We start from the raw sequence: 57,671 nt of genomic DNA on the forward strand, positions 1-57,671 counted from the left end.
CGCGAGGTCCTGCGCGAGGCCGAGCCCGACCGCCCCCGCCGCCCCCGCCGCGCCCGTCGGCAAGACCGGCAGATCGCGCTAGACCAGCAGGGGCGACGAGGCAGGGCGGGACCCGGCAGGGCCGAAGGGGGCGGGACGGGCGCTGCCGTCGGTAGAGCGGGCCCCGCATGGCCGTCGGGAAAGGCGGGCCCCGCACGGCCGTCGGAGAAGCGGGCCCCGCATGGCCGAAGGGGCCGGACCGGTGAGACCGGCGCGGTCCCGCCCGATCCCGCCGCACCGGCACGCCCCTCCGTACCGGCGCGACCGGCGCGACCGGCGCGACCGGCGCGACCGGCGTGACCGGCGTGCCCCGGAACGACCCGGCACGACCGGCGGTGCCCGCCCCGGCGGTTCACGCCCCGCCGGCCCGGCATCGTCTGCCGCCCGGGCGGTGATGGCCGACGTCGTCTGCCGCTCGGGCGGGTGATGGCCGACGTCGTCTGCCGCCCGGGCGGTGATGGCCGACGTCGTCTGCCGCTCGGGCGGGTGGTGGCCGACGTCGTCTGCCGCTGGGGCGGGTGGTGGCCGGTCAGGCCGTGCGCTTGCGGGCCGCGGTCTTCTTCGCGGGGGTCTTCTTCGCCGCCGCCGTCGTCTTCTTGGCGGCGGTCTTCCTCGCCGTGCTCTTGGCGCCCGCCGTGCTCTTCGCCGCCGCCGTGGTCTTCGCGGACGTCGACTTCTTCGCGGCCTGGGCGGGCTTCGCCTGGGCCGACGTCGTCTTCCTCGCCGTCGACGTCGACTTCTTGCCGCCGGTCTGCTTCGGCGCGCTGCGGGCGGACTTGCGCTGGGGCAGGCGGCTCACCTTCGCCCGCCCCGACGCGGACGCCGAGCCGGACTCCTCGTCCACGTCCGTGTCCGCGTCCGCCGCGGGCCCCGGTTCCTCGCCCCGCGACTCCTTGGCCGCCCGCACGCTCTTCTCCAGGGCGGCCATCAGGTCCAGCACCTTGCCGCTGGACGGCGCGCTCGGCGCCTCCCGGGGCGTCTCGCCGGCCGCCTTCGCCGCGACGACCTCCTCGACCGCCTCGCGGTACTCGTCGTGCAGGTCGTCCAGGTCGACTTCGCCGAGGGTGTCCATGAGGGCGTCCGCGAGGTCGAGTTCCTTGTCGCGGACGGTGACGGAGGTGTCCGGGGCGACGCCTTCCGGCGCGCGGACCTCGTCCGGCCAGAGCAGACCGTGCATGGCGATCGCGTCGCCGACCACGCGGAGCATGCCGAGACGTTCCCGGCCGCGAAGGGCGTACTTGGCGATGGCCACCTTGTGGCTGCGCTTCAGGGCCTCCCTCAGCAGGGTGTACGGCTTCGCCGCCGGGGCGCCGCCCGCCTGGAGGTAGTAGGCGGCGTCCATCTGGAGCGGGTCGATCCGGTCGGCCGGGACGAAGGCCACGATCTCGATCGTCTTCGCGGTCGGGAGCGGCAGGTGGGACAGGTCCTCGTCGGTGATCGGGATGATCGTGCCGTCGGCGTCCTCGTACCCCTTGCCGATCTCGGCCGAGCTGACCTCGCGCTCCTCCAGCTCGCACACCTTGCGGTAGCGGATGCGGCCGCCGTCCTCGGTGTGGATCTGGCGGAAGGAGATCGAGTGGCTCTCGGTGGCGTTGACCAGTTTGATCGGGATGCTGACGAGGCCGAACGAGATGGCGCCGTTCCATATGGATCGCACGTGCAGCACCCTCCCGAGTGAGCGTTATGTACCGGTTTCGTGTGATTCTCATCGTATGACGCCGATCACCGAGGTGGAGGGGCGGCGGCTCGCGCTCAGCAACCTTCAGAAGGTGCTGTATCCGGCGACCGGGTTCACCAAGGGCGAGGTGCTGCACTACTACGCGACCGTCGCCGATGCCCTGCTGCCTCATCTGCGCGACCGGCCGCTGTCCTTCCTGCGCTATCCCGACGGGCCCGACGGCCAGGTGTTCTTCGCCAAGAACGTGCCTCCGGGGACGCCCGAGTGGGTCACCACCGCCGAGGTGCCGCGCTCGGAGGGACCGGCGCGGATGGTCGTCGTGCAGGATCTGGCGAGCCTCGTCTGGGCGGCCAACCTCGTCACCGAGTTCCATACGCCCCAGTGGGTGATCCAGGAGCAGGAGCTCGCCGACCGGCTCGTCCTCGACCTCGATCCCGGTCCGCCCGCGACCGTCGTCGAGTGCTGCGAGGTCGCGCTGTGGCTGCGGGAGCGGCTGGCGGCGGACGGCATCGAGGCGTACCCGAAGACGTCCGGGTCGAAGGGGCTGCATCTGCTGGCGGCGGTGCGGGGGGCGTCGTCCGAACGGGTCACCGAGTACGCCAAACAGCTGGCCGTGGAGGCGGAGCGGGCCGCTCCGCGGCTGGTGCTGCACCGGATGACGCGGAGCCTGCGGCCGGGGAAGGTGTTCGTCGACTGGAGTCAGAACGCGGCGCGCAAGACGACGGCCGCGCCGTACACGCTGCGGGCCCGCGCCGAGCCGACCGTGTCGGCGCCGGTGACGTGGCAGGAGGTCGAGGAGTGCCGGTCGGCCGGGACGCTCACGTTCACGGCGACCGACGTCCCGCCGCGGTTGCAGGACTTCGGCGACCTGCTGGCGCCGCTGACCGACCCACGGCGCGCGGGCGCGGTCCCGGAGGCCGCGCCGGACTCCTGACATCGGGGCGCCGCGGCCGGCTCATGACCCGAACACCGCCGCGCGCTCCCGGCACCGGGCTGCCGCCACCCGGCCGCGTGCCCGCGTGGCCGCGTGGCCGCCCCGTGGCCCCCGGCTCCTGTGGCCCCGCGGCGCCCGGATGCGCCGGGCGGACGGGCCCGGTCGCACCCCGTCGCACCCCGTCGCGCCCGGTCACACCCTCGCCCAGGTGCTCCGGTCTCTCGCCATCGCGTGGAGGGCCTCGACGTCGGCCGGTTTGAGCACGCCGCCCAGGCGGGCCAGGCCGGGCAGGTCGGCGTCGGTGAGGATGCGGGTCGCCCGCGGGGGCGCCGTGACGGAGACCTCCGCGGGTCCGACGAGGGCCAGCACGGGGTGGACCTCGGCCGTCAGGGCGTAGGAGGCGCGGTCGGCGTCGGAGCGCACCCGGCGCAGCAGGGGCTCCGGGGCGCGGCGGCCCAGGGCGACCATCGGGTCGGCGATCCGCACGCGCTGCCTGCGGGCGTGGACGGCGTGGACCGCGAACAGGCCGGCCGGGCCGATGGCCAGGTGGTGGACGCGGTCGCCGCCGGGCAGCGCGACGGAGTGCAGCGTGTGCCAGCCGGCGCCGTCGAGGCGGTCCAGCGCCTCGCCGACCGTCTGCTCGGCCGCCAGGGCACGGCGGCGCGGGTCGGTGCGCAACCGGTGGGCGGGGGGCGGATCGCGGTCCAGGTCGACGACCAGGGCCTCGCCGGGACGGTTGGGGGCCAGGTCGTCGTCCGGGTGCAGGGAGAGCCGGGCCAGCTCCGCAGGGGTCGGCACCGGGGGCGGGCCCACCGTCACCGGACCGGTGACGAAGGGCCGCAGGGCTTCCAGGACGTCCTCCCTGCGGTCGTCCCCGATGAGGTTGACCCTGGCCGCCTCACGGTCGTACCAGGCGATGTTGCTGCCGTCCGCGAGGCGGACGTAGAGCCGCTCCTGGCCATGCCGCCAGACCGGTATGACGCGCAGTCCGTTCATGCACCATCACCCCTGCGACCATGGGAACAGGCGGGGGCTCCGGGGGCAAGAAGGCGGTTACCCCCGGCGCGAGTTGGGCAGGCACTGGGCAGCGCGTTTGGGGAGGCGCCGTTGCGGACCCGCAGGAAGCAGTCCGACGTACCTGTTCCGGACCGTCCGTGGAGCGAGATCGTGCCCGGCCTGTGGATGGGCGGCCACGAGTTCCGGGGGCCCGGCGGAGAGCGGCGGCTCGCCGTGGTGCGCGGCGAGTTCGATCTCGTCCAGACGCTGACCCGGGCGCGGCAGGGCCACGGCCCCGATCCCGGGGTGCGCCACCAGGTGTGGCCGATCCCGGACGGACCGTTGGACGGAACCCAGCTCGCGGGGGTGATCCGGCTGGCGCAGGCCGCGGGGGACGCGCTGGACGAGGGCCTGACGGTGCTGGTGCGCTGCTACAGCGGCTACAACCGCTCGGGCCTGGTCGTGGCCCACGCGTTGACGGACCGGGGGCACTCGGCCGACGGGGCCGTTCGGCTGATCCGGTCACGGCGCTCCCCCTGGGCCTTGCACAACGAGCTGTTCGTGGAGTACCTGCGGGCGGGGCTGCCCACGGCCCGGCTGCTGGAGGAACTGGCCGAGTAGCCGGAGCCGGCGCGGGGCCGGACGGCCGCGAAGCCGGTCGGTCGGTTCGCCGGACACGTGCCGCGGCGGCGCGGGCGAGGGGCCGCGCGGGCGGGAACCAGGCGGCGGAGTAGCCGAGTAATCGTTTCTCCCATGGTCAGCGCCACAGCGCCGAGCCGCGACTCGGCAGTACGCTGCCTCAGCGCCGCCTGCCCACCGGTACGCAAAACGGACTTCCCTACGAATAAGGTGTACGGGCCGCCTGGCATCGCCGCCGCCCGAGAGGAGCCACAGGAGTCCCGTGTTCCGCAGCCGTCCCTGTCTCCCCGGTCGCCCCAGCCGTCCCGAGCGCCCCGACCGCCCCCGTCGCCCCGGTCGTCCGGAGCGCCCCGACCGCGCCGACCGCGCCGGTCGTTCCGGCTTCCCCGGCCGCCCCGTGCTCGTCGCCGCCGTCGCCGTCCTGCTGGCCTCGGCCGCCGTGGGCTGCGGTGACGCCGGCGAGTTGCAGGGCGCGGGGTCGACGCCGACGGCGATCAGCCCGGACAAGCTCTGGCCGGATCTGACGCCGGCCTCCAGCCCGGCGTTCGACATCGGCGAGGTGGACACCGAGGTGGTCAAGGGCGTCACCGTGCCCGGCGGCGACATCCGCAGGGTCGATCCGGTCGCGGTGGTGCGCAGGGAGATCGCCGCGCACCCGGGCGACTACGCGAAGGGCCCCTACGCCGAGACGGCCCGGCGGATGGCCGACTGCGGCCACAGCGGCGCGCGGGGCCGCAGGTGCCCCGTGCTCAAGGCGTACTACCGCGACCTCACCGGCGACGGCCACGCCGACCTGACCCTGGGCTTCCGGCAGCTGCCGGGCAATCTGACGGCCGTCCGCGTGTACACCGTGCGCGACGGCGGACTCGTACAGGTCATGGCCTACGAGGACGCCGTCAGCGGCGTCGAGCTCGCCGGGCGGTCCGTGATCATCCGCGCCCCCTCCGAGGTCGCGGGCTACGAGTACCGGCTCCAGTGGACCTGGGACCAGCAGCAGCGGGCGATGCTGCTCACCCACGACGAGATGCTGCGCACCGGCAGCCGCAAGCACTCCCCCCGGCCCTCCGCCTCGGGCTCCGCCCCGGTCACCCCCTCGGCGTCCCCGCCGGGCTCCGGGCCGGCGTCCGCGACGTCCCGGGCGTCCTCGTCCGCGAGCGGCCGATGAGGCCGGCGTTGCCCTCCTGGGCCGGCACGCTCGCCGTGAAGGCCGCCCTGTTCATCACGGTGATGTGCTGCGCGCTGGCCGCCCTGCTCGGCATCCTGGTGCACGTCTCGGTGACCAACCAGACCGTCGGACAGGCGCGCGACCTCGCGCTGTCGCGGCTGAAGGACGCGACCGCCGCCTTCGAGGCGGGGGACTCCCTCGGCCGGGGCGCGAGGCTGGACCCGCCCGAGCTCCCCCCGTCGCTGCGGACGCTCGCGGTGTCCGGCGAGCGGGGCACGATGGTCGCCGACCGCCGGGGCCGCCCCACGATGTGGGCGGCGGGCCCCGCCGACGGCGAGCGCGCCCTCGCGGTCGCCGTCGACTACTCGCAGAGCGCCCACACCATCGAGGCGCTCGACACCGCGATCCTGTGGTCGTCGGCGCTGGCGATCGGGGCGACGCTGCTGGTCGGCGCGGTCGCCGTGACCCGGGTGACCCGGCGGCTGCACACCACCGCCCAGGTGGCCCGCCGGATCACCGCGGGCGACCTCGACGCACGGGTGGACGACCGCCGCGCCAAGGAGCCGGGCCGGCCCCAGGACGAGGTCGGCGCGGTCGCCGTGGCGCTGGACTCCATGGCCTCCTCGCTCCAGGGCAAACTCCTCAGCGAGCAGCGCTTCACCGCTGACGTGGCGCACGAGCTGCGCACCCCGCTGACCGGGCTGCACGCGGCGGCCGAGCTGCTGCCGCCCGGACGGCCGACGGAGCTGGTGCGCGACCGGGTGACGGCCCTGCGCACGCTCACCGAGGACCTGCTGGAGATCTCGCGGCTGGACACCGGGCGGGAGCGGCTGGAGCTGGACGCCGAGGACCTGGGCGCGCTGGTGGCACGGGTCGTGCGGGCGGCCCAGGCCTCCGACTTCTCCGGCACGCCGACGGCCTCGGGGACCACGGCGGCCGGCGGGACCTCCACGACCGGCGGCGGGACCTCGGCGACGGGCGGCGGCACCTCCGCGACCGGCGGCGAGGTGACCGTCGTCGTCGTCCGCAACGCGCACGTGGAGACCGACCGGCGACGGCTCGAGCGGGTGCTCGGCAATCTGCTGGCCAACGCGCACCGGCACGGGAGGCCTCCGGTGACGCTGACGGTGGACGGGCCGGTCGTCACCGTCCGGGACCACGGGGACGGGTTTCCCGAGTACCTCGTCACGCACGGGCCGCAGCGGTTCCGCACCGACGGCGGGTCGAAGGGGCACGGGCTCGGGCTGACCATCGCGGCCGGACAGGCGGAGGTGCTGGGCGCACGGCTGGCGTTCACGAACGCGCCGGACGGCGGCGCGCTGGCGACGCTGACGCTGCCTCAGTCTCCGCCCGTCCCGGCACGCCTCCCCGATGGCGCAGCGTGACGGGCGACACGAGCGAACCGCTCCTAATGTGGCGATAAGTCAGTTTCACCCTCTTCATGGAGGTATCGCCATGTCCATGCGCTCGGCTCTCACCCGTCTGGCCATAGTCACCGCAGCCGGCGCGCTCGCCGCCACCGCGGCCGTCGCCCCGGCCCTCGCCGACGACTGGGACGGCGACGGCGGCGGCAACTCCGCCCAGGGCGGCGACGACTCGTACGACTGGCTCGACCAGGGCGGCGGGGGCGGCCAGAACCCACAGCCCGGCAACCAGACCGGCCAGGGCAATCAGAACGCCCAGGGGAACCAGAACGGCCAGGGCAACCAGGCGAACCAGAACGGCCAGGGCAACCAGAGCGGCCAAGGAAACCAGGCGAACCAGAACGGCCAGGGCAACCAGAACGGTCAGAACAACCAGGGCGGCCAGAACAACCAGGGCGGCAACTGGCAGTCCGGAGGCGGCGACGGGGGCAACTGGCAGTCCGGCGGGGGCGGCGGCGACGGCGGCGCCTGGCAGTCGGGCGGCCACGACGACTCCCGCCGTTACCGCGGCCGCGTCACCGCGAGCGAACTGCTGCTTCGCGGCGCGCCCAACCGAGGGGGCCAGGTGATCCGGGTCGCCCGGCGCGGCGAGATCGTCTCCATCTTCTGCCGGACCCCGGGCGAGAACGTCCAGGGCGACTCCGTCTGGTACCTCCTCACGGACGGCACCTGGGCCTGGGGCGCGGCGCGGTACATCGACGTCATCGGCACGACGCCCCGCTGGTGCTGACACGAAGCACCGTACAGGCCCACAAGGAGCCCCATTTGGGTAGGTTCCGGACATGACGAAAGCCGGAGTCCGAGCGGGAACCGGACCCACCGTGGCGGCGGCCGACGCGCCCGCCGCCATGGTGGGCCTCCCCCGGCGCCGTGGCGTCGAACTGTCCCTCATCGTCCTGGCCGTCCTGCTCTCCGTGTACGGGTACTGCGCCGTCGGACTCGCCCGCACCGGCGCCGTCCCGCCCGGCGCCGCCGGTTACGGCGCGGGGCTCGGGGTGCTCGCGCTGCTGGCGCATCTGGCGGTGCGGCTGCGCGCGCCCTGCGCCGACCCGTTGCTGCTTCCCATCGCCGTGCTGCTCAACGGGATGGGCCTGGTGCTGATCTACCGGGTCGACCTGGAGACGCCCGCCGACCGGGCGGCGCCCACGCAGCTCGTGTGGTCCACGGTCGGGGTGGCCGCGTTCATCGTCGTCGTGACCGCGCTGCGCGACCACCGCGTGCTCCAGCGGTACTCCTATGTGTGCGTGGTGGCCGCGCTCGCCCTCCTGACCCTGCCCATCCTGTTCCCGGCCGTGAACGGGGCCCGCATCTGGATCCGGATCGCGGGGTTCTCGATCCAGCCGGGAGAGTTCGCGAAGGTGCTGCTGGCGGTGTTCTTCGCCGCCTACCTGGCGGCCAACCGCACCGCGCTGGCCTACGCGGGCCGCCGGATCTGGCGCTTCAGCCGGATGCAGCTGCCCACCGGACGGGTGCTCGGCCCGATCGTCACGATCTGGCTGCTGAGCGTCGGCGTGCTGGTGCTGGAGCGGGACCTCGGCACGTCCCTGCTGTTCTTCGGCCTGTTCGTGGTGATGCTCTACATCGCCACCGGCCGCACCGGCTGGATCGCCGTGGGGCTGGTGCTCGCCTCGCTCGGCGCGGTCGCCGTCGGCCGGCTGGAGCCGCACGTGCACGGCCGGGTCGAGGACTGGCTGCATCCGTTCGCCTCGATCGAGTCGGGCGAGGGCGCCAACCAGCTCGCGCAGTCGCTGTTCTCCTTCGCGGCCGGCGGCGTGTTCGGCACCGGTCTGGGCATGGGCCACTCGGTCCTCATCGGCTTCGCCGTGAAGTCGGACTTCATCCTGGCGACTGCGGGCGAGGAACTGGGGCTGGCGGGACTGTCGGCGCTGTTCCTGCTCTACGGGCTGCTCGTCGAACGCGGTTACCGGGCGGGGCTGTCGCTGCGCGACCCCTTCGGACGGCTGCTGGCCGCGGGCCTCGCCTCGCTCGTGGCGCTCCAGGTGTTCGTGATCGCGGGCGGGGTGACCGGGCTGATCCCGCTGACCGGCATGGCGATGCCGTTCCTGGCGCAGGGCGGCTCCTCGGTGGTCACCAACTGGGCGATCGTGGCCCTGCTCATCCGGGTGAGCGACTCGGCCCGCAGACCCTACGACGCCCCGGCCGCCCACCGGACCTGCGAACCGTCCGCCCACCGGCGCGCCGAACCGTCCGCGCCCCGGACCGCCGGGACCTGCGCCCACACGCTCGCGGAACCGGCCACGCACCCGCCCGGCGAACCGGCCGCCCACCCGCCGACCGACCCGGTCGACACGCTGGTCGACGAGAGCCCAGGGAGAACCCGGTGACCCGGCACATCCGGCATGCCGCCGTCTTCTGCGCCCTGCTGCTGGCGGCGCTGCTGGTCAACGCCGCGCGCGTCCAGTTCGTCCAGGCCGGGTCCTACGACGACAACCCCGCCAACCGGCGCGGCTCGATCGCCCGTTGGGCGCAGCCCCGCGGTGACATCCTCGTCGGCGGCACCCCGGTCACCGGCTCCCGGGACACCGGGGAGCAACTGCGCTACGAACGCACATACCAGGACGGGCCGTTGTACGCGCCGGTGACCGGGTTCGCCTCGCAGGTGTACGGGACGACGTTCCTGGAGCACGCGGGCGACGCCGTGCTCTCCGGGTCGGATCCGCTGCTCGCGCCGTTCCCGCTGTGGAACGACGTCACGCACGGCCGGCCGCCCGGCGGCGACGTGGTGACGACGCTGAACCGTCACGCCCAGTGGGCGGCCTACGAGGGACTGGGCGGACGCAAGGGCGCGGTGGCGGCGGTGGAGCCGTCGACGGGGCGGGTGCTGGCGCTGGTGTCCAGCCCGTCGTACGACCCGGGGATGCTGTCCGGCAACGGCGCCCGGGCCGAGCGGGCCTGGGCGCGGCTCAACGGCGATCCGGACAAGCCGATGCTGAACCGGGCGGTGCGCCAGACGTATCCGCCGGGGTCGACGTTCAAGGTGGTCACCGCGGCGGCGGCGCTGGACGCGCGCGTGGTCACGGACCTGGACGAGCCGACCGACTCCCCGGCGCCCTACCGGCTGCCGGGGACGACGACGAGCCTGACCAACGAGGGTGAGGGATGTGAGGACGCCCCCCTGCGGGAGGCCTTCGAGTGGTCGTGCAACACGGTGTTCGCCAAGCTCGGCGTGGACACGGGGCTGGCCGCGATGACCCGTACGGCCCGGGCGTTCGGCTTCAACGACGACGGGCTGCGGATCCCGTTCGGCGTGGCGCCGAGCACCTTCGACACCTCGCTCGACCGGGCGCAGTTGGCGCTGTCCTCGATCGGTCAGTACAACACGCGGGCGACCCCGCTCCAGATGGCGATGGTGTCGGCGGCGGTGGCCGACGGGGGGCGGGTCCGCACGCCGTACCTGGTGGAGCGGACCACGCGCCGGGGCGGGGCGACGGTGGCCACGGCGGGCTCGCGGCCCTCGCGCCAGGCGATGCTCCCCTCGACGGCGCGGCGGCTGCGGGAGCTGATGGCCGACGTGGTGCGGGAGGGCACCGGGACCAACGCGGCGATCCCCGGCGCGCTCGTCGGCGGCAAGACGGGCACCGCCCAGCACGGGCTGGGCAACGCCGGCATCCCCTACGCCTGGTTCGTCTCCTGGGCGCAGGGCGCGCGGGACCTCGAGCCGAGGGTCGCGGTCGCGGTGGTGGTGGAGGACGGGTCGGCGCGCCGCGGGGACATCACCGGCGGCGGCATGGCCGCGCCGATCGCCCGGGCGGTGATGGAGGCGGTGCTCGACTCGTGAGCCGAGGAGCCCGGCGGGAAGCCCGCAAGAAGTGGCGTCCGGGGGATTGACGGCCTTGCTGACAAGCAGTCTCATAAGAGCCATGACGACCCTCACGGATGCCGACGCGCTGGAAGGGCTGCGGGACGCGCTGGGCCTGCTCAAGGACCGGGAACAGGTGGCCGAGCGGCTGCTCGCGTCCTCCGCCAAGCACTCCTTCGACCCGGACACGGAGCTGGACTGGGACGCGCCCTTCGAGGAGGGCAGGTGGTTCTGGCCGCCGGAGCTGGTGTCGCTGTACGACACGCCGATGTGGCGGCGGATGGGCGAGGAGCAGCGGATCCTGCTCTCCCGGCACGAGGCCGCCGCGCTCGCCTCGCTCGGCATCTGGTTCGAGATCATCCTCATGCAGTTGCTCGTCCGGCACATCTACGACAAGGCCGCCACGAGCGCGCACGTGCGCTACGCGCTGACCGAGATCGAGGACGAGTGCCGGCACTCCAAGATGTTCGCCCGGCTCATCGCGCGCGGCGGCACGCCCCTGTACCCGGTGAGCCGCGCCCACCAGCACATGGGCCGCCTGTTCAAGACGATCTCCACCACGCCCGGCTCCTTCACCGCGACCCTGCTCGGCGAGGAGGTCCTGGACTGGATGCAGCGGCTGACCTTCCCCGACGAGCGGGTCCAGCCGCTGGTGCGGGGCGTCACCCGGATCCATGTCGTGGAGGAGGCCCGGCACGTGCGCTACGCCCGTGAGGAGCTGCGCCGCCAGATGGTGACGGCGCCGCGGTGGTCGCAGGAGTTCACCCGCGTCACGTCCGGCGAGTTCGCCCGGGTGTTCAGCGTGGCGTTCGTCAACCCCGAGGTCTACGCCAACGTGGGCCTGGACCGTCGTGAGGCCCTGGCGCAGGTCCGGGCGAGCGGGCACCGGCGGGAGGTCATGCAGACCGGAGCGAAGCGGCTGACCGACTTCCTCGACGACATCGGGGTGCTGCGCGGGGTGGGCCGCCGGCTGTGGAAGTCGTCGGGCCTGCTCGCCTGACCGTGCCGGGGCCGCGCCCCGGTGAGCGGGCCGCGCGCGGCCGCCGAGCGGTGCGGGCGATTACGCTGCTCGTCATGACGCCAGCCGCTCCCGCCTACCGTCGTCTCAGCGTCGAGGAGCGCCGCAGTCAGCTTCTCGACGCGGCGCTGTCGCTCTTCGCGCACCGCGTTCCGGAGGACGTCTCCCTGGACGACGTCGCGGAGGCCGCCGGGGTGTCCCGGCCGCTCGTCTACCGGTACTTCCCCGGCGGCAAGCAGCAGCTCTACGAGGCCGCCCTGCGCTCCGCCGCCGAGGAACTCCTGCACTGCTTCGACGAGCCCCGGGACGGCCCGCTCCTCCCCCGCCTCGCGCGTGTCCTCGACCGCTATCTGACCTTCGTCGGCCGTCACGACGCCGGTTTCAGCGCGCTGCTACAGGGTGGCAGCGTCGTGGAGACCTCCCGGACGACCGCCATCGTGGACGGTGTGCGCCGGGCCGCCGCCGAGGCCATCTACCGCCACCTGGAGCTCGCCGAACCCGGGCCTCGGCTCCGGATGACCGTGCGGATGTGGATCACGGCCGTCGAGGCGGCCTCCCTCATCTGGCTCGACGAGGGCAAGGAGCCGCCCGCCGACGAGCTGCGGGACTGGCTCGTCGACCAGTTCGTCGCCGTCCTCGCGGTGACCGCGGCGCGGGACCGGCAGACCGCCGAGCTGGTCCGGGGTGCGCTGAGCGCGGAGATCTGATCGACACTGGAGCGGTGAAGAGCCAAGACACCCCCTTCGAGGGCGGGCCCATGGACGGCCGGGTCCTGCCCGTGCTGCTGGGCCCGACCGGGCATCCGCCCAAGACGTACCGCATCCCCGTGCCCGACGCGGCCGGCGGCCCGCCGACCGTCCTGGTCTACCGGCGGGTGCCGCGCGGGCACAGCAGCCGGCTCAGGCTGCCGCAGGGCTGGAAGTACGCGTTCGACCCCGAGGGGAAGGGCGGCGGGCGGCCGCGGTGGCCCTGGTCCCGGCCCGGCGCGCGACCGGACGCGTGACCCGGCGGACGGCGTGGGGCCCGTGCGCGCGCCGCGCCCGGCGCCACGCCGTTGAGGCGGCGGGGACGACGCCGACGGGTGACGTCGTTGCGCCGAACCGCGCACCCGGCGCGCGGACTCCGGGCACGCGCCCGATGCTCGCCCTGCGGGATGGAGGGGCCACCCCGCAGCGGAGGTGATGACGTGTCAGGAAGACTGCTGCGTCTGGCCTGTACGGTCTCCACCGCGGCACTCGCCGCGCAGACCGTGCTGGCTCCCGGACTCGCCGCGGCCACGACGGATCCGCCCGGGACCGGCGCACGCGCGACGGCCGCGCCGCGGCCCTCGGAGGCGGCCGAGGACACGGACGCGGGGCCGGACACCGGCGCCGAAGCGGGTGCCGGCGGGACGCCGACCGCCGGGGCGGACGTCCCCGACGCTGCGGCCCCCGGAACCGACAGCGACTCCGGCTCCGGCTCCGACTCCGGCTCCGGCTCCGATTCCGGTGGGCGGACCGTCGTCGAGTTGCTCAAGGAGCTTCAGCGGCTCTACCGGGAGGCCGAGGCCGCCACGGAGGCCTACAACGCCACCGAGGAGGAGCTGCGACGGCGACAGGCGGCGACCGGGCGGCTGGACGGCGACCTGGCGAAGGCCCGGCTCTCGCTGCACGACAGCCGCGGCGCGGCCGGAAGGCTCGCCCGCCAGCAGTACCAGGGCAGCAGCGCCCTGTCCCCCTACCTGCGGCTCCTGCTCGCCCGGGATCCGCAGCAGGCACTCGACCAGGGGCATGTGATCGGCCGCCTGGCGCGCGAGCGGGAGCGGACGGTGGGGCGGCTGCGCAGCGGCGAGCGCCGGGCCGACGGACTGGCCCGGCGGGCCCGCGCCGCCCTCGACGACCAGCTCACCCTCACCGCGCGCAGGAAGAAGGAGCGCGACGACGTGCGCCGGCGCCTGGACGACGTCCAGGAACTCCTGGCCTCCCTGTCCGCCGAGCAGCTCACGGCGCTGGCCGCGCTGGAACGCGACGGGGTGGCACGGGCGCAGGACCGGCTGGTGGCGTCCGGTGCGCTCGGCGACGACGGCAAGCCCTCGCAGGCGGGCGAGAAGGCCGTGCGCTACGCGGTGGGCCAGCTCGGCAAGCCGTACGAGTGGGGCGCGCAGGGCCCGGGGTCGTACGACTGCTCGGGGCTGACCTCGCAGGCCTGGGGGCGGGCCGGGAGGCCGGTCCCGCGCACCAGCGAGGAGCAGTGGGCGCGGCTGAAGAGGATCCCGCTGAAGGAGCTGCGTCCGGGCGACCTGGTGATCTACTTCCCCGAGGCCACGCATGTGGCGATGTACCTCGGGCGGGGCATGGTGGTGCAGGCCCCGCGGACCGGCGAGAAGGTGAAGGTCTCCCCGCTCGCGTCCAACCCGGTGCTCGGCGCGGTGCGGCCGGATCCGGGCGGCGCGCCCGTGCGGCGCTACCGGCCGCCGAAGCTCCCGCCCGCGGCGAGGGGGGCAGGAGCGGCGGCGCGACAGGCTCCGGTCGGCGTCGGCGAGCCCGGGTAGGCCACGCTCCCCCGGCGGGGGTCCTCCGGCGGTCGCGCCGGCCTTGCGCGGGCGTTCCCGGCCGCTCGGCATCAGGGGTGCGACGATCCCCGGAACGCGGAAGCGTTCCGCCGCACGGTCGGACGGCCGGTGTCGCCGGCGTCTGCGGCACCCGCCCCCGCGCCGGGGTTCGTGGCCGACGGCCGCGCTGTCGCCACCCCGCCCGGCGGAGCCGTACGGGGTTCAGGACATGCTGCCCCGGCACACCGTCCCCGGAGCCGGGGCCCGGCCCGTGCGGAGGTAGCGGTCGACCGCCTTCGTGACGCAGCTGTTCTGCGGGTACGTGCCGTGGCCCTCCTCCTCGGCCGTGAGGAGGACGCCGACACCGTCGCCCAGGGCGCGGGCCATGTGCCGGGCGCCGGGGTAGGGGGTGGTCGGGTCGCCGGTGCCGCCGACCACCAGGACGGGGGCAGCGCCGTCGGCGTTCACCTGGAGCGTGGTGCGCTCGCCGTCGAACGGCCAGTCGTAGCAGAGGTAGACGCCGCCGGACCAGGCCGCGCCGAAGAGGGGCGAGGCGGCTTTGACGCGGGCCTCGTCCCGGTCGAGGCGTTCGAGGTCGGGGCGCAGGCTGGAGTCCGCGCAGGTGATCGCGGTCCGTGCGGCGCGACTGTTGTCGGGCGGGGTCGCCGCGCGGTCGGCGGAGCCGGCGTCGTCCGCGCCCCGGCTCAGCGGACGGCCGTCGTTGTGGTCGATCAGCGCGGTGAGGGCCTCGGCGAGCGGCGCCCAGCCGTCCGTGCCGCGGTCGAGATGGTCGCTGACGGCGTACACGAGGTCGTCGGCGTCGAGCTTCCCGCCGCCGACGGCCGGGGCGGGCTTCTTCGCCAGGCGGCCGGCCAGGCGCGCCATGCGCCGCGCGGCCTCCTCGGGCCCGTCGCCGGTCGGGCAGTGGCGGATACGGGCCGCGCAGTGCGCGGCGAACCGGTCGAACGCGGCCTGGACCGCCTTGACCTGCGTCACCTTCTCCTCGTCGCGGTCCTCGGTCGGGTCGACGGGAGCTTCGAGGACGAGCCGTCCGACGTGCGACGGGTACAGGTGGGCGTAGACCGCGCCGAGCGCCGTTCCGTACGAGACGCCGAAGTAGTGCAGCCGCTCGTCGCCGAGGAGATAGCGCATCAGGTCGAGGTCGCGCGCGGTGTGCGAGGTGCCGATGTACGGCAGGAGCTCCCGGGAGTGCTCGGCGCAGGCGTCGGCCCCCTCGTAGCCGGTGTCCTGCGCGGTCTTCCCGCACCGCACGGGGAGGGTCGCGCCGACGCCGCGCGGGTCGAAGGAGACCAGGTCGTAGCGGTCGAGCAGCGGCTCGTACTGGTCGAGGAACTCGGGGAGTCCGCTCACGCCGGACACGCCGGGGCCGCCGAAGTTGAGGACGAGCGAGCCGATGCGCCGGGCGTTCGGTCCGGTGGCCTTGCGGCGGATCAGGGCGACGTCGATCGTCCTGCCGCCCGGTTCGCGGAAGTCGAGAGGGGCCTTCATGGTGGCGCAGTCGTAGCCCGCGCGCGCGGCGGGCGGCGAGGCGCAGCCGGACCAGTGCAGGCGCTGGCCGGTGGTGAGCGCGGCGGGCAGCCCGGCGGGCGGGTTGTCCGCGGTGAACTCCGTGCGCGGCTGCGCACTCCGGCCGCGAGCGTCGTGCTGGAACCAGGCGGTCACCACCCCGAGGACGACGAGGACGACCACGGCGATGACGCGCGCGCCCACCGGGAGGCCAGGCCCGCGGCTCCGTGCCGGATGTGCGCTCATCGAGTCCCCGCGCTCCCGCCCCTGGACGGCCGGCCCCGCATCCGCGTGCCCGTGACCGTGGTCGTCCGCTCGTCCGATCGTCGAACGCGTGCAGGATACAAGCCGCCTCCGACAGCGCGGCCGGACGCCCGGCGCGCGATGTCCCGGCCCGCATCGGGAACCGCCGGAGGGTCTCCCGCGCCGACCGGCGCGGCCGGCCGGCCTCCGGCCGGTCCGCGCGAGGGGGCCTCCTGCCGGCGCAACCCCCGCGCGCGGAACCGGTCCTGACGTCCGACCAGGGGTCGCGGGTCCGTCAGGCCCCGGTCAGGGAGCCCAGGTAGGCCGCCGTCTTCTCCGGCTCGTAGAAGAAGTCCTCGAAGTCGGACGGGTCGTTGAACGCGTTGGCGAAACGATCGGCCGCGGGCTGGAGCTGCCCGGCCGCGCCCAGCAGGTTGACGATGTGCTCCGGCGGCGGGGCCAGCATCGCGTTGGTCCACTTGGTGACGTGCCGCGCGGTGTCCCAGTACCGGTCGAAGGTGGCGCGCATCCACTCCTCGTCGAACTCCTTCTCCCCGCGCTCCAGGATCGACGCGAGGTAGGCGGCCGCGCACTTGGCGGCGGAGTTGGAGCCCTGGCCGGTGATGGGGTCGTTGGCCACGACGACGTCCGCGACGCCGAGCACCAGGCCCCCGCCGGGGAGGCGGCCGATCGGGTTGCGGACGGTCGGCGCGTAGCGGCCGGCCAGGGTGCCGCCGGCGTCGGTCAGTTCGACCCGGGTGGCCCGCGCGTACTCCCAGGGCGTGAACCTCTCCATGAGCTCCAGCGTCAGGGAGAGGTGTTCGGCCGGGTCCTTGACGCCCTGGAAGACGTCGAGCGGGCCGCCGGGTATGCCTTCCCAGAAGAGGATGTCCGCGCGGCCGGACGTGGTGAGCGTCGGCATGACGAACAGCTCGCCGACGCCGGGGACGAGGTTGCAGCGGACCGCGTCGGTGTCCGGGTGCTCCGGGCGCGGGCCCAGGCCGTGGACGTAGGCGACGGCGAGGGCGCGCTGCGGCTGGGTGTACGGGGAGCGCTCGGCGTCGCGGCCGAACATCTGGACGAGTTCGCCCTTGCCCGCCGAGACCAGCACGAGGTCGTAGGCGCGGGAGAAGTAGTCGAGGTCGGAGACGGCCGCCCCGTGGATGACGAGCTGGCCGCCGCGCTGGGCGAAGGTCTCCATCCAGCCGGCCATCTTCACCCGCTGGTCGACGGACTGGGCGTACCCGTCGAGCCGGCCGAGCCAGTCGATCGCGCGCTGGGCGGGGCCCGGGTCGTGGGAGCCGGGGGCGGCGACGGAGACGCCGAGGCCCTCGATCCTCGGGGCCTGCTGCTCCCAGAAGTTCAGCTGGAGGTCGCGCTCGTGCTGGAGGGCGGTGTGGAACATGCACTGCGTCGACATGACGCGCCCGGAGCGGATCTCGTCCGCGGTCCGGTTCGACATCAGGGTGACCTCGTACCCGTGCGACTGGAGGCCGAGGGCGAGCTGGAGACCGGACTGGCCGGCTCCGACGACGAGTATCTTCCGCATGCGGGGAACTCCTTGGGGGCCCTACTCGGGGGGCCTTACTCGGGGGTTTCGTCGAGCGCGTGGCCCACCAGGGCCAGGAGGGTCTCGATCACCGAGATCCGGCGCCGCGCATCCATGATCATGACAGGTATGTGTGCGGGGACCGTCAGCGCCTCCCGCACGTCCTCCGGCTCGAACAGCTCGCTGTCGTCGAAGTGGTTGACGGCGACGACGTAGGGCAGTCCGCAGCTCTCGAAGTAGTCCAGCGCGGGGAAGCAGTCCTTGAGGCGACGGGTGTCGGCCAGCACGACCGCGCCGATCGCGCCGCGCACCAGGTCGTCCCACATGAACCAGAACCGCTGCTGGCCCGGCGTGCCGAACAGGTACAGCACCAGGTCGTCGTCGAGCGTCAGGCGGCCGTAGTCCATGGCGACCGTGGTGGTGGTCTTCTGGGGCGTGCCGCTGAGGTCGTCGGTCTCCTCGCTGGCCTCGGTCATCAGCGCCTCCGTCTGGAGGGGCTCGATCTCCGAGACGGCGCCGACGAGGGTGGTCTTGCCGGCGCCGAAGCCGCCCGCTATGACGATCTTGGTGGCTATGGGGGCGCGGGTGCGGTCGGTCTGCCACGGCTGAAGGGGTTCGTCGGGCTCGGTCACGGGCTCGACGAGGGGGGCGACGCCAAAGGAGGAGGCGGCGTCAGAGACGACGGAGTCCACTCAGCACCCTTTCCAGCAGAGCGCGGTCGGGACGGCCCGTACCGTGAGCGGTACCGGTGCCGTACACACGGATCTTTCCCTGGTCCGCGAGGTCGCTGAGGAGCACCCGGACCACGCCGAGCGGCATCTTCAGCAGCGCGGCGATCTCGGCCACCGTGCGCATACGGCGGCACAGTTCGACGATGGCCCGCAGTTCCGGCATGACCGTGGACTTGAGCGAGCCGTTCGTCAGTTCGCGGCGCTCCTCGGGGGCGTCGAGCGCCGCCGTGCTCGAGACGAAGGTCTCGACCAGCAGGACGTGCCCGAAGCGGGTGCGTCCGCCCGTGAGGGAGTAGGGGCGCACGCGGGCCGGTTTGCGGTCTCCGCCGCGCACGGGGAGCACTTGCCTGTCGCCCTGGGGCTGCATCGGCACGGCGTTCATCGCACGCTCCCCGTCGGCTCGGACTCCAGGGACTTCCGCAGCTCGCTGCGGAGTTCCGGAGTCAGGACGTGTCCGGCGCGGCCCACGAAGAGCGCCATGTGGTAGGCCACCACGCTCATGTCGCAGGCGGCGGAGCCGTGGACGCCCAGGAGCGAGCCGTCGCTGATCGACATGACGAAGAGGCTGCCCTCGTCCATGGCGATCATGGTGTGCCTCACCCCGCCGAACGCCATGAGCTTGGCGGCGCCGATGGTGAGGCTGCCGATGCCCGACACGATGGTGGCGAGGTCGGCCGAGGAGCCGCGTGGGCCGGAGGGTTTGGTCTCGCGGGCCTGGCGGGCCTCGTCGTTGTGGGCTGCGTCCGAGGACAGCAGGAGCAGGCCGTCCGAGGACACGACGGCGACGGACTGGATGCCGGGGACCTCCTCCACGAGGTTGGTCAACAGCCAGTGCAGGTTACGGGCTTCACTGCTCAGTCCGAAGGTACTGGGCGCGGTCAACTGCTTGCCTCCTCGACTGTGCCCCCCGTGTCTTCTTCGGCGTGTGCGTGTGCTTCTTGAGTTGCTTTTCGCGCGGTGTCACGTGCTGCGTCGCGTACTGCCTCTTGGGACGGGACCCGGTTCTGGCCCGTCTTCTCGGCGATCTCCGCCTCCACCTCGCGGTAGCCGGCCTCCGCCCCCCGGCGGAAACCGCCCAGACGGCGGCGGAGGGCGTCCGCGTCGACGGAGCCGGTCCGCTGGCGCGGGGCGTGGGCGGGTGCGGTGATCCTGGGTGTGCGCTTGGGGAGGCCCTTGTCGGTGAGGGGTTCCTCCGGGACGTCGGGGGTGCGTGCGTGTTCCGTCCCGGCGTCGCCCGCGACGGCCTCGCCGGCGGGTGCGGGCGGCTCCTGGGACGCGTCCTCGCGGTCGGCCGCGGGGGACGCGTGGGCGTGCTCGTCCTGCGCGGCGCCGGGCTCCTCGGGAGGGCTCGGCAGCAGGAGTTCCATGGTCGTCTCGGCGGGCGACTCGGCCGGGCTCTTCGCCTGCCGTACGGCCTTCTCGGCCAGGGCGACCAGCGGATCGGCCGACTTCGAACGGCCCGGCAGGACGTTGGAGTTGGCCTCCGCGTCGGCGCCGGGCAGGACGAAGGCGGGGGCGGCGGCCGCGGACGGCGCCGAGGAGGGGACGGCGGCGGCGGGGGCGGCGGCGAGGAGCTGGGTCGGCAGCACCACGACGGCGGCCACCCCGCCCTGCTTCTGCTCGCGCAGCCGCACGCGCACCCCGTGCCGGTGGGCCAGCCGGGCCACCACGTACAGGCCGAGGCCGAGTCCCTCCTCGCCCTCCTGGTCGTAGGGCGTCTCGGGGTCGAACGCGGTGAGGCGGTCGTTGAGGCGGCCGAGCCGCTCGTCGGGGATGCCGATGCCCTCGTCCTGGACGGAGAGCATGACCTCGCCGTTCTCCAGCAGCCAGCCGGAGACCTCGACGGGCAGGTCCGGCGGGGAGAACGAGGTGGCGTTCTCCATGAGTTCGGCGAGCAGGTGGGAGAGGTCGTCGGCGGCGAAGCCCGCCACGTGCGCGTGCGGGGGCAGCGCCGAGATGCGCACGCGCTCGTAGCGCTCGATCTCGCTGACGGCCGCGCGGACCACGTCGACCAGCGGGATGGGTCCGGCGTGCTGCTGGACGTGTTCCGTGCCGGCCAGGACCAGCAGGTTCTCGCTGTGCCGGCGCATGACGGTGGCGAAGTGGTCGAGCTTGAAGAGCGTGGCCAGCCGGTCGGGGTCCTGCTCGCGCTCCTCCAGGCCCTCGATGACGGCCAGTTGGCGCTCGACCAGGCCGAGGGTGCGCAGGGCGAGGTTGACGAACGTGCCGCTGATGCTGTCCCGCAGCCCGTCCAGCTGGGCGGCCGAGGAGTCGAGCTCGGCGCGCAGTTCCTCGCGGGCGTCGGCCATCCGCTGACGCTGGCCCACGAGGTGCTTGCGGTCGGACTCCAGGGTGGCGACCCGCTCGTGGAGGGCGACGGCGTGCTGGTGCAGGGCGTTGACGGAGCGGACGACCTGGGCGAACTCGTCGTTGCGGCCGGTGAACGCGACCGGCTCCTCGGCGGCGGGGTTCTCGGCCCCGGCCAGCCGTGCCGACCCCCTGCGCAGCACGGACAGCGGGCGGGTCAGGCTGCGCGCCATGCCGGTGGCCACGGCGACGGCGAGCAGCATCAGCGCGCCGAGGACGGCGACGCGGATCTCCAGGCCGGTGACGTCGTCGTCGCGCAGTCGGGCGAGGTCCTCGACGCGGTGGCCGTACAGCGAGGCCTCGGCCCCGCGCATCAGGTCGAGGCGGGCGGAGAGCGCGGCGTCCAGCTTCTTGACGCCGGTGTCGAGGTCGCGGCCGCTGAGCTCCGGCTGGTCGGTGAGGGCGGCGAGGTAGGCCTCGGCGGCGTCGACGTCGCCGCCGGTGACCGTGGAGTCGTAGGAGGCCACCGCGTCCTCCGGCGCGCCCTCGCGGAAGTCGGCGAGGGCCGCGTCGGAGCGCAGCCGGGCCTGCTGGGCGGCGGCGGCGAGGGCGTCGCGCTGCTTGGCGTCGGTGTCGGAGGAGACCTTCTCGGTGCTCGACCGGCCGGTGACGGGGTCGTAGGAGGTCTGTTCCTTCGTGGGCACGTTCAGCGCCGCGAGGAGCAGTCCCCGGGTCGCGGAGGCCTGCTGGACGGCGCTGTCGAGTTCGGCGAAGGCATGGGCACCCGATCCGGCGCGCGGCGGCGTCTGCTCGGCCAGGCGGTCGACGAGGACGTGGAGCGCGGCGATGACCTCGGAGTAGCCCTGGTGCGCCTGGAGCGCGGTGCTCCCGCCGGTGAGGGCCGACTGCCGCACGGACGGGACGGCGGCGAGGGCCTTGCGCAGCGCGGCGGAGACGTCCGTCTCGGTGACGAGCTCGCGCGCCTGGCGGTCGACCCGGGCGCCGCCCTGTGCGGAGGGCGCCTTCGACTTGACGCGGCCGGCCGCCACGTAGGCGGTGACCTCGTCGCGTTCGTCCGCGAGGGACTGGGCGAGGGCGAGGGCGTCCTGGCTCTGTTCGGCCAGGGTGACCAGGTCCTGGGAGTCCTTCAGCTGGCCGGAGGCGGCCAGGATCGAGGGCGCTCCGGCTCCGGCGATGGCGGCGGCCACCACGGCCACCGCGACGATCAGCCGGTTGCGCACATGGGTCGGGCGGCCCTTGCCGACAGGGGTGCGCTCCGCGCCCCCCTCGGTGGCCGTCTGACTGCCCGTACGCCGAGGCCGCGTCTTCTGCACCGGTGCTCGCATTCCTGACTCGTTACCCATGGGCCGGATATGACGCTCCGTCAACTGGCGCGTGCGTCCGGTACGGTTCCCGACCCTCCCAGTGCCGGTGTGCGGGGTCCGCGCATCGCTTGCCCCGCCACCCGAAGGAGTGAACATCGGAGGGGAGTTGGCGGGCAAGTTCCGCCGGCGTGTGCGGCGACCCCGCCCGGCAGGCCGGTTGGACGTGGGCGGCGGGCTTTGGCAGTATTCGCCGACACGTCTTCCCGGAGTGCTTCATTCCCACCCAAAGCAGGCGTCTGACCTGCGACGGCGCGCCCGTTCGGGGAGCGATGCCGGTCTTTCGCGAAGGCTGTGAAGGGCTCGTGCAGACTGGCGGGATGCGCACGGAACTTGTGTCGGACGGCGGCGATCCCGCCCGCCCCGACGAGGACTTCGCCGCTGTCGGGCTTCCCGCCGTTGGACAGGGCGGTTCGCTCGTCCTGCTCGACGGCGTGACTCCGCCGCGGGACGGCGCGGGCTGTCTGCATTCGGTCCCCTGGTTCACGGCACGGCTGGGCGGCGCCCTGACCGAACTGACCGTTTCACTCCCGGATGTTCCGCTGGCCGAGGCGCTCTCCCTCGCCGTTGCGCGTACCGCCGAGGCCCATGCGGCAACCTGTGACCTTTCTCACCCACGCACCCCGCAGGCAACCGTGGTGCTCGCGCGGTGGTCCCCGGAGCGCGTCGAGTACCTGGTCCTGTGCGACACGACGCTGCTGCTGGCGTCGCCGGACGGCAGGGTCTCCCCGGTGCGCGACGACCGGCTCGCGAGGCTGCCGCGCGCCCTGCTGCGCAGCGCCGACGTCGTGGACGCCACCCTGCGCAACAAGGAGGGCGGGTTCTTCACGGCCGCCGCCGACCCCGCGGTGGCCGCCCGCGCGGTGACCGGCTCCGTGCCGCGCCGCGAGGTCGCCGAGCTGGCCGCCCTGTCCGACGGCGCCGCCCGCTGGACGGAGCTCTTCCACGAGGGCGACTGGTCCGACCTGCTCGCCGTGGTCCGCGAGGAGGGGGCCCAGTCCCTGGTGGAGCGGGTCCGACGCCGCGAACGGGCGGACGACGCCGCCGGCCGCCCGCGCCTGGCCCGGGCGAAGACGCACGACGACGCGACGGTGATCTACGCGCGCCTGTGAGCGGCGGAGCCACCACGACCGCGACGGGGGCGGGAGCCGTTCCGCCACGGGAGCGGGGAGCCGGAGAACCGCGACGCGGCGGGCCGGGCCGGGGCTACTTCTCCATGCCGCGGTTCAGCTGGTGGAGGAGCCGGGCCAGCTCCGCGACCTCGGTGCGGTCCCAGTGGGAGAAGTGGCTGACGTACCGCTCGCGGCGGGCCTCGCGGACCCGGCTCACCCGCCTGCGGCCCTCCTCGGTGAGGTCGACCAGCCAGGCGCGGCCGTCCGCCGGGTCGGGTTCCCGCGCGATCAGGCCGAGCTGTTCCAGGGCCCGCAGCTGGCGGGACATGGTGGCCTTGCCGACGCCGATGTAGGCGGCGAGCTCCGTGGCGCGCCGGCGGCCGCACTCCTCCAGCCGGACGAGGAGCCCGTAGGCGGCGGACTCCAGGTCCGGATGGACCTCGCGGGCCATCTCGCCCTGGTTGGCGCGGGCGCGGCGCAGCAGCACCGTGAGCTCCCGCTCCAGGGAGAGGAACTCCCGGTCGCCCTGCTCCACACCGCGCGACGGCCGTCGGTCGTCGTTCGTGTCCTCGTGCACGTCAGCACCCCTGATCTCACCGGTCGCCGCGATCACGCAGCGCTCAAGTATTCCCCAGGCACGGGCCCGCGGCGCTTCCCAGGGCCATGTGCCGCGCACGGCGAAGGCCCGGGCCTCCCTCACGGGACCCGGGCCGCGCCGTCCCGCGGCGTCCGTCACGCCGCCACGGGAACCTCCGGCGTCGCGCCGTTCACGGCGGGCGCGAGCGCCAGTTCCAGGACCTGGCGGACGTCGGTGACCGCGTGGACGTCCAGCTTGTCCAGCACCTCCGCGGGCACGTCGTCCAGGTCGGGCTCGTTGCGCTTGGGGATGATCACGGTGGTGACGCCCGCCCGGTGCGCGGCGAGCAGCTTCTGCTTCACCCCGCCGATGGGCAGCACCCGGCCGGTCAGGGAGACCTCGCCGGTCATCGCCACGTCCGTGCGGACGAGCCGCCCGGACAGCAGGGACGCCAGGGCGGTCGTCATGGTGACGCCGGCGCTCGGGCCGTCCTTGGGGACCGCGCCCGCCGGGAAGTGGATGTGCACGCCCCGGTCCTTGAGGTCGCCCACCGGCAGTTCCAGTTCGGCCCCGTGGCTGCGCAGGAAGCTGAGCGCGATCTGCGCCGACTCCTTCATCACGTCGCCGAGCTGACCGGTCAGGGTCAGGCCCGCCGCGCCCGTCTCCGGGTCGGCCAGCGAGGCCTCGACGTACAGGACGTCGCCGCCGGCGCCGGTGACCGCGAGGCCGGTGGCGACCCCGGGGACGGCGGTCCGGCGCTCGGCCGGGTCCTGGGCGGACTCGGGCACGTGGTGCGGGCGGCCGATCAGGGCGCGCAGGTCCTCCTGCCCGACGGTGAAGGGCAGTTCCCGCTCGCCGAGCTCGTGCTGGGCCGCGACCTTGCGCAGCAGCCGGGCGAGGGACCGCTCCAGGGTGCGCACGCCGGCCTCACGGGTGTACTCGCCGGCCAGCCTGCGCAGCGCGCCCTCCTCCAGGACGACCTCCTCCGGGTCCAGGCCGGCCCGCTCCAGCTGCCGCGGGAGCAGGTGGTCGCGGGCGATGACGACCTTCTCGTCCTCGGTGTAGCCGTCGAGGCGGACCAGCTCCATGCGGTCGAGCAGGGCCTCGGGGATGGCTTCGAGCACGTTGGCGGTGGCCAGGAACACCACGTCCGACAGGTCGAGCTCGACCTCCAGGTAGTGGTCGCGGAAGGTGTGGTTCTGCGCCGGGTCGAGCACTTCGAGGAGGGCGGCCGCCGGGTCGCCCCGGAAGTCGGAGCCCACCTTGTCGATCTCGTCGAGCAGGACCACCGGGTTCATCGACCCGGCCTCCTTGATCGCCCGCACGATCCGGCCGGGCAGCGCGCCGACGTAGGTGCGGCGGTGGCCGCGGATCTCGGCCTCGTCGCGGACGCCGCCGAGGGCGACGCGGACGAACTTGCGGCCCATGGCGTGGGCGACGGACTCGCCGAGCGAGGTCTTGCCGACGCCGGGCGGCCCGACGAGGGCCAGGACCGCGCCGCCGCGCCGGCCGCCGACGACGCCGAGGCCGCGGGCGGTGCGGCGCTTGCGCACGGCCAGGTACTCGGTGATGCGCTCCTTCACGTCCTCCAGGCCCGCGTGCTCGGCGTCCAGGACGGCGCGGGCGCCCTGGATGTCGTAGGCGTCCTCGGTGCGGTCGTTCCACGGGAGTTCGAGAACGGTGTCCAGCCAGGTGCGGATCCAGGAGCCCTCGGGCGACTGGTCGCTGGAGCGCTCCAGCTTGTCGACCTCCTTGAGGGCGGCCTCGCGGACCTTCTCGGGCAGGTCGGCGGCCTCGACGCGGGCCCGGTAGTCGTCGGACTCCTCGGCCGCGTCCTTGCCGTCGCCGTTGAGGTCGCGCAGTTCCTTGCGGACGGCTTCGAGCTGGCGGCGCAGCAGGAACTCGCGCTGCTGCTTGTCGACGCCCTCCTGGACGTCCTTGGCGATGGTCTCGGCGACGTCCTGTTCGGCGAGGTGGTCGCGCAGCTGCTGGGTGGCGAGCTTCAGGCGGGCCACCGGGTCGGTGGTCTCCAGGAGCTCCACCTTCTGCTCGGTGGTCAGGAACGGCGAGTAGCCGGAGTTGTCGGCGAGCGCGGAGACGTCGTCGATGGCCTGGACGCGGTCGACGATCTGCCAGGCTCCGCGCTTGCGCAGCCAGGCGGTGGCGAGCGCCTTGTACTCCTTGACGAGTTCGGCGACATGACCGGGCAGCGGGTCGGGGACGCTCTGGTCGACCGTCGTCCCCTCCACCCACAGTGCGGCCCCGGGGCCGGTGGTGCCGGCGCCGATCTTCACGCGGCCGCGGCCGCGGATGAGCGCGCCCGGGTCGCCGTCGGCCAGCCGGCCGACCTGCTCGACGGTGCCGAGCACGCCGGTGCCCGCGTACGTGCCGTCGACGCGCGGCACCAGCAGGACGCGCGGCTTGCCCGGTTCCGAGCGGGCGGCGGCCTGTGCGGCCTCCACCGCGGCGCGGACGTCGGTGTCGTTGAGGTCCAGCGGAACCACCATGCCGGGGAGCACGACCTCGTCATCGAGAGGCAGCACGGGCAGGGTGAGCGGAGCGGACGTCGATGCCATGATCTCCCCTTCGGCAGTCAAGTTGAGCTATGCCGACTCAATGCACGTGAGCCCGTGAATGTTCCCCGCCCGTCCGCGCGTTCGCTGTGGGCGATCAAGGCTGTCGCGACGCGCCCTGCCGGGCGTACGGTGGACTGTAATAGGTCAACAGGCAATGTGACACTTACATGGCCGCACTCAGGGGGTCGTCGTGGATCGTTTCGTCCAGGCATGGGTGGAAGGGTGGGTCGTGTCGCGGGGGGCGGCTCCGCCCCTGGACGAGCCCTGGGGCTGGACCGTCGACATGGGAACGGGCTTCGAGCACGCCACCCGGCACGTCCTCGGCGAGACGGGCGAGGCGGTGACGGAGCCGACCGTGCGGAAGATCGCGGGCTCGGTGACCGGGTCCGGCGTCTGGCTGAAGGCGTTCGCCGATCCGGCCGTGGTCGGGCCCTGGCTGGGCCCCGGCTGGTGGATCGACCCCGAGCCCGGCTTCCTGATGACGGCCGCGCTCGCGGACACCCCGCCCGGCGCCGCCCCCGACGGCTACCGGATCCGCACGTGGGCGCGCGGCGGCGTCACGCGCACGATGATCGCCGCCCCGGACGGCTCCCTGGCGGCGCGCGGGCAGATCGCGCCGACGGGCGCCACGGCGGTCGTCGACCAGATCGAGACCGCCCCCGCCCACCGCCGCCGCGGACTCGGCGCCCTCGTGATGCGGACGCTGCACCACGCGGCGGCCGCGCAGGGCGCCCGGACCGGCATCCTCGGGGCGACCCCGCAGGGGCGGGCACTGTACGAGTCCCTGGGGTGGCGCGTCGAGTCCCCGCTGACCAGCGCGAAGTTCACGGGAGCCGCCCGAACGTGACGTCCGGCGGCCGTGGGGGCGCACCCCCGGGCTCCGCACGACGGGGCACGCCCCCCGCGCCCCCTGTCCGTACCTCGTCCGCTTCCGGCGTTCGCCCCGAACCGCGCCGGGGATCCGACCACAATGCGCGTATGACCGATGACTGGAAGCGACGTCTGGACGCCCTGCACGCGGAACTGGTCCGCCGGGACGACCCCGTCGCCTGGGTGACGGAGGCGGACGCCGTCGAGGCGTCCCGGCGCTATCCGCAGATCGCGCTGCGCGGGCCCGTCTTCGGCGTCGCCAGACTGGACGCGCGGGCCCCCGAGCCGTGCTGGCGTCTGCTGAAGCCGGTGGTCGACGGCATGCCCCAGCAGGCCCGGGACGGGCTCAACTCCCACCTGTGGTTCACGGCGAAGGACGGCACGGGCGACCCGGCCGCCCGGCGCGACCTGCTGGCCGCGGTCGCCGTGCTGGAGCGGGCCCCGGCCGACGAGGTGGAGGCCCTGGGCGTGCGCTACCGGGTGGTGCGCGGGGACGAGTTCGCCCGCACCGGCGAGGACGGCCCGGAGCCGCCCCGGCCCACCGACCCGCAGGCCCTCGCCGCGTCCTGGGAGGAGCCGTGCGCCGTCCGGTCCCCGGACGTGGACTTCGCCCTCGACCCCGACCGGGACGAGGGCCCGATGGCGGGCGCCCTGCGCCTGGGTCTGCGCGACTTCCGGTACACGGGCGTCCGCTTCCCCGCCGACGTGCGCACGGACTCCGCGCGGGCGGCCCGCACGCACCCGGACGTGGTCCGGCTGCCGGTCGGCTTCTCGGTGGCCGAACGGGACGACTCGGGCTGGACGCCCTTCGGCTCCCTGGCGGCCACCCCGCACGAGGCACGCCGTTCGCTGTACGAGGGGATGGCCCGCGTGTGGGCCATGCTGTACCGCTTCGACGAACGCAAGAAGGCCCTGTACGCGCGGGCCGCGGAGGCGTTCCGCAGTGCCGGCCGCGCCGACGAGGCGAGCGTGGAGGGCCGGGTGTTCCGGGTCTGCCGCGTCGAGCGGATGGTCCGGCTGGGCCCGGACGGCCCCGAGCCGCCCCGCCCCTCGGACCTCGACGAGTACGGCCCCATGAAGCTCCACCCGACGCTGCACGAGAACGGCACCGTCCAGTACGACGACTGACGGCCGCCGCCCGCGCCCGCCCGCCGGCCCCACGGGGCGGCACGGGGGCGACGGCCGGGTCAGGCCGCGGAGGCGACGGCGGCCGGGACGGCGGCCCGGTGGGCGAGGTCCCAGCGGCGCACCCAGGGCCAGGCGGCGACGCCTATCGTCAGCGCGATCAGATGGCCCCAGTCGGTCATGGGGTCGGTGAAGGCGAGCAGGTCCTGCACCAGCATGGCGCCGAAGGCGGCGAGCACGGGCCAGCGCAGCCAGGGCCGCAGCAGCCCCGCGAGCGCGCCCACGCAGGCGGCGACGCCGAAGCTGATGCCGTAGTCGAGGCGGTGCAGCGAACTGTCGGGCAGCCGCCCCGCCAGGACGGCCAGCCCGACCGGGACCTCCGTGGCGAGGGTGGCCAGGACGTGTCCGAGCAGGAAGACGACGGCCGTGCGGGCGCCGCCGACGCGCCGTTCCAGCGCGGTGAGGACGACCAGGAAGGCGAGCGTGAAGGGCGAGGTGAAACCGCCCGCCACCCACAGCGCGCTGGCGGCGAGCACCGCCGCGGGCGTCTGCACCAGGTGCGCCACGTCGGTGCTGGAGCCCTGGAGCAGGGTGGACACGAGCGCGGGGTCGAGATGGTCCGCGAGGTACGAGGTGACGGCGAGGACGGCCGCGTAGCCCAGGGTGAAGGGGACCGGGACCGCGAATCCGCGCCGGGGTCCGGCGCTCACCCCGGCGGGCGGCCGGACGCACGGCGGGGTGCGCTGACCCGGGATGCCGTCCAGGAACCCGGAGCCGTCGGGCAGATCGCCGGCGTCGGGCGGGGCCGGGCTCGTGGGGGAGGCCGTGCGTTCCACTGAGAGGCGCTCCTTCCGTTTCCCCCACCCTTCGCGGCCGCCCCGCGCGCTGTCTGTGACCGACGCCACGTGCGCGCCGATTCACAGGAAGCTCTGAGAGTTCTCCTGTGTTTTTCTCATCCGCCTCGCACCGTTGTCGAACGGACGTGCGTCAAGCCCGTCGGCCGCCCGGTCAATTCCCGGGCCATCCGGTCGGGGGACTGCCAGGATGGGCCGATGGCCATCCCGTACGACATCCCCGACGCACCGGAGGTCCTGGACCGCCGCGAGGGTCCCTACGGCGAGGTCGTGCTGCGCCGGCACGGGGAGTTGCTCCAGATCATCGCCAACGGCTGCTTCCTGATGGACACGTCCGACGGCCGCTCGGAGCGGCTGCTGGTCGACGCGGCACGCGACACGCTGGACGACCGCCCCTCCCCCGCCCTGTTGATCGGCGGCCTGGGCGTCGGGTTCTCCCTCGCGCACGCCGCCGCCGATCCCCACTGGGGCGCGATCACGGTCGTGGAGCGCGAGCGCGCGGTCGTCGACTGGCATCTGGACGGCCCGCTGGCCGCCGTCTCGGGCCCGGCCCTGGCCGATCCCCGGACGAAGATCGTCGAAACGGATCTGCTCGACTTCGTCAATGAGACATGCGACACGTTCGACGCGGTATGCCTGGACATCGACAACGGCCCCGACTGGACCGTCACCGAGGGCAACGACAGCCTGTACTCGGCGTCCGGACTCGCGGGCTGCGCGCGGGTGTTGAGACCGGGCGGAACCCTGGCGGTGTGGTCGGCCCGCCCCTCTCCCAAATTCGAGGGAACCTTGGGGAATGCCGGGTTCCAACGGGTGCGTACCGAAGAGATCCCGGTTGCCCGAGGCGTGCCGGACGTCGTGCATCTCGCCGTCCGACCTGGATAGCAAAGCCGTGGTGACTCCCCGTACGCTGCATCCCTGACGCCGATCATTTACGCGTCAACCGCAGTCATGCGCAATCAAGGAGCCACCCCACTGGTTCCGGAAAGCACACTCAGGGGCGGGCGATGGAGCAGACACACACCGCACACAACACCGCGGCGACGGCGACTCCGGGCGCGCAGCGGCGCGTCCTGGTCGTCGAGGACGACCCGACGATCGTCGACGCCATCGCCGCCCGCCTGCGCGCCGAGGGATTCCTCGTGCAAACGGCGGGCGACGGTCCGGCGGCCGTCGACACGGCAGAGGCCTGGCAGCCCGACCTGCTGATCCTCGACATCATGCTGCCCGGCTTCGACGGCCTGGAGGTCTGCCGTCGCGTGCAGGCCGCCCGCCCGGTGCCGGTCATGATGCTCACCGCGCGCGACGACGAGACCGACATGCTGGTCGGCCTCGGCGTGGGCGCCGACGACTACATGACCAAGCCCTTCTCGATGCGGGAGCTCGCGGCACGCGTGCACGTGCTGCTGCGCCGGGTGGAGCGGGCCGCGATCGCGGCGACGACGCCGCGCAGCGGGATCCTGCGGCTCGGCGAGCTGGAGATCGACCACGCGCAGCGCCGGGTGCGGGTGCGCTCGGAGGACGTGCACCTCACGCCCACCGAGTTCGACCTGCTGGTCTGCCTGGCGAACACCCCGCGCGCGGTGCTCTCGCGCGAGCAGCTCCTGGCCGAGGTGTGGGACTGGGCGGACGCCTCCGGCACCCGCACGGTCGACAGCCACATCAAGGCGCTGCGGCGGAAGATCGGCGCCGAGCGGATCCGCACGGTGCACGGCGTCGGCTACGCCCTGGAGACGCCGACGCCATGAAGCCCGGGCCGGACGGACCGAGAAGCCCCGCCCCCGGAGCCGGTGCGCCCTGGGGCGGCGTGCGCCCGTTCTCGATCAAGACCAAGCTGGGCGCGCTCGTCGTCATCTCGGTGCTGATCACCACCGGGCTGTCGATGATCGCGGTGCACACCAAGACGGAGCTGCGCTTCATCACGGTCTTCTCGATGATCGCCACCCTGCTGATCACGCAGTTCGTGGCGCATTCGCTCACCGCGCCCCTCGGTGAGATGAACACGGTGGCCCGGTCCATCTCGCACGGCGACTACACCCGCCGGGTCAGCGAGAACCGCCGCGACGAACTGGGCGACCTCGCGCAGACGATCAACGTCATGGCGGACGAGCTGGAGGCGCAGGACCGGCACCGCAAGGAGCTGGTGGCCAACGTCTCGCACGAGCTGCGCACGCCCATCGCGGGCCTGCGCGCCGTCCTGGAGAACGTCGTCGACGGCATCGCCGAGGCGGACACCGAGACGATGCGCACCGCTCTGAAGCAGACGGAGCGGCTCGGGCGGCTTGTGGAGACCCTTCTCGACCTGTCCCGCCTCGACAACGGCGTCGTCCCGCTGCGCAAGCGGCGCTTCGAGGTGTGGCCCTACCTGTCGGGCGTGCTGAAGGAGGCCAACATGGTCGCCTCGGCCCGCGCCACCATGGGCTCGGGCGGCAGCCACACCCGTACGGACGTCCATCTGCACCTGGACGTCACCCCTCCGGAGCTGACCGCGCACGCGGACCCGGAGCGCATCCACCAGGTCGTCGCCAACCTGATCGACAACGCGGTCAAGCACAGCCCGCCGCACGGACGGGTGACCGTGAAGGCACGGCGCGGGACGCAGCCGGAGTCGCTGGAGCTCGAGGTCCTGGACGAGGGGCCGGGCATTCCGCGCTCGGAGTGGCACCGCGTGTTCGAGCGGTTCAACCGGGGCGCCGTCCGCCGGCCGCACGGGCCGGGCAGCGACGGCGGCACGGGGCTGGGACTGGCGATCGCCCGCTGGGCGGTCGATCTCCACGGAGGCCGGATCGGAGTGGCCGAATCCGAGCGGGGCTGCCGGATTCTTATCACTCTTCCGGGAGACTCCCCCGTCCCAAGTTGACGTAAAGTCTGGAGCGGAGCCTCAAGATCCTCTCGTGTCCGCGCAGCCGGACACGTGTCATCGGGCCTTACACCGGCGCAGGTCGGCACGGGTGCGCGCACATGGCGTGCCCCGTCTGCCCCCTCGCGTACCCGGTGACGCACAACCGCGCTTGTTTCCCGCCATTTTCACCCCTGAAACACGCTCCGCGATGTGACTTACACGACGATGGACGGGCCCGGCCTGACTCTCCCCCTCCAGGGGGCGTAGCCTTTATTCCCGCTGTCCATCACCTTGTGAAGCGGAAGAGGGCGGTTGCCGCCGTGTCGCCACAGTCCCCCAGTAACTCCAGCATCTCGACCGACGCAGACCAAGCGGGCAAGAACCCCGCTGCCGCGTTCGGGCCGAACGAGTGGCTCGTCGACGAGATCTATCAGCAGTACCTCCAGGACCCGAATTCGGTAGACCGCGCCTGGTGGGACTTCTTCGCCGACTACAAGCCAGGAGCGGCCGCTCCCTCGGCTCCGGCGGGTACTGCGGCCGCGGGGGCCGCAGCGACCACCACCGCGCCCGCCGCCCCGGCCCAGCCGGCGCCCGCCGCCGCTCCGGCGCCCGCTCCGGCTCCGGCCGCCGTGCCGAAGCCCGCGGCCGCCGCGCCGGCTCCCGCGAAGGCCGCCCCGGCCCCCGCGGCCAAGCCGGCCGCCGCCGCGAAGCCCGCGCCCGCCGCCGCTGCACCCGCCTCCCCCGAGGGCCCCGAGTTCGTGACGCTGCGCGGTCCGTCCGCCGCGGTCGCCAAGAACATGAACGCCTCGCTGGAGCTGCCCACGGCCACGTCCGTGCGCGCGGTCCCGGTGAAGCTGCTGTTCGACAACCGCATCGTCATCAACAACCACCTCAAGCGCGCCCGGGGCGGGAAGATCTCCTTCACGCACCTGATCGGCTTCGCGATGGTGCAGGCCATCAAGGCCATGCCGTCGATGAACTGGCACTACGCGGAGAAGGATGGGAAGCCCACCCTCGTCAAGCCCGCGCACGTCAACTTCGGCCTCGCCATCGACCTGGTGAAGCCGAACGGCGACCGCCAGCTCGTCGTCGCCGGCATCAAGAAGGCCGAGACGCTGAACTTCTTCGAGTTCTGGCAGGCCTACGAGGACATCGTCCGCCGCGCCCGCGACGGCAAGCTGACGATGGACGATTTCACCGGCGTCACGGTCTCCCTGACCAACCCCGGCGGCCTCGGCACCGTCCACTCCGTGCCGCGCCTGATGCCCGGCCAGTCGGTGATCATGGGCGTCGGCTCCATGGACTACCCGGCGGAGTTCCAGGGCACCAGCCAGGACACCCTGAACAAGCTCGGCATCTCGAAGGTCATGACGCTCACGTCGACCTACGACCACCGGGTCATCCAGGGCGCGGCCTCCGGCGAGTTCCTGCGGATCGTCGCCAACCTCCTGCTCGGCGAGAACGGCTTCTTCGACGAGATCTTCGAGGCGCTGCGCATCCCCTACGAGCCGGTCCGCTGGCTCAAGGACATCGACGCCAGCCACGACGACGACGTCACCAAGGCCGCCCGCGTCTTCGAGCTGATCCACTCCTACCGGGTCCGCGGCCACGTCATGGCCGACACCGACCCGCTGGAGTACCGCCAGCGCAAGCACCCCGACCTCGACATCACCGAGCACGGGCTGACCCTGTGGGACCTGGAGCGCGAGTTCGCCGTCGGCGGCTTCTCCGGCAAGTCCCTGATGAAGCTGCGCGACATCCTCGGCGTGCTGCGCGACTCGTACTGCCGCACCACCGGCGTCGAGTTCATGCACATCCAGGACCCCAAGCAGCGCCGCTGGATCCAGGACCGCATCGAGCGCCCGCACACCAAGCCCGAGCGCGAGGAGCAGCTGCGCATCCTGCGCCGGCTGAACGCGGCGGAGGCCTTCGAGACGTTCCTCCAGACGAAGTACGTCGGCCAGAAGCGCTTCTCGCTGGAGGGCGGCGAGTCCGTCATCCCGCTGCTCGACGCCGTGCTGGACTCGGCCGCCGAGTCGCGCCTGGACGAGGTCGTCATCGGCATGGCCCACCGCGGCCGCCTGAACGTCCTCGCGAACATCGTCGGCAAGTCCTACGCGCAGATCTTCCGCGAGTTCGAGGGCAACCTCGACCCGAAGTCGATGCACGGCTCCGGCGACGTGAAGTACCACCTGGGCGCCGAGGGCACCTTCACCGGCCTGGACGGCGAGCAGATCAAGGTCTCGCTGGCCGCGAACCCCTCCCACCTGGAGACGGTCGACCCGGTCATCGAGGGCATCGCCCGCGCCAAGCAGGACATCATCAACAAGGGCGGCTCGGACTTCACGGTCCTGCCGGTCGCCCTGCACGGCGACGCGGCCTTCGCCGGCCAGGGCGTGGTGGCCGAGACGCTGAACATGTCGCAGCTGCGCGGCTACCGCACCGGCGGCACGGTCCACATCGTCATCAACAACCAGGTCGGCTTCACGGCCGCCCCGGAGTCCTCGCGCTCGTCGATGTACGCCACCGACGTGGCCCGCATGATCGAGGCCCCGATCTTCCACGTGAACGGCGACGACCCGGAGGCCGTGGTCCGCGTCGCGCGGCTGGCCTTCGAGTTCCGCCAGGCGTTCAACAAGGACGTGGTGATCGACCTCATCTGCTACCGCCGCCGCGGTCACAACGAGTCGGACAACCCGGCCTTCACCCAGCCGCTGATGTACGACCTGATCGACAAGAAGCGCTCGGTGCGCAAGCTGTACACCGAGTCCCTCATCGGTCGCGGCGACATCACCCTGGAAGAGGCCGAGCAGGCGCTCCAGGACTACCAGGGCCAGCTGGAGAAGGTCTTCACCGAGGTCCGCGAGGCCGTCACCGCCCAGCCGAGCACCGGCCCGGTGTCGGACCCGCAGGCCGAGTTCCCGGTGGCCGTGAACACCGCGATCTCCACCGAGGTCGTCAAGCGCATCGCCGAGTCCCAGGTCAACATCCCCGACTCCTTCCACGTGCACCCGCGCCTGCTGCCCCAGCTGCAACGCCGGGCCACGATGGTCGAGGACGGGACGATCGACTGGGGCATGGGCGAGACGCTGGCCGTGGGCTCGCTCCTCCTCGAGGGCACCCCGGTCCGGCTGTCCGGCCAGGACTCGCAGCGCGGCACCTTCGGCCAGCGGCACGCGGTCCTCATCGACCGCGAGACGGGCGAGGAGCACACCCCGCTCCAGTACCTCGCCGACGAGCAGGCGCGCTACAACGTCTACAACTCGCTGCTGTCCGAGTACGCGGTCATGGGCTTCGAGTACGGCTACTCACTGGCCCGCCCGGACGCGCTCGTGATGTGGGAGGCGCAGTTCGGCGACTTCGTCAACGGCGCGCAGACGGTCGTCGACGAGTACATCTCGGCCGCCGAGCAGAAGTGGGGCCAGACGTCCGGCGTCACCCTGCTCCTGCCGCACGGCTACGAGGGCCAGGGCCCGGACCACTCCTCGGCCCGTGTGGAGCGCTTCCTTCAGCTCTGCGCCCAGAACAACATGACGGTCGCGATGCCCACGCTGCCGTCGAACTACTTCCACCTCCTGCGGTGGCAGGTGCACAACCCGCACCACAAGCCGCTGGTCGTCTTCACCCCGAAGTCGATGCTGCGTCTGAAGGCCGCCGCGTCGAAGGCGGAGGAGTTCACCACGGGCCAGTTCCGCCCGGTCATCGGCGACGCCTCGGTCGACGCGAACGCCGTCAAGAAGGTCGTCTTCTGCACCGGCAAGGTCTACTACGACCTGGACGCCGAGCGTCAGAAGCGCGGGGTCACCGACACGGCGATCATCCGCCTCGAGCGGCTGTACCCGCTGCCGGGCGCGGAGGTCCAGGCCGAGGTCAACAAGTACCCCAACGCCGAGAAGTACCTGTGGGCCCAGGAGGAGCCGGCCAACCAGGGCGCCTGGCCGTTCATCGCCCTGAACCTGATCGACCACCTGGACCTCGCGGTCGGCGCCGACGTGCCGCACGGCGCGCGCCTGCGCCGCATCTCGCGCCCGCACGGTTCGTCCCCGGCGGTCGGTTCCGCCAAGCGTCACCAGGCGGAGCAGGAGCAGCTGGTGCGTGAGGTGTTCGAGGCGTAGTCCTCGACCGCGCCCGCGCGAAGGGCCCGTCCCCCGGAGATCTCCGGGGGACGGGCCCTTCGGCGTGCGGGACGGCGGGCCGGCGGTCGGCCGACCGGCTCAGATGACCTGGGGCTCGAAGTCCCAGTAGGGCCGGTTGCGGGAGCGGGCCGAGACGGTGTGCGGGTGCTTGCTGCCCAGCGTCGAGTCGAAGTCGGAGAGGGCCTCCTGCTCGACCTTCTCCGCCTGCCGGCGGTCCCGCAGGGCCCGCAGGTCCGCCGCGTGCGCGATCCGCGCCGACAGGGTCAGCGGGTGGGTGCGGCCGAGCGACTCGATGGCGCGGGTCACCGTGTCCCGGCTGAGGTCGGCGGCGCTCTCGGGGTCGCCGACGATGTTGCGCAGGGCGGAGGCGTTCAGCGCGCAGCCCAGCGTCCAGGGATGGTTCTCCCCCACCGCCTCGGTCATCGAGGCCAGTGCCTGCTCCAGCAGGACGTGCCCGGTCTCCCGCTCGCCGACGTTGCGCAGGATCAGCGCCTGGTTGGCCCGGGAGCCGGCGACGAAGGGGTGCCCCTCGTCGAGCATCACCTCGTAGCGGGCGACGACGGCCTCGCTGAGCTCGCGGGCCTGGTCGATGTCCCCGTGCTCGCGGGCGTAGCAGCTCTGCGCCGTGGCGAAGATCAGGGTCAGCGGGTGCGTCTCGCCCAGCACCCGCTCACCGCGCTCCAGGACGCTCGACAGCAGCTCGCCGGGCTCCTCCCGCTCGCCGGCGCGGTCGCGGCCGCGGTCGCGCTCGCCCAGGCGGTAGCGGCACAGCGCCAGGTTGTGCTCGGCGCTGAGGGTCTGGGGGTTGTCGCGGCCCATGACGAGACGGCTCTCGCGCACGTTCTTCGCCTGCATCGACTCCGCCTCGGCGTAACGGCCGAGGAGCCGCAGGTCGACGGCGTAGTAGATCTCGGAACTGAGCGTCCACGGGTGGCGGGCCCGCAGCAGCACCCGCCGCGACTCCAGGGTCTGCCGGTCGATGTCCAGGGCTTCCTGGTAGCGGCCGAGCAGGCGCAGGGAGACGGCCAGGTTGTTCAGCGAGTTGAGGCTGCGCGAGTCCTGCTCGCCGAGCAGGTCGCGGTAGCCCACCAGGACCCACTGGGACAGCTCCAGCGCCTCGTCGTAGCGGCCGAGGCCGCGCAGGTCGGCGGCGAGGCCGGCCGCGGCCCGCAGGTGCTCCAGGTCCTGGGGGCCGCGCTCGTCCTTCAGGTGCTCGGACGCGGCGCGGCTGAGCGCCTCGGTCGTCGCGTAGTCGCCGACGGCGCGCAGCAGGTTGGTGTAGTGGTAGCTCAGCTCCCAGATCCTGGGGTGGGTCGGGCCGAGCAGCTCACGCCACGCCTGCATCGCGCGCCCGCCGAGCTTGATGCCGGCGTTGTACTCGCCGGAGAAGTACATGTAGCGCAGGCAGTTGAACACCAGCCGCTGGACGCCCGGATCCTGCGTCTGGAGCACGTCGGCGTACTTCAGGTGCGGCACGATCTGGGCGTACCCGGGCCACAGTTCCGGGTCGGTGGGCCGTCGCGGGTCGGCCGCGGCGAGGGCCTGCCGTACGACGTCGATGAACTCCTTGCGGTCGGCGTCGGGCATGTCCTTGCGCACGATCTGGTGCACCATGCGGTGCAGGTACAGCGACTCCCCGGAGGCCGCCGCCTCGTCGCCGACCGCCTCGTGGGACTCCAGCCGGACCACCGAGTACTGGCGGAGCTGGTTGATGGCCTTGTTCCACAGCAGCGGGTCGTTGAGCAGCCCGGCGAGCTGTTCGGGCAGTTCGTCGCTGGACATCTCGCGCAGCAGCCGGACGGGGATGAAGCCCGGGGCGAAGAAGGTGCACAGCCGCAGCAGGTCGACCGACTCGGGGACGGTCTCGCGGAGTTTGTTCAGCAGTATCGACCAGGCGGTCTGGAAGGCGAGCGGGAAGTCCGCCGACACCTTCACCACGTCGTTGTCGATGCCGCCGTCCAGCAGGGCGATGTACTGGCGGACCGACAGGTCGGAGTCGTTCAGCCAGCCGGCCGTCTGGTCGAGCAACAGCGGCAGGTCCTCCAGCGCCTCCGCGAGCTGGTCGGCCTCCGCCTCCGACAGCCGGGGCGCGCGGCGCCGGATGAACGCCACCGACTCGTCGCGGGCGTAGACGGGCACCTCCAGCAGCTTGCTGTTGTGCTCGGTCCACTCGGGGTTGCGGGAGGTGATGATGACGTGGCCGGGGCCGGTCGGCACCAGGTCCCAGATCTGGTCGGGCTCGTCCGCTCCGTCGAGGATGAGCAGCCACCGTCCGTACGGTTCGCCGCGGCGCAGCGAGTCGCGCACGGCGCGCAGCCGTTCGCCGTACTCCTGGCCGGTCTGAAGGCCGAGTTTGGGGGCGAGTTCGGCGAGCAGCCGCCGGTAGGTCACGCGTTTCTCGGCGTTGACCCACCACACCACGTCGTACTCGGAGCCGAACCGGTAGACGTACTCGGCGGCCATCTGCGTCTTGCCGACGCCGGACATGCCGTGGAAGGTGACGACGCCGGCGCCGGGCTCGGCGCCCCGCAGCACGTGGTAGGCGTCGTTGAGCAGCGTCTCGCGGCCGGTGAAGCGGGTGTTGCGGCGGGGCACCCCGCCCCAGACCTCGGGCATCGCCGACGGGAAGCGGGGGCCGCGGCGCGCGGCGTCGCCGTTGTCCGGCAGGGGGTCGGTCGGCAGGTCGAGGCGGTCGAGCAGACGGCGCTCGGCCTCCTCGGCGCCCATGTTGGTCAGGTCGACGGGGGCGAGGACCGCGGTCGCCGCGGGCACGGAGGCCGAGGTGACCGAGACGGCGGCGAACCGGGAGGCGTCGGGGGCGACGACCTCGCGCAGCGCCGCGTTCCACTCCTCCTGCGTGCGGGGGCCGAGTTGGAAGTACCACTCGCTGACGACGATGAGGATGCGTCCCTCGGCGAGTTCCAGGTCCCGCAGCAGGTCGACGAGGGGCACCTCCGCCGGGGAGTCCCAGCGCAGGTAGACGACCCGCAGGCCGCGCCTCTCCAGCCGGTCCCCGATCCAGGCCGCCCAGGCTCGGTTGAAGCCGGCGAAGTGGATCGTGACCGTCTGCCTCGCGGCCCCTCTCCCGGTTGCCCCGACCGGTGTACGAGCTCCAGACATGCGACGGCCTCCAGCGCGTAGTACCAAAATCCTAGGTCCTCGGCGCGGCGTGCGTAAGTGTGCCGACTGTCGGACGCGCGCCCCGGCTCGGAGATCTTCGCGCACCGGACCGCCCCGCGCAGGCCATCCTCAGTCTTTCGGGCGTGGCAAGGCGGAAGCATGACGTTGCGTCCACAGAGCGCGCGCCGCTCTCACATACGCCTGCGCGCGCGCCGTGTGGGCGCGGGGGGCCGGATGTTCGGCCATGCGTTCGAAGGCGGCGGCCATCTCGTCGACGAACAGACGTCCCCGCACGGTCAGGTCGGGCGAGCCGACCAGCGCCGGGAGGGCCGCTCCGACCTGGGCGCGGTAGCGGGCGTGCCGGGACCACGCGTACGCGCGGTCGGGCGCGGGGAGGGGCGCGGTGAGCGCCCGCCGCTGGAAGTAGTGCGCCACGGCGAGGTGGGCGTAGGCCCCCTGCAACAGGGCGTCGTAGGGACGGGGCTCCGTCTTCCACGGAGCGAAGTACCGTGCCTCCGGCGGTGCGTGATGCAGCGTCACCGCGTCTGACAGGGCGGCGAGTTGGGCGTGGTGCAGTTCGTGGACGAGTGTCTCCGCGAAGGCCACGGCGTCGTGCGGGGTGCTGGCGAGCAGGGCGCCGAACGCCTCGTGCCGGGTCGCGCTGCACGAGTCCCGCCCGTCGGCGCCGGCGCCGGGCGGCCGCTCCAGCGGGACCAGGCAGCGCAGCAGCGCCACCGCCCCGGCCACCCGGTGCTCGCCGCCGGTGCGCAGCGCGGCGGCCGTGCCCGACCAGGCCTGGAGCCACCGCTTGCGGTCGGCGTCGTCGAGCGTGGCCGGTCCGCCGAAGGCCCGGTGCCGGGGGCCCGGCGCCGCACCGTAGGGATCGAGGTCCTCCAGGGGAACGGCGGCGCCGTGCGGCTCCAGTCCGGGCAGCGCGTGCAGCGGCGTCCAGGCCAGGGCGCCGGACCAGGCCCCCAGCCCGCTCTCCAGGTGCACGACGACGTCCGGCGCATCGGGTTGACGAAGCGTCAGCCTGCCGTCCCGATGGGTGACGTCGACGGGCGCGTCGCCGGGACGGGCGGTGTGCAGTGCGCCGAGCGAGGGCAGGGTCAGCAGTCCGGCGCGCGCGGTCAGCCGCAGCGCGTAGGGGATCCCGGCCCGGGCGGCCGCGGCGGCGGCGATCGCGCCGAAGTGGGCCAGGTCCCGCCAAAGCGCGTGGATCCGGGGCTCGTCCCGCGGAACTCCCGGTGGACCGCCGCCGGGACCGCCCCGTTCGTCGAGCCCTCGCAGACAGCTCAGGGCCCAGGGTCCGGTCAGCGGATGGAAGAGCAGGGCCCGGGCGGGCGAGAGCGGGGAGCGGTGGCGGGCCGCGGGGCGGCCGGTCGCCCTACTTGCCGTAGGCGAGCATCAGCTTCTCCTTCGTGTCGTCGTTGCCCGTCAGCCTGGTGGTGGAGATGTAGAAGCGTCCGCCGACCCAGTCGATGTCCCGGGAGAAGAAGCTGTCCTCGATGTCGGCCGTGCTCCGGGGCAGCTGCATCAGCGTCCTGGGCGTGTGCGCGGAGCCGGCCGTCGGGATGCCCACCACGCGGCCCGGCGCCTCGTACGACGGCTCGACGTAGGCGACGAGCTGCCCGCCCTCGGTCTTCACCGGCAGCATGGCCTCGTCCGTGGGCGACTTGACGCGCCACTTCTCCTTGCCGGTGGACAGGTCGATCGCCACGATCTCGTTGGGACCGCTCTTGGTCTCGGTGGGGAGGTACAGCGTGCCCGCGTCGGAGGCCACGCCCGCGCAGCCCGTGAGGTTGCGCTGGAGGAACCCGCCCTCGCACTGGGGCGCGAAGTTCTCGTTGACGTGGACCTGGGAACGGAGCGAGCCGGTCGGCCCGAACGTCGTGATGTTCCAGTTCTTCTTGTCCTCGTTGGTGCTGTAGACGACCAACGGGTCGACGGAGAACGTCTTGCCGACCGACCAGCCCTTGTCGAACTTCTGCGTCCACCTGACCTTGCCGGTCGCCGGGTCCAGTTCCTGGATCTCGTCGTGCTCGGTCGGGTCGCTCGCGTCGCAGGAGGCCACCGCGATCAGCCGCGCGCCGCCGGCGAACGCGGTCGGGAAACACGCGTCGCCGTACTTCTGCTTGTCGTACAGCTTCTTGCCGGTGCGGACGTCGTAGGCCGTCCCGGACTGCGAGCGGCCCACCATCAGGGTGTTGCCGGCCAGCGACAGCTCCACGCTGATCGCGCTGTCGAACAGCGCGCCGTCCGCGACGACGGCCGTCCAGCCCTTGGCTCCGGTGTTCAGGTCGACCTGCTGGAGCTGGTTGCACTTGGCGCGGTCGCTGGTCCCGCTCATGTAGGCGACGACGATCTTCTCGTCCGCCGTCTTCTGCGGGGTGACGGCGCAGATCTTCTGCGGGAGCGTGAGGGCCGCCCAGGTCGGCCGGCCGTCGCCGACGTTGTACGCGACGAGCTCCTTGTAGGCGGCCTTCACGGCCGTCTTGCCGGTGATCCACATGCCGGGGGCCTCGGCGCCGGAGGCGGGGGCGTCGGGCGCCTCCTTGTACCAGAGCACCTTCGCCTCGCCCGCCTTGCGGCCGGCGTTGAAGTCCTGGTCCTCGTCGCCGCCGCCGCCGTCGCCGCTGCCGTCGCCCGGGTTCACCGGGGCGGCGCTCGGCGTGGCCTTGCCGTCGTCGCTCGGTGCGGCGACCGGCTTCTTGCCGCCCTCGTCGTCCCCGCGGGTGACCGCGAACACGGTGCCGCCGACGACCAGGAGCGCCGCGACCGCGGCCCCGACCACCAGCGCGGGCCGGCCTCGGAAGGGGTTGCGGCCGCCACCCGGCGGGGTGCCCGGAGCGCCGGGCGCGCCGGGGAACGGGGGCTGCTGGGGGTAGCCGTAGCCGGGCTGCGGGCCGTAGGGACCGCTCGGCTGACCGTACGGGCCGGGCTGACCGTAGGGGCCCGGCTGCTGGGGCTGACCGTACGGCCCGGGCTGCTGCGGGTAGCCGTAGCCGGGCTGCGGCGAGGCCGGCGCGGGCGGGCCCTGGGGCGGCTGCGGCGGCTGCTGCGGCGCGCCGAAGCCGCCCTGCGGCGGCGTGGGGCCGGCCGGCGGCGGGCCGTCCTGCGGTGCTCCGAAACCACCCTGCTGCGGCGGCTGATCGGGTGGCTGAGCCATCGACGTGTTCCCCCTTGTCACTGTTTTCTAGCCACGCCCCCGGGTCAGTGACCACCCGGAGCCGTCTTCAGATGTACGCAGACGGCTCTTTCTATCACCCGCCGCCGCAAGGCCAACGGGCCGCATCCGCCCCTGTTTCCAAGGGAGGACCGGCCCGTGATGCCCTCGTTATGCGCCTTCACGCACCCTTCACGCGTCCTCGGCGAGTTCCAGCCATCGCATCTCCAGCTCCTCGCGCTCGGCGGCCAACTCGCGCAGCTGTGCGTCCAGTCCGGCGACCTTCTCGAAGTCGGTGGCGTGGTCGGCGATCTGGGCGTGCAGCTTGGCCTCCTTCTCGGACGTCTTGTCCAACTGCCGCTCGATCTTCTGAAGTTCCTTCTTGGCGGCGCGCTGGTCGGCGGCGCTCTTCTCCGGCGCGGCCTTCTGCACGGCGGCCGGGGCGGAGGCGGCGGCGGCCTCCTCCATGCGCTGCCGGCGCTCGATGTACTCGTCGATGCCGCGCGGGAGCATCCGCAGGGCGGCGTCGCCGAGCAGGGCGAAGACCCGGTCCGTGGTGCGCTCCACGAAGAAGCGGTCGTGGGAGATGACGATCATCGAGCCGGGCCAGCCGTCGAGGAGGTCCTCCAGCTGGGTGAGGGTCTCGATGTCGAGGTCGTTGGTGGGCTCGTCGAGGAAGAGGACGTTGGGCTCGTCCATGAGCAGGCGCAGGATCTGGAGGCGGCGGCGCTCACCGCCGGACAGGTCCCCGACCGGCGTCCACTGCTTGTCCTTGTTGAAGCCGAACGTCTCGCACAGCTGCCCGGCGGTCATCTCCCGCCCCTTGCCGAGGTCGACGCGCTCGCGCACCTGCTGCACGGCCTCCAGGACGCGCAGGTTCGGGTCGAGCTCGCCGACCTCCTGGGAGAGGTAGGCCAGCTTGACCGTCTTGCCGACGGCGATCCGGCCGGCCGCGGGCTGCGTCTCGCCCTCGCTGCGGGCGGCGTCGGCCAGGGCGCGCAGCAGGGAGGTCTTGCCCGCGCCGTTGACGCCGACCAGGCCGATGCGGTCGCCGGGGCCGAGGTGCCAGGTGATGTGCTTGAGCAGCACCTTGGGGCCGGCCTGGACGGTGACGTCCTCCAGGTCGAACACCGTCCTGCCCAGGCGCGAGGAGGCGAACTTCATCAGCTCGCTGCTGTCCCGGGGCGGCGGCACGTCGGCGATCAGCTCGTTGGCGGCCTCCACGCGGAAGCGCGGCTTGGACGTGCGCGCGGGGGCGCCGCGCCGCAGCCAGGCCAGCTCCTTGCGGACCAGGTTCTGCCGCTTGGTCTCCTCGGTCGCGGCGATCCGCTCACGCTCGGCGCGCGCGAAGACGTAGTCGGAGTAGCCGCCCTCGTACTCGTGGACGTCGCCGCGCTGGACGTCCCACATGCGGGTGCAGACCTGGTCCAGGAACCAGCGGTCGTGGGTGACGCAGACGAGCGCGGAGCGGCGCTCGCGCAGGTGCCGGGCGAGCCAGGAGATGCCCTCGACGTCGAGGTGGTTGGTCGGCTCGTCGAGGACGATCAGGTCCTGCTCGTCGATCAGCAGCTTGGCCAGCGCGATCCGGCGGCGCTCACCGCCGGAGAGGGGGCCGATGACGGTGTCCAGGCCCTGCGGGAAGCCGGGCAGGTCGAGCCCGCCGAACAGTCCGGTCAGCACGTCGCGGATCTTGGCGTTGCCGGCCCACTCGTGGTCGGCCAGGTCGCGGATGACCTCGTGCCGGACGGTCGCGGCCGGGTCCAGGGAGTCGTGCTGGGTGAGCACGCCCATGCGCAGCCCGCCGGAGTGCGTGACCCGGCCGGTGTCGGCGTCCTCCAGCTTCGCCAGCATGCGGATCAGCGTGGTCTTGCCGTCGCCGTTGCGGCCGACGACGCCGATCCGGTCCCCTTCGGACACGCCGAGCGAGATGCCGTCGAGGAGGGCACGGGTTCCGTACACCTTGCTGACGTTCTCGACATTGACCAGATTGACGGCCATTTCTCTCCTGCCCGGGGGGATCGATCGACCCTCCAGGGTAGTCCGGCGGCCCGCACCGCCGACCCACCCGTCCGGCCGGGGGCGGGAGCCCGCCGGAACGGAGCGGTCGCGCGGCGAGCCGTCCGTGCGGGAACTGCTTCCGCACGGCGTGCGATGTCCGGGCCCGGCGCGTGGAATCCGTGTGCGCTGTTCAGCGGCGGCGCGTGCGTGGTCGCTGCCCGCCCCCGGCGTCGGGCGGGCGGGGCCGGACCGCGGACGGCTGCTGGTCGCGCACCCCCGGCGGACGCCCCGCCCCCGCGAGCCCCGCGCACGACGCCGCCGAGCCCGGCGAACGCGTCCCCGTACCGACCGGCTCTCCCCACCGCCCGCAACCCGACCCGCCACCTGCCCGCGGCCGGACTTCGGGGCGGCGCTCGGCCGGACCCGGCGGCGCTCAGCCGGACCCGGGAACGGCCGCCGGCCGGGCTCGGCGGTGGCGCTCAGTCGGGGTCGGGGACGGTTCTCGTCGCAGCCTCCTCGTATCTCCACATCGCCCGGATGAGGTCGTCGTCGGGCCAGGCGTCGGGGACGAGGGGACGCAGTCGCCGCGCGGCCTCCACGCAGCGCGGGTCGCCGTGCAGCGCGAGACCGCGGGCGGCGTGCACCCGGGTCTCCCGCAGTTCGTCGTCGAGGAGTCCGGCCAGCACGTCCTCGATGCCGGGCGCCTCCTCGACGACGTGCGTCAGCTGGTAGGCCGCCCGCTCTCGCACGGCGCGGTCCGGATCGCGCGCCAGCGCGTAGAGGGCGTCGAGGCGCGCGGAACGTGTCTGCGCGCCCTCACCTCCCGCGCGCCACCTGAACAGGGCGGACGGCACCTCGCAGCGCACCCGGGGATCGGGATGGGTCGCGTATCGCAGGCCGAGCGCCCCGATCTCCTCGGCGTGCTCCTCTCCCTCGTCGGCCGCCGCGTCCAGCACGAGCGCCAGCACCTCGGGGTCCTCCTCCGTCGAGGCCCAAGGGAAGAACAGCGCGAAGTTCTGCCCCGCGGACGCCCGGGACCCGTCGAGCGGGTCGCTGACGGCCATGAGCCTCAGCAGGTCCGCGGCGAAGAGGCGGCGCAGGCGGTCCGGGTGGTCGCGCAGGGCGGCCGCGGCCGCCCAGGTCGGTTCGTGCCGCCGCCAGGACAGCCGGACCACCGCCTCCGTCCACACCGCGTGGTCCCGGTCCGGCCGCACGAGCGCCCGCGCGAGCACCTCGTCGAACGGCGCGCCCGTCCCGAAGCGCTCCTCCAACGCGATGAGCACCCCGGCATGGCCGTCGCGCACGGTCAGACCGCCCAGGGTGATCTGCTCGTAGTGGCAGTAGCCGTCCGGGTCCTCGACCCGCTCGCGCACCGCCGGCCCCGGGACGCCGGTCCTGCGGCGCAGCTCGGCCTCCAGGTCGGCGCCGGTCCAGAACCGGGCCCGGTCCAGCAGCTCCGCGCGCTGAGCGGACGTCAGCCCTACGGTCTCCGGCAGCAGTGCCGAGGTCATGGCCGTCGAGCCGCCGTCCACCGCCCGCAGCAGCGGGCTCCCGCCGTCGGGCAGCGGGCGCAGCGGGTCGGCGCCGACCCCGACCAGCGCCTCGGCGAGCTTCGCGTCGTACGCCGCGACGGCCACACAGAGCAGGGGGAGACCGTCGGCCGGGTCACAGGTCTCCGGGTCCGCCCCGCCGGCCAGCAGTTCCCCGGCCGCTTCGGCGTCGCCCCGCAGGACGGCTTCGACCAGTTCCGTCGACCTCACGCGCATCCCTCCGTCGGCCGGTCCCACAGTGTGACCGGCCGAGGGAGCTTAGAGGGGACGGGCCGCTCACGGCAGCCCGATTACCGGCAGCCGGACCACTGAACGGCCGCGACGCCGCATCGCCGGACTGCTAGGCCGCGTTCCCGACGATCGTCGCCCCCGGCGCGGGGCCCGACGCCACGCGCACGCTCCGGCAGGTGCCCGACGTGCGCAGCGCCCCGGCGATCCGTGCGGCGGCCTCGGGGTCGCGGGCGAGGAACGCGGTGGTCGGGCCCGAGCCCGAGACGAGGCTCGTGAGCGCCCCGGCCGCGCGCCCCGCGGCGAGCGTGTCCGCCAGCTCGGGGAAGAGCGAGAGGGCCGCGGGCTGGAGGTCGTTGGAGACGGTGGCCGCCAGCGCGTCGGGGTCGCCCTTGGCGAGGGCGGCGAGGAGTTCGGGCGAGGCGACCGGCTCGGGGACGTCGAGTCCGGCCGTCAGCCGGTCGAACTCCCGGAACACGGCCGGGGTCGACAGCCCCCGCGCGGCCGTGGCGAACACCCAGTGGAAGGCGCCGCCGGTCTCCAGGGCCGTCAGCTGCTCGCCGCGCCCGATGCCGAGGGCGGCCCCGCCGGCCAGGCTGAACGGCACGTCGCTGCCCAACTCGGCGCAGATGTCGAGGAGTTCCTCGCGCGAGGCGCCGACGCCCCACAGCGCGTCGCAGGCCAGCAGGGCGCCCGCGCCGTCCGCGCTGCCCCCGGCCATGCCCCCGGCGACGGGGATGTCCTTGACGATGTGCACATGGACGTCGGGGGTGCGGCCGCAGCGCCCGGCCAGCGCGATCGCGGCCCGCGCGGCGAGGTTCGTGCGGTCCAGGGGGACCTGGGCGGCGTCCGGGCCCTCGCAGGTGACGCGCAGCCCGTCGGCCGGGGTCACGGTGACCTCGTCGTACAGGCCGACGGCCAGGAAGACGTTCGCCAGGTCGTGGAAGCCGTCCGCTCTGGCGGCGCCCACCGCGAGCTGCACGTTGACCTTGGCGGGCACCCGCACGGTGACGCTCACTCGGACGACTCCTCGGAAACCTTGTGCTCGGCGATCCTGGCGAACTCCTCGACCGTGAGGGCCTCGCCGCGGGCCTGCGGGGAGACGCCGGCCGCCACGAGGGCGGCCTCGGCCAGCGCCGCGGAGCCCGCCCAGCCCGCCAGCGCCGCCCGCAGGGTCTTGCGGCGCTGCGCGAACGCCGCGTCGACGACGGCGAACACCTCGCGCCGCGAGGCGGTGGTCGCGATCGGCTCGGCGCGCCGCACCAGCGACACCAGGCCGCTGTCCACGTTCGGCGCGGGCCAGAAGACGTTGCGCCCGATCGCGCCGGCCCGCTTGACCCGGGCGTACCAGTTGGCCTTGACGGAGGGCACGCCGTACACCTTCGAGCCGGGCCCGGCGGCGAGCCGGTCGGCGACCTCCGACTGGACCATGACGAGGGTGCGCTCGATGCTCGGAAAGGTCTCCAGCATGTGCAGCAGCACGGGCACGGCCACGTTGTACGGCAGGTTCGCGACCAGCGCGGTCGGTGCCGGGCCGGGCAGCCCGGTGACGTGCATGGCGTCGGAGTGCACCAGCGCGAAGCGCTCCGCGCGCTGCGGCATCCGCGCCGCGATCGTCGCGGGCAGCGCGCCGGCCAGGACGTCGTCGATCTCGACGGCGGTGACCCGGTCGGCGGACTCCAGCAGGCCCAGGGTGAGGGAGCCGAGCCCCGGACCGACCTCGACGACGACGTCGTCGGGCCGGACCTCCGCGGTGCGGACGATGCGGCGGACCGTGTTCGCGTCGATCACGAAGTTCTGGCCGCGCTGCTTGGTGGGCCGCACGCCGAGGACCGCCGCGAGCTCGCGGACGTCGGCGGGGCCCAGGAGGGCGTCGGGGGTGGGGCTGCTGGTCACGGGACAAGGGTACGGGGGTCCGCCGGCCCTCCCGCCCGCCACCGGCCCGCGACCGGCTCTCGGCGGCCCGCCGCCGGGTCTCAGCCGTGCAGCCGCGTCCCGCAGTGCGGCCACGGGCTCGCCCCGCGCCGCACGTACAGCTTCTTCGCACGGAACGTCTGCTCCTGCGCCGACGCGTCCTGGGGCCGCCCGCTGCCGCCGAGGCTCTGCCAGGTGCGGGTGTCGAACTGGTACAGCCCGCCGTAGGTGCCCGAGGGGTCGACGGCGTTCGGCCGGCCGCCCGACTCGCAGGCGGCGAGGGACTGCCAGTTCAGGCCGTCGGCCCCCCGCACGGACGTCGGCCGCGGCTTCGTGCCGACCTTCACCACCTGGGTGCGCGGCGCCCGCACGACCTCGTCGCGGATCCGCCGCGGCCGCTGCCGCACGCCGTTGACGGTGCGCAGGGAGTACGTGACGCGGCGCAGCCCCGGCTGTCCGGTCCGCTCCACGACCTGGGTGCCCTTGAAGAGCGAGGGGTCCTCGGTGCGGCGCACCGCGAACGGGATCTGCTCCTCGCGCACCTCCTGGGAGCCGGTGATCCGCAGCACGGTGACCGTCTGCCCGTCGCGCGGGAAGCTGCCCGGGTCGACGGAGGTGGTGTCCTGCCCGCGCAGGGTGATCCCGGCCGCCCGGACGACCTCGCGCACGGTGGCCGCGTTGGTGCGGACGGTGCGGGCGCGGCCGTCGGCCATGACGGTGACCGAACGCTCGGTGCGCACGTCCAGCGCGAGCCCGGCGCGTCCGATCGGCTGCGCGCGCGAGACCGACATGTACGCGCCCTCGGCCCGCACCCCGAGCCGGCGCAGCGCCTCCTCCACGGTGGGCGCGGTCGTCCACAGCTCGTGGCGCTCGCCGTCCAGGGTGAGCCGGACGGGCCGTCCGTAGCGGACGGCGATCTCGTCGCCGCTGGTGAGGGCCGTGCCGGGGGCGGGCGCCACCATGTCGTGCGCCCCCACCTTCACGCCCTCCTCCGCCAGGAGTTCGCCCACGTCGTCGGCGAAGGTGTGCAGCGTGCGCGGCCTGCCGTCGACGGTCAGCTCGACCGCCTTGTCCTCGGCGACGAAGGCCGTGGTGCCGCCGGCCAGGAACGCCACGACGAGCGCCTGCGGGAGCAGCCGGCGCATCGGGGACTCCGGCCGTTCGGCGGAGCGCGCCCTGCGCCGGCGCCCGGCCCCGAGTCCGGGCGGGCCGCGGGGAGACCGTGGGGTCCGTGAGGGGCGTACGGCTCGTGGAGGTCGTACGCCGCATCCGGCCCGTACGTCTCGTACGTCTCGCCGGTCGCGTTCGGCGCGTACGTCTCGTGGGGCGCGTAGGAGTCGTAGGGCCCGTCGGGCGGGCTCGGGCGGGGTCCGGGCGCGGCCTGCGCCGGGCCGGGCCCGGACGGCATCGGCGCCGCCGGGCGGGGCGCGCGCGGCTGGGGCGGCTGGGGCGGTGGCGGCGGCTCGTAGGCCTCGTACGCGGGCCGGTAGGTGTCGTCGTAGGTCCCGGGGGCCGCGTACACGCCGTACGCGACCGTCTCGGCGTTGTGCAGGTCGACGGACGGCCCGCCACCGCCGTACGGCTCGTACTCGAGGTGCTGCGAGTTGCTCACGCCGACACGCTCCAGGGGGTGGGCTCCGGATCGGGCCCCCAGAACCTAGCGGAGCCGCGGTCACTCTCCAAAGTGGCGCGGCTACCGAGCGTCGCGTTCGATTCCGCCGGCCCGCCGTCAGTAGCCGAACGCGCGTGCCGTGTTGGCGGCGAGTGCGGTGGCCAGAGCGTCCTCGCCGACGCCGCGCACGGCGGCCATGGCACGCACCGTGACCGGGACGAGATACGGCGCGTTGGGCCGTCCGCGGTACGGCGCGGGGGTCAGGAACGGGGCGTCGGTCTCCACCAGGAGCAGTTCCGGCGGGGCCACGGCGACGGCGTCCCGCAGGTTCTGCGCGTTCTTGAACGTGACGTTGCCGGCGAAGGACATGAAGTACCCGGCGCGGGCGCAGATCTGCGCCATCTCGGCGTCGCCGGAGTAGCAGTGGAAGACGGTCCGCTCGGGAGCGCCCTCCTCCTTCAGTACGCGCAGCACGTCCGCGTGAGCCTCCCGGTCATGGATGACCAGGGCCTTTCCGTGCCGCTTGGCCATCTCCACGTGCGCGCGGAAGGAGTACTCCTGGGCTTCCTTGCCCTCGGGGCCGGTGCGGAAGTAGTCCAGCCCCGTCTCGCCGACGCCTTTGACGTGCGGGAGCGCGGCCAGGCGGTCGATCTCGGCGAGCGCCTCGTCGAGCGCGGCCGCGCCGCCGGCCCGGCGGGCGCCCTGCCGGGACCAGTTGTCGGGGTCGCCGTGCACGATGCGCGGGGCCTCGTTCGGGTGCAGGGCGACCGCCGCGTGGACGCTGTCGTGCGCCGCCGCCGTCTCGGCGGCCCATCGGGAGCCCCGGACGTCGCAGCCGACCTGGACGACCGTCGTCACGCCGACCGAGGCCGCCTTAGCGAGCGCCTCCTCCACCGTGTCCGACTGCATGTCGAGGTGGGTGTGGGAGTCGGCGACCGGCACCCCGAGGGGGGCCGGGAGCGGCGGCGCGGCGCTGGTGTCGGCGTTCCTGGCGGCGTTCGAAGACATGCCCCGATCCTACGGACCGGGCGCGCGGCCCCCGGCCGACGCCCTCACCCGAACGCCCTCACCCGGCGGCCGGGCGGCCGGACCGCTCTCGGCCGCCCGGCCCGTCCCAGCCCGCCCTGCTCCTAGCCCGCCTTGCGGTGGAAGGGGTGCAGCAGGTCGGAGAGGTGCCAGTGGTGGTCGGCGTGCGCGCCCGCCCCGGCGGGGCCTTCCCCGGCCTCCGGGGCCGGCGCCTCGACAGGTCCGGCCGGGGGCGCCGCCTTGCGCGGGCGGGAGGCGTCGCGCACGGACGAGACCTGTCCGGCCCGCATGATCCGCACGACGTGGCCGTCGCAGTTCTGGCACGCGGGGCGGCTCAGCGGCGACGGCACGACCCGGCCCTCCGCCACGTAGAGGACGAACTGCCGTCCGTCGCCGTCCGTGTGGTGCTCGATCTCGTACGACTGCTCCCAGCCGTGCCCGCACCGCATGCAGGCGAAGGAGTACGACTCGTTGACGACGGCGCTCGCGCCGTCCCGGAGACCGGTCTGCCCTGTGATGTCACTCATGCCAGCTCCTGCTGTCCGCTGGACAAGCGCTCCCGGCGCGGGAGTTCCCCCCGGAACGCCCTTGGGAGCGAGGGACGGGTGCGTCCCTGTCACCAGTGGACTCCTCGGCGGACGCGAAGGCATCAGGTCTGTGCACTGTTGGAGGCGATTTGGACTTTCCTTGCCGAAGCGGCTCCGGCGAGGGGGCCGGGCTTTGCTTTCGGCGACGGCCCTTTGCCCCCGCATGGGGCGCACGCTCAGACGACATGCGCCCTGCTCAGAGGGGGTGTGAGCCGCTTCACAGCACGATGGCAACAGCCGTCACACAAGCCCGGCGGCGCCGTCACGCGAACGCGCGGGAACCCTCACAGTTCCCCCGCGTTCTTCGCCGCCACGACCGCGTCGAACACCTCGCGCTTGGGCAGCCCGGTCTCCGCCGCCACCGCCGCGATGGCCTCCTTGCGCCGCTCGCCCGCCTCCTCGCGCACCCGCACCCGCCGCACCAGCTCCGCCGCGTCGAGCTCCTCGGGCCCGCGCTCGGGCGCGCCGGTGACGACGACGGTGATCTCGCCTCGCACCCCCTGCGCGGCCCACTCCGCCAGCTCGCCGAGCGGTCCGCGCCGCACCTCCTCGTACGTCTTGGTCAGCTCGCGGCAGACGGCGGCCCGGCGGTCCGCGCCGAACACCTCGGCCATCGCGGCGAGGGTGTCGTCGAGCCGGTGCGGGGCCTCGAAGTAGACGAGGGTGCGCCGCTCCTGCCCGACCTCCCGCAGCCGCGACAGCCGCTCCCCCGCCTTGCGGGGCAGGAACCCCTCGAAGCAGAACCGGTCCACGGGCAGCCCGGACAGGGCGAGCGCGGTGAGCACGGCCGACGGCCCGGGGACGGCGGTGACGCGCACGTCGCGTTCCACGGCCGCGGCGACCAGCCGGTAGCCGGGATCGGACACGGAGGGCATCCCCGCGTCGGTGACCAGCAGCACCCGGGCGCCGTTCACCAGCTCCTCGACCAGCTCGGGCGTGCGGGCGGACTCGTTGCCCTCGAAGTAGGACACCACCCGCCCCCTGGGCGTCACGCCCAGCGCCTGGGTGAGCCGGCGCAGCCGGCGGGTGTCCTCGGCGGCGATCACGTCGGCGCCGGTCAGCTCTTCGGCGAGGCGGGGCGGGGCGTCCGCGACGTCGCCGATGGGGGTGCCGGCGAGCACGAGGAGTCCGGAGGCGGTTTCGGGCGTGGCTGTCACGTTTCCATCCTCGCAGGGGAGAGACACGGGACTCACACAGACCTGTTCCCTACGATGGCGCGGTGACCAGTACCGCGTCCTCCATGGACTCAACGGACTACCGGCAGGACCGGACGCCCCACGACCGGCGGCCGTCGTGGCAGCAGCGGCTGCGCCGCTTCGGATACACGGCGGAGCCCTCCGCCGACGTCCGCGAGCGCCTGTCGCCGCCGTACGCGCAGCCCGGCCCGCGGTTGTGGCAGGTGCTCGGCGTCCCGCACGGGTGGGCGGAGCGGATCGCGCGCTGGTCGCCGTGGGGAGGCCCGCTGCTGGTCACGCTGATGGCGGGGGTGCTGCGGTTCTGGAACCTGGGCAGCCCCAAGGCGGTGATATTCGACGAGACGTACTACGCCAAGGACGCGTGGGCGCTCGTCCACCGCGGGTTCGAGGTCAACTGGGACAAGAACGCCAACGACCTGATCCTCTCCACGGGCGGTCACGTCGCCGTTCCCGCGGACGCGGCGTACGTGGTGCATCCGCCGGTCGGCAAGTACGTCATCGGGCTGGGCGAGCTCCTCTTCGGGTTCGACCCGTTCGGCTGGCGGTTCATGACCGCCCTGCTCGGCACCCTCTCGGTCCTCCTGCTGTGCCGGATCGGCCGCCGCATCTTCCGCTCCACGTTCCTCGGCTGCCTCGCCGGCGCCCTGATGGCCCTGGACGGGCTGCACTTCGTGATGAGCCGCACCGCGCTGCTCGACGGGGTGCTGATGTTCTTCGTGCTGGCCGCGTTCGGCTGTCTGGTCGTCGACCGCGACCGGGCCCGCGCGCGGCTCGCCGCCGCGCTGCCGCCGGACGCCGACGGCCGCTACCGCCCGGACGCGACGGTGGCGGAGACCACCCGCCTGGGCCTGCGTCCCTGGCGCTGGGGCGCCGGCCTGTTCCTGGGGCTGGCCATCGGCACCAAGTGGAACGGCCTCTACATCATGGTCGCCTTCTGCCTGATGTCGGTCCTGTGGGACGTCGGTTCGCGCCGCGTGGCCGGCGCCCGCCACCCGTACCGGACGGTCCTCCGGCGCGACACGGGCCTCGCCTTCCTGGCCACGGTCCCCGTCGCGCTGGTCACGTACCTGGTGTCGTGGACGGGCTGGATCCTGTCGGCCGCCGACGGCAAGGGCGGCTACTACCGCAACTGGGCCGCCACCGACGGCAGGGGCGGCAGCTGGACGTGGCTGCCGGACTGGCTGCGCAGCCTGTGGCACTACGAGCACGAGGTGTACGAGTTCCACACCCACCTCACCTCGCCGCACCGGTACCAGTCGAACCCGTGGAGCTGGCTCGTCCTCGGCCGTCCGGTGTCGTACTTCTACGAGTCGCCCGCGCCCGGCAAGGACGGCTGCCCCTCCGACGCGAGCGGCAAGTGCGCCCGCGAGGTCCTCGCGATCGGCACGCCGCTGCTGTGGTGGGCGGCCTGCTTCGCCGTCCTCTACGTGCTGTGGCGCTGGCTGCTGCGCCGGGACTGGCGGGCGGGCGCGATCGCCTGCGGCATCGCGGCCGGCTACCTGCCCTGGTTCCTGTACCAGGAGCGCACGATCTTCCTCTTCTACGCGGTCGTCTTCCTGCCCTTCCTCTGCCTGGCGGTGGCGATGATGATCGGCGCGCTCGCCGGTCCACCGGGCTCGACCGACACCCGCCGCGTGGCGGGAGCGACGGGCGCGGGCGTCCTCGTCCTGCTCATCGCCTGGAACTTCATCTACTTCTGGCCCCTGTACACCGGCCAGGCGATCACCATCGACTCCTGGCGCTCCCGGATGTGGCTGGACACCTGGGTCTAGCGGGGCAGGCGCGCGACGACGACCACGACGGGCAGTCCGCAGTCGTGGTCGTCGTCGTAGTCGTCGCCAGTGAGGATCGACACGTCGGGGCATCAGTGTCGATTTAGCCGTTTGTCGATAAAATCTTCGCCGAGCAGTGCCGACCGCCGATGCCCCCCACGTATGGAGTCACTGGTTTTGTTCCGAGCGCAGAAATCACCGGCGGAGATGCTGTCCGGATCCCGTCCCGTCTCCCGCAGGTCGATGCTGGCCCTGGCCTCCGTCCCGCTTCTGGTCGGTGGACAGCGTTTCCTCGGTGGCGCCAAGAGCGACGTGCTCGTCAAGGACTACCCCACGCCCCAGCGGGCGGCCGACGCCGCCGCCGGCAAGCGTCTGGTCTTCCCGGCGGGGCGGACGTACACGGTCACTTCGCTGTCGATTCCCGCCGGGTGTCACGTCGAGGGCAACGGCGCGACGTTGCGGTTCCCGGACAACTCGACGGAATCCACCACCCACAGTGACGAGATTCTGGCCGTCAGCGGATCGGGCGTCACGATCGACAACCTCAAGTTCGACGGGCGCGCGTCGAAGCAGGGCGCCACCTGGTCCCAATACCGGCACTGCGTGCGAATCCAGGGGAACGTCAGCGGGGTCGTCGTCAAGAACTGCGAGTTCAGCGACATCATCGGCGACGGCGTCTACGTCAGCATCGGAAGTTCCGCCAAGAACTGCACGATCGGGCCGGACAACACGTTCACGTCCGACCATTTCAACCGCAACGGCGTCTCCCTCGTGACCGGCACCCACATCGAGGTGCACCACAACAGGTTCGTCAAGTGCTCGCGCTCCGGAATGCCCGGGCCCATCGACCTGGAACCCAACGCGTCCACGGAGACCCTGTCCGACGTGTTCGTCCACCACAACACGATCGTCGGCGGGTCCGAGAGCGGCACGGGCACCCTGCCCGGCATCGTGTACAGCGGTTTCCAGAACGCGGCGGCCGACAACATCAACATTCACGACAACGACATCAGCGGCACCAGGTTCACGGACGGCGTCCTGGTCATCGGCATCACCGGCGGCCCGTTCAACGCCGTGACGAACCTGAACGTCTACAACAACCACATCCACGACATCGGCCATGCCGACAGGTTCGGCGTGGGCATCAACCACTACATCGGCGCGAACGTCTACGACAACACCTTCAGCGGCATGCAGTGGGCCATCTACAACTACAAGGGCGCGCTCGGCGTTTCGGCCGGCAACACGTTCATCGGAGTGGCGGCGGACATCACGAACGACGATCCGCACCTCGCGTAGTCGAGAACGCACGGTTCCGGAAGTCCCGGAGCTCCCCGGCCGGCCCGCCCGTCCTGACCTGCTCCCGCCCGGCCCGCCTCACCGTCACCGCCACCGTCACCGCCGCAGTCGCAGTCGCATCGGCGGCCCGGGTTCATGTACGTGGCCGGATACATGGGGCTAACGATTGCGGAAACTGATGCCCCGTTCGTCGCTCCTTCCGCTTACTGTAAGCGCGAGAAGAGCTTTCTGAACGCGTTCAGAAAACGTGGGACGGGAAGCCACCGCAACGGGGAGGGGTTCACAGATGCGCAAGGGGGCCAAGGCGGCCGTGATCGGCTCGGTCTTCGCCGTGATGGTGGGCGGGGCCGGGTACGGGGCCTTCAACATCGTGAACGCGCTGAACGGGGACGGCGGCACGGGGTCGCGGGGCTCCGGACCGGCGGCCGTGAAGAGCGGACCGCCGAGCGGGTCCGAGGTGAAGGACACCAGCGCCGCGTTCTTCGCCGCCTGGACGAAGGGCCAGGCCGCCGCCGCAGCCGACCTCACCAACAACGCGGCCCGGGCCGAACCGCTGCTGGCCTCCTACCGCGCCGCCCACATCACCGGCGTGAAGATCACGCCGGGCAGGGCGTCGGGCGCCGTGGTGCCGTACAAGGTCGCGGCCACGGTGTCGTACGGGGGGAAGTCCAAGCCGGTCTCCTACGCGAGCCGGCTCACGGTCGTGCGGGGCGTGACGACCGGCAGGGCGCTGGTGGACTGGCAGCCGTCGGTCGTCCACCCGCAGCTGAGGAAGATGGACGACACGCTGGTCACGGGCGCTTCGTCGGCGCCGCCGATCGAGGCCGTCGACCGCGACGGCAAGGTGCTGACCAAGGAGAAGTACCCCTCCCTGGGACCGATCCTGGACCAGCTGCGCGCCAAGTACGGCGACAAGGCCGGCGGCACGCCCGGCATCGAGCTGGCGATCAGACACGCCGGCCCGGGCTCGGCCGACACCCCGCTGCTGACCCTGGCCGAGGGCAGGCCCGGCAAGCTGCGCACCACGCTCGACGCGGGCGTGCAGGCGGCCGCCGAGAAGGCGGTGCAGAAGTACCCGCAGTCCTCGACGGTGGCGGTCAAGGCCGGCACCGGCGAGGTGCTGGCGGTCGCCAACAACCGCACCGACGGCTGGAACGCGGCCTTCCTGGGCGAGGTCGCCCCCGGCTCCACCATGAAGATCGTCAGCGCGGCCACCCTCATCGACAAGGGGCTCACCACCGCGAACGGGCCGGCCCCCTGTCCGGACTCGGCCGTCTCGGACAGCCAGACCTTCCACAACCTGACCGGCATGAAGGCAAACGAGCGGGCCACGCTCTCCGAGAGCTTCGCCCGCTCCTGCAACACGGCGTTCGTCAAGTTCGCCGACGACGTCAAGGACGACTGGCTGAACGCCGAGGCCCGCGACCGCTTCGGGATCGGCCTCGACTGGAAGACCGGCATCCCCTCCTTCGACGGCTCGGTCCCGGTCTCCACCGGGCCGGACACCGCGGCGGGCCTGATCGGCCAGGGGCAGGTGCAGATGAACCCGCTGAACATGGCGTCGGTGACCGCGACCGCGATGACGGGCACGTTCCGCCAGCCGGTGATCGTCCCGCTCTCCCTCGACGGCCGCGAGCCGGCACGGGCGCGCGGGCTGTCGTCGAGCACCGTGCAGCAGCTGCGCGCGATGATGAACCGCACCGCGACCAGCGGCACGGCGGCGAACGTGATGGCCGGGCTCGGCCCCCGGATCGGCGCGAAGACCGGCAGCGCCGAGGTCGACGGGCAGAACAGGTCCGACAGCTGGTTCACCGGCTACCGCGGTGACGTCGCGGCGGCGGCCATGACGCAGGACGGCGGCCACGGCATCGACGCCTCCGGCCCGCTCGTGGCGGAGGTGCTGCGGGCGAGCTGAGCCGGGGCCACCGGCCCGAGGGCCGCGGGGCCGCGGGGCCGCGGGCGGCAAGCGGTGGGCGGGGAAGGGCCTTTGCGGGGTGGCTGACGTCACACGTGACGTCGCCCGCGCCGACGGGACTCTAGGGTGGTAGCCGTCGTTGGGGTCAGTGAGGGCAACGAGGGCAGCGGGGCTGGGGGGAGAGCCCCTGGGGATCCGGAGGATCTGGCAGTGG

43 protein-coding genes and 1 pseudogene (1 of these 44 running past the window's edge) are annotated in these 57,671 nt (G+C 73.3%); 22 read left to right on the forward strand and 22 right to left on the reverse strand.

Translation table 11 applies throughout. The features are described from left to right. Window positions 1–568: 568 nt before the first annotated feature. Window positions 569–1,696 (reverse strand): non-homologous end joining protein Ku, encoded by a 1,128-nt coding sequence (gene ku / locus KMS84_RS11995; protein WP_498066947.1) that lies wholly within the window; start codon window positions 1,694–1,696, stop codon window positions 569–571. Window positions 1,697–1,751: 55 nt separating this feature from the next. Between ku and ligD the strand changes: the two genes are divergently transcribed. Continuing rightward, window positions 1,752–2,651: a non-homologous end-joining DNA ligase gene (ligD, locus tag KMS84_RS12000; RefSeq protein WP_256916146.1), complete on the forward strand. Its 900-nt coding sequence runs from the start codon at window positions 1,752–1,754 to the stop codon at window positions 2,649–2,651. Between the two features lie 192 nt (window positions 2,652–2,843). Here ligD and KMS84_RS12005 read toward each other — a convergent pair whose 3' ends face one another. Further along, on the reverse strand, window positions 2,844–3,647 hold the full coding sequence (locus tag KMS84_RS12005) for a nuclease-related domain-containing protein (protein WP_256916147.1): 804 nt from the start codon (window positions 3,645–3,647) through the stop codon (window positions 2,844–2,846). A 111-nt stretch (window positions 3,648–3,758) separates the two neighbouring features. Here KMS84_RS12005 and KMS84_RS12010 point away from each other — a divergent pair, with 111 nt between their 5' ends. From KMS84_RS12010 to KMS84_RS12055, 10 genes are all read left to right on the forward strand, one after another. Further along, complete coding sequence (locus tag KMS84_RS12010; RefSeq protein WP_256916148.1) at window positions 3,759–4,268, forward strand: protein-tyrosine phosphatase family protein; 510 nt, start codon at window positions 3,759–3,761, stop codon at window positions 4,266–4,268. Window positions 4,269–4,683: 415 nt separating this feature from the next. Further along, window positions 4,684–5,451: a hypothetical protein gene (locus KMS84_RS12015; RefSeq protein WP_256916204.1), complete on the forward strand. Its 768-nt coding sequence runs from the start codon at window positions 4,684–4,686 to the stop codon at window positions 5,449–5,451. Then, complete coding sequence (locus tag KMS84_RS12020; protein WP_256916149.1) at window positions 5,448–6,836, forward strand: ATP-binding protein; 1,389 nt, start codon at window positions 5,448–5,450, stop codon at window positions 6,834–6,836. Before KMS84_RS12015 ends, KMS84_RS12020 begins: the two co-directional genes overlap by 4 nt. Before the next feature lie 70 nt (window positions 6,837–6,906). Continuing rightward, window positions 6,907–7,605 (forward strand): SH3 domain-containing protein, encoded by a 699-nt coding sequence (locus KMS84_RS12025; RefSeq protein WP_256916150.1) that lies wholly within the window; start codon window positions 6,907–6,909, stop codon window positions 7,603–7,605. A gap of 52 nt (window positions 7,606–7,657) precedes the next feature. After that, window positions 7,658–9,220 (forward strand): FtsW/RodA/SpoVE family cell cycle protein, encoded by a 1,563-nt coding sequence (locus KMS84_RS12030; protein WP_256916151.1) that lies wholly within the window; start codon window positions 7,658–7,660, stop codon window positions 9,218–9,220. Beyond that, window positions 9,217–10,674 carry a peptidoglycan D,D-transpeptidase FtsI family protein gene (locus tag KMS84_RS12035; protein WP_256916152.1) on the forward strand — a complete coding sequence of 486 codons (1,458 nt, stop codon included), beginning with the start codon at window positions 9,217–9,219 and terminating at the stop codon, window positions 10,672–10,674. The genes KMS84_RS12030 and KMS84_RS12035 overlap by 4 nt, the downstream gene beginning before the upstream one ends. Before the next feature lie 82 nt (window positions 10,675–10,756). Beyond that, the gene (locus KMS84_RS12040; protein WP_256916153.1) at window positions 10,757–11,695 is read left to right on the forward strand and encodes an AurF N-oxygenase family protein; all 939 of its coding nucleotides are present in this window, start codon (window positions 10,757–10,759) and stop codon (window positions 11,693–11,695) included. Between the two features lie 74 nt (window positions 11,696–11,769). Beyond that, a complete protein-coding gene (locus KMS84_RS12045; RefSeq protein WP_256916154.1) occupies window positions 11,770–12,420 on the forward strand; it encodes a TetR/AcrR family transcriptional regulator in 651 nt (216 codons plus the stop codon). 14 nt (window positions 12,421–12,434) lie between these two features. After that, window positions 12,435–12,716 (forward strand): DUF8847 domain-containing protein, encoded by a 282-nt coding sequence (locus KMS84_RS12050; protein WP_256916155.1) that lies wholly within the window; start codon window positions 12,435–12,437, stop codon window positions 12,714–12,716. Between the two features lie 183 nt (window positions 12,717–12,899). Further along, on the forward strand, window positions 12,900–14,243 hold the full coding sequence (locus tag KMS84_RS12055) for a C40 family peptidase (RefSeq protein WP_256916156.1): 1,344 nt from the start codon (window positions 12,900–12,902) through the stop codon (window positions 14,241–14,243). Window positions 14,244–14,465: 222 nt separating this feature from the next. Here the strand turns inward: KMS84_RS12055 and KMS84_RS12060 are convergent, their stop codons facing one another. The 6 genes from KMS84_RS12060 to KMS84_RS12085 all read right to left on the reverse strand — a co-directional run bounded on the left by KMS84_RS12060 (window position 14,466) and on the right by KMS84_RS12085 (window position 21,946). Continuing rightward, complete coding sequence (locus tag KMS84_RS12060) at window positions 14,466–16,016, reverse strand: alpha/beta hydrolase (protein WP_256916157.1); 1,551 nt, start codon at window positions 16,014–16,016, stop codon at window positions 14,466–14,468. Window positions 16,017–16,308: 292 nt separating this feature from the next. Continuing rightward, window positions 16,309–17,562 carry a styrene monooxygenase/indole monooxygenase family protein gene (locus KMS84_RS12065; protein WP_256916158.1) on the reverse strand — a complete coding sequence of 418 codons (1,254 nt, stop codon included), beginning with the start codon at window positions 17,560–17,562 and terminating at the stop codon, window positions 16,309–16,311. 35 nt (window positions 17,563–17,597) lie between these two features. Beyond that, a complete protein-coding gene (locus KMS84_RS12070; RefSeq protein WP_256916159.1) occupies window positions 17,598–18,254 on the reverse strand; it encodes a GTP-binding protein in 657 nt (218 codons plus the stop codon). After that, entirely contained in the window at window positions 18,235–18,675 is a 441-nt protein-coding gene (locus tag KMS84_RS12075) for a DUF742 domain-containing protein (RefSeq protein WP_256916160.1), read from the reverse strand. The genes KMS84_RS12070 and KMS84_RS12075 overlap by 20 nt, the downstream gene beginning before the upstream one ends. Next, complete coding sequence (locus tag KMS84_RS12080; protein ID WP_256916161.1) at window positions 18,672–19,175, reverse strand: roadblock/LC7 domain-containing protein; 504 nt, start codon at window positions 19,173–19,175, stop codon at window positions 18,672–18,674. The genes KMS84_RS12075 and KMS84_RS12080 overlap by 4 nt, the downstream gene beginning before the upstream one ends. Further along, a complete protein-coding gene (locus KMS84_RS12085) occupies window positions 19,172–21,946 on the reverse strand; it encodes a sensor histidine kinase (protein WP_256916162.1) in 2,775 nt (924 codons plus the stop codon). The genes KMS84_RS12080 and KMS84_RS12085 overlap by 4 nt, the downstream gene beginning before the upstream one ends. 356 nt (window positions 21,947–22,302) lie before the next feature. Here KMS84_RS12085 and KMS84_RS12090 point away from each other — a divergent pair, with 356 nt between their 5' ends. Next, a complete protein-coding gene (locus KMS84_RS12090) occupies window positions 22,303–23,094 on the forward strand; it encodes a hypothetical protein (protein WP_256916163.1) in 792 nt (263 codons plus the stop codon). A 94-nt stretch (window positions 23,095–23,188) separates the two neighbouring features. Here the strand turns inward: KMS84_RS12090 and KMS84_RS12095 are convergent, their stop codons facing one another. Together KMS84_RS12095 and lon are read right to left on the reverse strand one after the other, a co-directional pair. Further along, a complete protein-coding gene (locus tag KMS84_RS12095) occupies window positions 23,189–23,671 on the reverse strand; it encodes a MarR family winged helix-turn-helix transcriptional regulator (RefSeq protein WP_438818923.1) in 483 nt (160 codons plus the stop codon). Window positions 23,672–23,826: 155 nt separating this feature from the next. Next, the gene (gene lon, locus KMS84_RS12100) at window positions 23,827–26,247 is read right to left on the reverse strand and encodes an endopeptidase La (RefSeq protein ID WP_256916164.1); all 2,421 of its coding nucleotides are present in this window, start codon (window positions 26,245–26,247) and stop codon (window positions 23,827–23,829) included. 190 nt (window positions 26,248–26,437) lie between these two features. On the opposite strand from lon, the gene KMS84_RS12105 reads away from it, so the two are divergent. Both KMS84_RS12105 and KMS84_RS12110 read left to right on the forward strand, forming a co-directional pair. After that, complete coding sequence (locus KMS84_RS12105) at window positions 26,438–27,094, forward strand: GNAT family N-acetyltransferase (RefSeq protein ID WP_256916165.1); 657 nt, start codon at window positions 26,438–26,440, stop codon at window positions 27,092–27,094. Between the two features lie 131 nt (window positions 27,095–27,225). Further along, window positions 27,226–28,245 carry a DUF5954 family protein gene (locus KMS84_RS12110; protein ID WP_256916166.1) on the forward strand — a complete coding sequence of 340 codons (1,020 nt, stop codon included), beginning with the start codon at window positions 27,226–27,228 and terminating at the stop codon, window positions 28,243–28,245. A 59-nt stretch (window positions 28,246–28,304) separates the two neighbouring features. Here the strand turns inward: KMS84_RS12110 and KMS84_RS12115 are convergent, their stop codons facing one another. Next, window positions 28,305–29,078 (reverse strand): rhomboid-like protein, encoded by a 774-nt coding sequence (locus KMS84_RS12115; RefSeq protein ID WP_256916167.1) that lies wholly within the window; start codon window positions 29,076–29,078, stop codon window positions 28,305–28,307. Between the two features lie 216 nt (window positions 29,079–29,294). Between KMS84_RS12115 and KMS84_RS12120 the strand changes: the two genes are divergently transcribed. From KMS84_RS12120 to KMS84_RS12135, 4 genes are all read left to right on the forward strand, one after another. Further along, complete coding sequence (locus tag KMS84_RS12120) at window positions 29,295–29,981, forward strand: spermidine synthase family protein (protein ID WP_256916168.1); 687 nt, start codon at window positions 29,295–29,297, stop codon at window positions 29,979–29,981. Between the two features lie 122 nt (window positions 29,982–30,103). Then, a complete protein-coding gene (locus tag KMS84_RS12125; RefSeq protein ID WP_109002674.1) occupies window positions 30,104–30,844 on the forward strand; it encodes a response regulator transcription factor in 741 nt (246 codons plus the stop codon). Then, window positions 30,841–31,956 carry a sensor histidine kinase gene (locus tag KMS84_RS12130; protein WP_256916169.1) on the forward strand — a complete coding sequence of 372 codons (1,116 nt, stop codon included), beginning with the start codon at window positions 30,841–30,843 and terminating at the stop codon, window positions 31,954–31,956. The genes KMS84_RS12125 and KMS84_RS12130 overlap by 4 nt, the downstream gene beginning before the upstream one ends. A gap of 302 nt (window positions 31,957–32,258) precedes the next feature. Next, on the forward strand, window positions 32,259–36,053 hold the full coding sequence (locus KMS84_RS12135; protein ID WP_256916170.1) for a multifunctional oxoglutarate decarboxylase/oxoglutarate dehydrogenase thiamine pyrophosphate-binding subunit/dihydrolipoyllysine-residue succinyltransferase subunit: 3,795 nt from the start codon (window positions 32,259–32,261) through the stop codon (window positions 36,051–36,053). A gap of 99 nt (window positions 36,054–36,152) precedes the next feature. Here the strand turns inward: KMS84_RS12135 and fxsT are convergent, their stop codons facing one another. From fxsT to rsmI, 11 genes and pseudogenes are all read right to left on the reverse strand, one after another. Next, window positions 36,153–39,194: an FxSxx-COOH system tetratricopeptide repeat protein gene (gene fxsT / locus KMS84_RS12140; protein ID WP_256916171.1), complete on the reverse strand. Its 3,042-nt coding sequence runs from the start codon at window positions 39,192–39,194 to the stop codon at window positions 36,153–36,155. A 129-nt stretch (window positions 39,195–39,323) separates the two neighbouring features. Beyond that, window positions 39,324–40,190: an aKG-HExxH-type peptide beta-hydroxylase gene (locus KMS84_RS12145; protein WP_256916172.1), complete on the reverse strand. Its 867-nt coding sequence runs from the start codon at window positions 40,188–40,190 to the stop codon at window positions 39,324–39,326. 391 nt (window positions 40,191–40,581) lie between these two features. After that, on the reverse strand, window positions 40,582–42,363 hold the full coding sequence (locus tag KMS84_RS12150) for an outer membrane protein assembly factor BamB family protein (protein ID WP_256916173.1): 1,782 nt from the start codon (window positions 42,361–42,363) through the stop codon (window positions 40,582–40,584). 189 nt (window positions 42,364–42,552) lie between these two features. Next, window positions 42,553–44,358 carry an ABC-F family ATP-binding cassette domain-containing protein gene (locus KMS84_RS12155; RefSeq protein ID WP_256916174.1) on the reverse strand — a complete coding sequence of 602 codons (1,806 nt, stop codon included), beginning with the start codon at window positions 44,356–44,358 and terminating at the stop codon, window positions 42,553–42,555. A 479-nt stretch (window positions 44,359–44,837) separates the two neighbouring features. Further along, window positions 44,838–46,118: a hypothetical protein gene (locus KMS84_RS12160; protein WP_256916175.1), complete on the reverse strand. Its 1,281-nt coding sequence runs from the start codon at window positions 46,116–46,118 to the stop codon at window positions 44,838–44,840. 130 nt (window positions 46,119–46,248) lie between these two features. Next, window positions 46,249–47,154, reverse strand: coding sequence for a 4-(cytidine 5'-diphospho)-2-C-methyl-D-erythritol kinase (locus KMS84_RS12165; RefSeq protein ID WP_256916176.1), 906 nt, complete (start codon window positions 47,152–47,154; stop codon window positions 46,249–46,251). Then, window positions 47,151–48,032 (reverse strand): 16S rRNA (adenine(1518)-N(6)/adenine(1519)-N(6))-dimethyltransferase RsmA, encoded by an 882-nt coding sequence (gene rsmA, locus KMS84_RS12170; protein WP_256916177.1) that lies wholly within the window; start codon window positions 48,030–48,032, stop codon window positions 47,151–47,153. Before rsmA ends, KMS84_RS12165 begins: the two co-directional genes overlap by 4 nt. Before the next feature lie 80 nt (window positions 48,033–48,112). After that, a pseudogene (locus KMS84_RS12175) lies at window positions 48,113–49,662 on the reverse strand (resuscitation-promoting factor). Window positions 49,663–49,779: 117 nt separating this feature from the next. Further along, window positions 49,780–50,670: a TatD family hydrolase gene (locus KMS84_RS12180; protein ID WP_256916178.1), complete on the reverse strand. Its 891-nt coding sequence runs from the start codon at window positions 50,668–50,670 to the stop codon at window positions 49,780–49,782. Between the two features lie 122 nt (window positions 50,671–50,792). Beyond that, window positions 50,793–51,215 carry a hypothetical protein gene (locus KMS84_RS12185; RefSeq protein ID WP_256916179.1) on the reverse strand — a complete coding sequence of 141 codons (423 nt, stop codon included), beginning with the start codon at window positions 51,213–51,215 and terminating at the stop codon, window positions 50,793–50,795. A 344-nt stretch (window positions 51,216–51,559) separates the two neighbouring features. After that, window positions 51,560–52,432: a 16S rRNA (cytidine(1402)-2'-O)-methyltransferase gene (rsmI, locus tag KMS84_RS12190; protein ID WP_256916180.1), complete on the reverse strand. Its 873-nt coding sequence runs from the start codon at window positions 52,430–52,432 to the stop codon at window positions 51,560–51,562. Between the two features lie 62 nt (window positions 52,433–52,494). Between rsmI and KMS84_RS12195 the strand changes: the two genes are divergently transcribed. From KMS84_RS12195 to KMS84_RS12210, 4 genes are all read left to right on the forward strand, one after another. After that, a complete protein-coding gene (locus KMS84_RS12195) occupies window positions 52,495–54,243 on the forward strand; it encodes a dolichyl-phosphate-mannose--protein mannosyltransferase (protein WP_256916181.1) in 1,749 nt (582 codons plus the stop codon). A gap of 207 nt (window positions 54,244–54,450) precedes the next feature. After that, entirely contained in the window at window positions 54,451–55,542 is a 1,092-nt protein-coding gene (locus KMS84_RS12200) for a right-handed parallel beta-helix repeat-containing protein (RefSeq protein ID WP_256916182.1), read from the forward strand. A gap of 286 nt (window positions 55,543–55,828) precedes the next feature. Beyond that, complete coding sequence (locus KMS84_RS12205; protein ID WP_256916183.1) at window positions 55,829–57,457, forward strand: penicillin-binding transpeptidase domain-containing protein; 1,629 nt, start codon at window positions 55,829–55,831, stop codon at window positions 57,455–57,457. A gap of 210 nt (window positions 57,458–57,667) precedes the next feature. Continuing rightward, window positions 57,668–57,671, forward strand: partial view of a penicillin-binding transpeptidase domain-containing protein gene (locus tag KMS84_RS12210; RefSeq protein ID WP_256916184.1) — the 5' portion only. 1,673 nt of this gene lie beyond the right edge of the window; the window shows 4 of its 1,677 coding nt (coding positions 1–4); it begins with the start codon at window positions 57,668–57,670; its stop codon lies off the right edge, out of view.

Source organism: Streptomyces hilarionis (genome assembly GCF_024539675.1).
Classification (GTDB): domain Bacteria; phylum Actinomycetota; class Actinomycetes; order Streptomycetales; family Streptomycetaceae; genus Streptomyces; species Streptomyces hilarionis.

Coding starts and splice junctions, on each gene's coding strand:
- ligD (WP_256916146.1), top strand. CDS start 1,752: ATGACGCCGATCACCGAGGTGGAGGGGCGGCGGCTCGCGCTCAGCAAC.
- KMS84_RS12005 (WP_256916147.1), bottom strand. CDS start 3,647: ATGAACGGACTGCGCGTCATACCGGTCTGGCGGCATGGCCAGGAGCGG.
- KMS84_RS12020 (WP_256916149.1), top strand. CDS start 5,448: ATGAGGCCGGCGTTGCCCTCCTGGGCCGGCACGCTCGCCGTGAAGGCC.
- KMS84_RS12025 (WP_256916150.1), top strand. CDS start 6,907: ATGTCCATGCGCTCGGCTCTCACCCGTCTGGCCATAGTCACCGCAGCC.
- KMS84_RS12030 (WP_256916151.1), top strand. CDS start 7,658: ATGACGAAAGCCGGAGTCCGAGCGGGAACCGGACCCACCGTGGCGGCG.
- KMS84_RS12040 (WP_256916153.1), top strand. CDS start 10,757: ATGACGACCCTCACGGATGCCGACGCGCTGGAAGGGCTGCGGGACGCG.
- KMS84_RS12045 (WP_256916154.1), top strand. CDS start 11,770: ATGACGCCAGCCGCTCCCGCCTACCGTCGTCTCAGCGTCGAGGAGCGC.
- KMS84_RS12060 (WP_256916157.1), bottom strand. CDS start 16,016: ATGAGCGCACATCCGGCACGGAGCCGCGGGCCTGGCCTCCCGGTGGGC.
- KMS84_RS12065 (WP_256916158.1), bottom strand. CDS start 17,562: ATGCGGAAGATACTCGTCGTCGGAGCCGGCCAGTCCGGTCTCCAGCTC.
- KMS84_RS12075 (WP_256916160.1), bottom strand. CDS start 18,675: ATGAACGCCGTGCCGATGCAGCCCCAGGGCGACAGGCAAGTGCTCCCC.
- KMS84_RS12085 (WP_256916162.1), bottom strand. CDS start 21,946: ATGCGAGCACCGGTGCAGAAGACGCGGCCTCGGCGTACGGGCAGTCAG.
- KMS84_RS12090 (WP_256916163.1), top strand. CDS start 22,303: ATGCGCACGGAACTTGTGTCGGACGGCGGCGATCCCGCCCGCCCCGAC.
- lon (WP_256916164.1), bottom strand. CDS start 26,247: ATGGCATCGACGTCCGCTCCGCTCACCCTGCCCGTGCTGCCTCTCGAT.
- KMS84_RS12110 (WP_256916166.1), top strand. CDS start 27,226: ATGACCGATGACTGGAAGCGACGTCTGGACGCCCTGCACGCGGAACTG.
- KMS84_RS12120 (WP_256916168.1), top strand. CDS start 29,295: ATGGCCATCCCGTACGACATCCCCGACGCACCGGAGGTCCTGGACCGC.
- KMS84_RS12125 (WP_109002674.1), top strand. CDS start 30,104: ATGGAGCAGACACACACCGCACACAACACCGCGGCGACGGCGACTCCG.
- KMS84_RS12130 (WP_256916169.1), top strand. CDS start 30,841: ATGAAGCCCGGGCCGGACGGACCGAGAAGCCCCGCCCCCGGAGCCGGT.
- fxsT (WP_256916171.1), bottom strand. CDS start 39,194: ATGTCTGGAGCTCGTACACCGGTCGGGGCAACCGGGAGAGGGGCCGCG.
- KMS84_RS12150 (WP_256916173.1), bottom strand. CDS start 42,363: ATGGCTCAGCCACCCGATCAGCCGCCGCAGCAGGGTGGTTTCGGAGCA.
- KMS84_RS12155 (WP_256916174.1), bottom strand. CDS start 44,358: ATGGCCGTCAATCTGGTCAATGTCGAGAACGTCAGCAAGGTGTACGGA.
- KMS84_RS12180 (WP_256916178.1), bottom strand. CDS start 50,670: ATGTCTTCGAACGCCGCCAGGAACGCCGACACCAGCGCCGCGCCGCCG.
- KMS84_RS12185 (WP_256916179.1), bottom strand. CDS start 51,215: ATGAGTGACATCACAGGGCAGACCGGTCTCCGGGACGGCGCGAGCGCC.
- KMS84_RS12200 (WP_256916182.1), top strand. CDS start 54,451: ATGCTGTCCGGATCCCGTCCCGTCTCCCGCAGGTCGATGCTGGCCCTG.
- KMS84_RS12205 (WP_256916183.1), top strand. CDS start 55,829: ATGCGCAAGGGGGCCAAGGCGGCCGTGATCGGCTCGGTCTTCGCCGTG.